Raw genomic sequence first — 57,171 nt, forward strand, 5'->3', positions numbered from 1 at the left:
CTGCTGTCAACACCTCTTTTTCAACTTCCTTTTGGCTTCGATAAACTGAAGCAACTTGCTGTCGAATCTCGCATAACTCATTGTTTACCAAGGAGTTTTACGTTTCGACTGCGCCGGAAGTGGGGCGAATTATAGACTCCCAGAATTTGCCGTCAACCCTTGATTTTGCTTTTCTATCAATTAGTTACGATCGATTAAAAAACAACCAGCTGCGCTCATATAGAAATCCCTTCTATATAGAAGAACCCCCCTCAGATTACCCCCGCCTCCTTCAAGGCAGCCACATGAGATGCCCCCAGCCCCAGCACCTCACTGAGTACCTTAGCCGTATGCTCACCCAGCAGAGGCGGCGCACTGCGATACTCCACCGGCGTCTTGGACAGCCGCATAGGACTCCCCACCTGCGGCACCTTGCCCGCAAGCGGATGCGGCAACTCTATAGCCAGCCCGCGTGCCCGCACCTGAGGATCGGCAAACACCTGCGCCAGATCATTGATCGGCCCACACGGCACACCCACCTGCTCCAACTGGGCCACCCACTCGGCCGTGGTCTTGAACACCGTTGCTTGACGAATCAATGGAATGAGCGCTGCCCGATTGGCCACCCGCAGCTTATTAGTAGCAAACCGCGGATCATCGGCCCACTGCGGTTGCCCCGCGACCTGGGCAAACTTGCGAAATTGGCCGTCATTGCCCACGGTCAGGATGAAATCGCCATCGGCGGTGGGAAAATCCTGATACGGAACGATATTCGGATGCGCGTTCCCCAGCCGCTTGGGCGACACACCTGTCGTCAGATAATTCATGGCCTGATTGGCCAGACAGGCAACCTGTACATCCAGCAGCGCCATATCGATATGCTGACCACCACCATCATGATCGCGGTGCGCCATAGCCGCCAGAATCGCTACCGTAGAGTACAGCCCAGTCAAAATGTCGGTCAGCGCCACGCCGACCTTGACCGGACCTTCCCCCTCATCACCCTCAGGGCGCCCCGTCAGGCTCATCAACCCACCCAACCCCTGGATCATGAAGTCATAGCCAGCTCGCGCCGCATACGGCCCCGTCTGACCAAACCCGGTGATAGAGCAGTAAATCAGCTCCGGATTGAGCTCCTTGAGCGACTCGTAGTCCAGGCCATACGCCGCCAACCCGCCCACCTTGAAATTCTCGATCAAGATATCCGACTTTGCCGCCAGGTCCCGGACCAGCTTCTGCCCCTCCGGCCGAGTGAAGTCGATAGTCACCGACTCCTTATTACGATTGGCCGATAAGTAGTAGGACGCTTCACTGGTGTTCTCACCATAAGCATCCTTAAGGAAGGGCGGCCCCCAGGCGCGCGTATCGTCACCACTACCAGGCCGCTCGACCTTGATCACCTCAGCGCCGAGATCAGCAAGAATCTGCCCGGCCCAAGGCCCCGCCAGCACCCGTGACAAATCCAGTACCCGCAGATGCGATAGCGCGCCCATGGTTAACCTCCTATTAATAGAACGCCTGGATACCAGTCTGGGCGCGCCCAAGGATGAGCGCATGGACGTCATGCGTGCCTTCGTAGGTATTCACCACTTCCAGGTTGACCAGGTGCCGGGCAATCCCGAACTCATCGGAGATGCCATTGCCACCGAGCATGTCGCGAGCCATACGGGCAATATCCAGGGATTTGCCGCAGGAGTTGCGCTTCATGATCGAAGTGATCTCCACCGCCGCGGTTCCTTCATCTTTCATCCGCCCCAGACGCAGGCAACCTTGCAAGGCGAGGGTGATCTCGGTCTGCATATCAGCGAGCTTTTTCTGGATCAACTGCGTGGCGGCCAGTGGACGCCCGAACTGCTGGCGATCAAGGGTGTACTGGCGCGCCGTGTGCCAGCAGAACTCCGCAGCCCCCAAGGCGCCCCAGGAGATGCCGTAGCGTGCCGAGTTCAGGCAGGTAAAAGGACCTTTCAAGCCGCGCACATCGGGGAAGATGTTTTCTTCAGGAACAAACACGTTGTCCATGACGATTTCACCGGTGATCGAAGCGCGCAAACCGACCTTGCCATGAATCGCCGGCGCACTCAGACCTTTCCAGCCCTTCTCCAGGACAAAACCACGGATGTCGCCGGCGTCGTCCTTGCCCCAGACCACAAACACATCGGCAATCGGGCTATTGGTGATCCACATTTTGCTGCCGGTCAGGCTGTAGCCGCCATCCACCTTGCGCGCCCGGGTAATCATCGCACCCGGATCCGAACCGTGGTTTGGCTCGGTCAGGCCGAAGCAACCGATCCATTCACCCGAGGCCAGCTTGGGCAAGTACTTCTGTTTTTGTGCTTCAGTGCCGAACTCATTGATAGGCACCATCACCAGGGACGACTGCACGCTCATCATCGAGCGATAGCCAGAATCGACGCGCTCCACTTCACGGGCAATCAAGCCGTAGCTGACATAATTCAAGCCGCTGCCGCCGTACTGCTCGGGAATCATCGCGCCCAGCAGGCCGGTCTCACCCATTTCACGGAAAATTGCGGGATCGGTCTTTTCATGACGGAAGGCTTCAAGCACACGCGGCGCCAACTTGTCCTGGGCGAATTGCTCGGCACTGTCGCGCACCATGCGCTCTTCTTCGGTGAGCTGCTGATCCAGCAACAGTGGATCGATCCAGTTGAAGCTTGCCTTACCGCCCATGAGTGATTCCTCGCGAAGTAAATCAAAAGTCGTGCATGGAGCCTAGGCCGGGCAGGCGAGGAGGGCAAACGAGGTTTTTGCATAGCCTTGTGCTAATTTCTCACTCCGTAGCGATTAAGAAGGGCAAAACCGCCTTTTATTAGTGAGGGTACGGTACATGCGCAGGAAGATCCCCAGCACCACGGCCTTGGTGAGTTTTGAAGCGGCGGCCCGCCACGAGAGCTTTACCAAGGCCGCACAGGAGCTTTCCATTACCCAGGGCGCGATCTGCCGACAGATCGCCGGCCTTGAGGAGTTTTTGAGTGTCGAACTGTTTCGGCGCTCGCGACGCGGAGTAAAGCTCACGGAAGCCGGGCTTTCCTACAGCCGGCGAGTGGCAACGCAACTCGACGCCGTGGAACGCGACACCCTGTCAGTGATGGGCCAGCAAGGCGCCAATGTGATCGAACTGGCGGTGGTGCCCACGTTCGGTACCCAGTGGCTGATCCCACGACTCAAGGACTTCCAGCAGCAGCACCCCGAAGTCACGGTAAACCTGACCAACCGGACCCGCCCGTTCCTGTTCGCTGACACCGAGTTCGACGCCGCAATATATTTTGGCGATGCCGACTGGTCCGGCACCGAGTCCCACAGGTTAATGGGTGAAAACCCACTGCCCGTCTGTAGTCCACGACTGCTTGGGCAGCGCTCGCATTTCAGCGCCGAAGAAATCGCGGAACTGCCGCTACTGCAGCAAACCACACGGCCCTACGCCTGGCGCCAGTGGTTCAACGCACAACAATTGAACATCCCTCGGGACATGACAGGCCCACGTTACGAGCTATTCTCCATGCTGTCCCAGGCGGCCATGCATGACATGGGCATTGCCTTGATCCCACCGTTTCTTATTCAGCGGGAATTGGGCGAGAAACAGTTGGTGATCGCCAACCAACAGGCCCTGACCAGCAGCAAGGCCTATTACCTGATGATTCCAGAGAGAAAGGTCGAATCCGCATCACTGCACGCCTTTCGAGACTGGCTGGTTGATCAGGCACAACGTTACAGCCGGCAATTCTAGGCGCTCGCAGATTACTGACTCTGTAGTCAACAAAACAAAAGCCCTACAGATATAACTATATGTCGCTTTTACACAGACTGTACCGATCCACAGAAAAATGGCCTGAAAGCCAATAGCTATAAGCTCTACAGCGCTTATTCACCGCCCATGACCGACCATTCATGTCGACAATTGCAAAAATCGCCTTCTCCCTCCATAAGCCTTTAAATACCTGTATTTAAAGAGGTTATTCCAGCGGATTGCGACAATCAGTCACAGGGTGACTTGTAGTTAATTTTTCGTCACCCGTCATAATCCCTTGAAGGCCGTAAAGTTCGCCTGCAAAATGCCGCGCCCTGCTGTCATTTCAGCGGGGTCGTGCTGATCGGCCGCCCCAGTTGCGCCACTCGCGGCGCACTGGCCTTTTTACAAAAATCAAAAGCAAAAAGATCATGCAGGAGATTTGACGTGCACATTGGTGTTCCTCTCGAAACCCAGACCGGTGAAACGCGGGTTGCTGCAACCCCGGAAACCATCAAGAAGCTGATCGGCCAGGGCCATAAGGTCACTGTACAAAGCGGTGCAGGTGTCAAAGCCAGTGTCGTCGACAGTGCCTATGAAACGGCAGGCGCAACCATTGGCAGTGCCAGCGAGGCGTTTGGCGCCGAGCTGATTCTCAAGGTGGTCGCCCCCAGCGACAGCGAGCTGACGCTGATTAAAAGCGGCACCGTGCTGGTGGGCATGCTCAATCCGTTCAGCAACGAAACCATCACCCGGCTGGCCGAACATGGCATCACTGCCTTCGCCCTGGAGGCCGCCCCGCGTACCTCCCGTGCGCAGAGCCTGGATGTGCTGTCCTCCCAGGCCAACATTGCCGGCTACAAGGCGGTGCTGTTGGCGGCCCATCACTACCCGCGCTTCATGCCCATGCTGATGACCGCCGCCGGCACGGTGAAAGCCGCCCGCGTGCTGATCCTCGGCGCCGGCGTCGCCGGCCTGCAAGCCATCGCTACGGCGAAGCGTCTGGGTGCAGTCATCGAAGCGTCCGACGTACGCCCGGCCGTGAAGGAACAGATTGAGTCCCTCGGCGCCAAGTTCGTCGACGTGCCTTACGAGACCGACGAAGAGCGCGAATGCGCCGTTGGCGTCGGCGGCTACGCACGCCCCATGCCCACCAGCTGGATGCAGCGCCAGGCCCTGGCCGTGCATGAGCGCGCCAAGCAAGCCGATATCGTCATCACCACCGCCCTGATCCCGGGTCGTAAGGCCCCGACTTTGCTGAGCGCCGAAACCGTCGCCCAGATGAAGCCAGGCTCCGTGGTGATCGACCTGGCCGCGGCCCAGGGAGGCAACTGCCCGCTGACCGTCGCCGACCAGGTGGTCGTGCAACACGGCGTGACCATTTGCGGTCCGACCAACCTTGCCGGTGCCGTCGCTGCCGATGCCTCGGCCCTGTATGCGCGCAACCTGCTGGACTTCCTGAAGCTGGTCTTCACCAAGGAAGGGCAGTTTGAAATCAACCTCGAAGACGACATCGTCGCCGCGTGCCTGATGTGCCGCGACGGCCAAGTCATCCGCAAAAACGCCTAAGCAGGGATTCAGACGATGGAAGAGCTTATCTCCCCCGGTATCTACAACCTGATCATCTTCGTGCTGGCGATTTATGTCGGTTATCACGTGGTCTGGAACGTCACCCCCGCACTGCACACGCCATTGATGGCGGTGACCAACGCAATCTCGGCGATTGTGATCGTTGGCGCCATGCTTGCGGCTGCACTCACCGTCACGCCGCTGGGCAAGACCATGGGCACCCTGGCCGTGGCCCTGGCTGCCGTTAACGTGTTCGGCGGTTTCCTGGTTACCCGTAGGATGCTTGAGATGTTCAAGAAGAAAGCGCCCAAGGCTAAAGAAGAGGTGCAGAAGTAATGAGCATGAACCTCGTGACGACGCTCTACCTGATCGCGTCGATCTGTTTCATCCAGGCCCTCAAAGGCCTGTCGCACCCAACCACATCCCGACGCGGCAACCTGTTCGGCATGCTCGGCATGGCCCTGGCGGTACTCACCACCGTTGGCCTCATCTATAAGCTCGGTGCAGAACTCGCCACTGCAGGCATCGGCTACGTGATTGTCGGCCTGCTGATCGGCGGCACCGCCGGCTCGATCATGGCCAAGCGCGTAGAAATGACCAAGATGCCGGAGCTGGTCGCCTTCATGCACAGCATGATCGGTCTGGCCGCGGTGTTCATTGCCATTGCCGCAGTGGTCGAGCCGCAATCGCTGGGCATCGTCAAGCAACTGGGCGACGCGATTCCTGCGGGCAACCGCCTGGAACTGTTCCTCGGCGCAGCCATTGGTGCCATTACCTTCTCCGGCTCGGTGATTGCCTTCGGCAAGCTGTCGGGCAAGTACAAGTTCCGTCTGTTCCAGGGCGCACCGGTACAGTTCGGCGGCCAGCACAAGCTCAACCTGGTGCTGGGCCTGGCCACTCTAGGCCTGGGCCTGGTGTTCATGTTCACCGGCAACCTCACTGCCTTCGCCGTGATGCTGGCCCTGGCCTTTGTGCTGGGCGTGCTGATCATCATCCCGATTGGCGGCGCCGACATGCCGGTGGTCGTCTCGATGCTCAACAGCTATTCCGGCTGGGCTGCAGCGGGGATCGGCTTCTCGCTGAACAACTCGATGCTGATCATCGCCGGCTCCCTGGTGGGCTCAAGCGGCGCGATCCTCTCGTACATCATGTGCAAAGCGATGAACCGCTCCTTCTTTAACGTACTGCTCGGCGGCTTCGGCAACGCGCCGGATGCGGCAGGGCCAGCGGGCTCGAAAGAAGCGCGCCCGGTGAAGTCCGGTTCGGCCGACGACGCCACCTTTCTGCTGACCAACGCCGACACCGTGATCATCGTGCCGGGCTATGGCCTGGCAGTAGCGCGGGCGCAACACGCCCTTAAAGAGCTGACCGAGAAGCTGACCCATCGCGGTGTCACCGTGAAGTACGCGATCCATCCAGTCGCCGGCCGCATGCCTGGCCACATGAACGTGCTGCTGGCCGAGGCCGAAGTGCCTTATGACCAGGTGTTCGAGATGGAAGACATCAACTCCGAGTTCGGCCAGGCCGACGTGGTGCTGGTGCTCGGCGCCAACGACGTGGTCAACCCGGCCGCCAAGAACGATCCGAAATCGCCGATCGCCGGCATGCCGATTCTCGAGGCCTTCAAGGCCAAGACGATCATCGTCAACAAGCGCTCGATGGCCAGCGGTTATGCCGGCCTGGATAACGAATTGTTCTACCTGGACAAAACCATGATGGTCTTCGGCGATGCCAAGAAGGTCATCGAAGACATGGTCAAGGCCGTCGAATAAACACTGCTCCAGCGCAATACCCAAAACCCCGGCCTCCCGTAGGCTGGGGTTTTTTATTAACGGGAAAAACCCGACCAAAGGCTCTAAATCGCCACCTGGCATTCGACCATGGTAGCGGGACGAAAGCCTTTGAAATCACTAGACTGCCCACCTTGCCTCCGTTGCCCGAGATAACAATCCATGTACCGTGATCGTATCCGCTTGCCTTCGCTGTTGAACAAGGTCATGAGCGCCGCCGATGCTGCCGCCCTGATCGAGGACGGCATGACCGTCGGCATGAGCGGCTTTACCCGCGCCGGTGAAGCCAAGGCTGTGCCCCACGCCCTGGCTGAGCGTGCCAAGACCTCGCCCCTGAAAATCACCCTGATGACCGGCGCCAGCCTGGGCAACGACCTGGATAAGCAACTGACCGAAGCAGGCGTGCTGTCGCGCCGCATGCCATTCCAGGTCGATAGCACCCTGCGCAAGGCCATCAACGCCGGCGAAGTGATGTTTATCGACCAGCATCTGTCGGAAACCGTCGAACAACTGCGCAACAACCAACTCAAGCTGCCGGACATCGCGGTCATCGAAGCCGTGGCCATCACCGAGCAAGGCCATATCGTGCCTACGACCTCCGTGGGCAACTCGGCCAGCTTCGCGATTTTTGCCAAGCAGGTGATCATCGAGATCAACCTGGCGCACAACCCGAATCTGGAAGGCCTGCACGACATCTATATCCCGACCTACCGCCCGACCCGCACCCCGATCCCGCTGGTCAAGGTAGATGATCGTATCGGCAGCACTGCGATCCCGATCCCGCCAGAGAAGATCGTCGCCATCGTCATCACCAACCAGGCTGATTCCGCCTCCACGGTGACGCCGCCTGACAGTGACACCCAGTGGATCGCCAATCACCTGATCAACTTCCTCAAGCAGGAAGTGGATGCCGGGCGCATGACCAACAAGCTCGGCCCGCTGCAGGCTGGGATTGGCAACATTGCCAACGCGGTGATGTGCGGCCTGATCGAGTCACCGTTCGAAGACCTGACCATGTACTCCGAAGTGCTGCAGGATTCGACCTTCGACCTGATCGACGCCGGTAAGCTGAGCTTTGCCTCGGGCAGTTCGATCACCTTGTCGGAGCGGCGCAATGCCGACGTGTTCGGCAACCTGGAGCGTTACAAGGACAAGCTGGTGCTGCGCCCACAGGAAATTTCCAATCACCCGGAAGTGGTGCGCCGCCTGGGCATCATTGGTATCAACACTGCGCTGGAATTCGACATCTACGGCAACGTCAACTCCACCCATGTCTGCGGCACGCGGATGATGAACGGCATCGGCGGCTCGGGGGATTTCGCCCGTAACGCGCACCTGGCGATCTTTGTCACCAAGTCCATTGCCAAGGGCGGGGCGATTTCCAGCGTGGTGCCGATGGTCAGCCATGTCGACCATACCGAGCATGACGTCGACATCCTTGTGACCGAGATCGGCCTGGCCGACCTGCGCGGCCTGGCGCCACGGGAGCGGGCACGGGTGATCATCGATAATTGCGTACACCCTGACTACCGCGACGCCCTCAACAACTACTACACCGCCGCCTGCGCCATCGGCGGGCACACCCCGCATATTCTGCGCGAAGCCCTGAGCTGGCACATCAACCTGGAAGAAACCGGGCATATGCTCAAAGGTTGATCAACACAGACCCGGGCGGATGCAAACACAGTTGTATTCGCCCGGATCTGCTTGCGACTCATATGGAAAAAACTGTACTGCTGTACCGGTCATTTCCTACCGTAAAACCCTACAAATCCTTCCAATAACACCCAAAACGCACCAAATCAGTGCCGACAGGTACAGTTGCCCCATTTCTGTACAGTACAGCCCCTATAAACAGTTAACTGGCCCCTCACAATACAGGTGAACTGTATCTAGAGAGTCTTGCGCCGGAGGAGGATCATTGGCATCAGTTAAACCACTACCTAATCCCGCCACAAGCGGAAGGATGTCATCATGGAACGTACACTCAGTTCCGAACTGTTCTTCGAAGATAAAGCTGTCAACACCCAGGCTTCCCTGCCTCTGCGCGTTATCGCCAACCTGATGTTGTGGCAGCGCCGCATCTCCAGCCGCCACCAGTTGGCTCGTCTGGACTCGCGTCTGCTGGCCGATGCCGGGATCAGCGAAGCTCAACGCTACGAAGAGCTGAGCAAGCCGTTCTGGCGCTGATTTAGCGCCCGCTGGCCCTGACCTACCGGGTCCACCGCCAGCACCCCGAATTGTTGTAGCAGAACCCGCCCCGGGTAACCGGAGGCGGGTTTTGTTGTTCTGGCGGTCGGAAAAGGCTGCTTGACGGCCTTTTCCAGCACGCCAACAAGTACAGTTTAAAAAACACAAACACAGACCAGTACAATTTTGGATCGGTTTAATTTGTAGCGGTCAATCACCCTTTTCAGGCAGCGACTTCCCACTGCGTACTACCCGAACAGATAGGCGCCAGCTACTATCGCGTCATCAGTTCGTCTCATCCACAGGAGCCACCCATGTCCCGTCTTCGTTTGCTAAGCGCTGCAGCCCTGCTTGCCGTTGCTGCCAATGCCAGCGCCACCAGCCTGATCGTGACCACCGACTCGATAGTGGGCGCGCTCAAAGCCACTTCCGACGCCACCTCCGATGCCACCTCGTCCCTTCGCGACAATAAAGTCGTGCGCGCAGCACGCGACGATGCCGCCAGCTTCGTTGCCAGCCAAGGCGCGATCCGTGGCGTGAAGCTGGAAAGCGCCCTGGCGCAGATCCGCCAGCAAGCCCCCCAACTCAACACCGCTACCGACGCGCAACTGGCCCAGGCGATCCTCGCCATCTGACCTTGACTCACTGTAGGAGCGAGCTTGCTCGCGAAGATCGCGAACGATAACGCGGGGCTCACTGCTAAAACACTGCGCTCTCAGGTTCTTCGCGAGCAAGCTCGCTCCTACAGTAGTCGGCCTGCTCGCTGGCTCTCGCCCGGGCATTGCGCTAGCCTTGGCGCTCGTTTTCAGTTGTCGAGTCCCATGGCTTTTTCATACCGCTTGTTGATTGCTCCCACAATATTTGCCATCTGCGGCGCCGCTCCGGCCCAGGCCTTTGATCTGTCCACCCAAGGCGTCGTCGCCAGCGCTTATGCCACCAGTAAAGTGACCTCGGCGCCGTTCGATCGTAAATTGATACTGGCAGCCCAGGATGACGCTGCTGTGTTTATTGCCACTGACGGCCAATGGCGGGGCGCCCGGCTGGAGAGCGCGCTGGATTACCTGCGTCGCACCGAGCCAAAACTTAAGTCCAGTGACCTTGAACTGGCCCAGGCAATTCTCGTCCAATAATCATCTTTACCTTTTGGAGTCATTCCATGCGTCGCCCGTTGATCGCAGCTGCTCTCGGCCTGTTCCTGCTGGCAGATATCGCCCAGGCACAAACCCTGGTGGCCACCAGTAACATCATTGTTCGTGCTTTCGGCCGCACCATTGATTTCACCTCGGACACCACCACCTCCATCCGTGACTCCAAAGTCGTGCGCGCAGCCCACGATGACGCGGCCAGCTTTGTCGCGAGCAATGGCGATATCCGCGGCGCGCAACTGGAGGCCGCCTTCGACACCCTGCGAACCCGCGTGCCAGAAGCCCGCGACGCCAGCGACCAGGTCCTCGCCGAAGCCATCCTCGCATTGTGAGGCGCTTCACCGCCTGGCTATTGGCTACGACGGTACTGCTGACTGCCAGCGCCGCCCAGGCCAGCCTGCAACTGCGGCTCAAGACCAACGGCTTGAGCCCGGCCCAACAGCAGGCCAGCCAGGCATTGCTGGATGAAGCGATGCAGGCGCTCCCGCCGCGCTTCATCGAGCAACTGGACCGGCGCATCGACGTCGGCTGGACCGACGACATGCCCGCCAATGCCTATGGCCAGGCGTCGCTGGTCGCTGAACTGGACCTCAATCGCAAACTGCTGGCCAGCCTTACTGACGGCACCGCCGCCACCCAACAGACCCAGCGCCCCCACGGCACCGTGCGCAGAGAACTGCTCGCGACCGTTCTGCATGAACTGACCCATATCTATGATCGCGCGCGCCTGTGGCCCACGGACCAGCGCTCGTTGATCCGACGCTGCAGCCGCCAGAACAACATCACCGGCCTGGTTGGCCTGCCCGATCAATGCCGTGGCCAGAATGACCGGCGCTTCACGCTCAGCGACGATCCACGCTTGCTTGACCTGGCCGGCTGGCCGCAATACGTCGGCCGCCGTGGCGAGCGCGAGCAGCACAACCGGCAAGTGGCCCGCAGCCCGGACCTGTACGAAATCACCAACCCCAAGGAGTTCGTCGCGGTCAACATGGAGTACTTCCTCCTTGACCCGAGCTACGCCTGCCGCCGTCCCGCGCTGTACCGTTACTACCAGCAACACTTCGGCTGGGCCCCGCCAGCCAAGGACGCTTGCGCCAACACCTTCGCCTTCCTCAATGCCGGCAACGATTTTGCCAAGACGCCCCTGGGCCAGGTCGACCCCGAGCGCGTATACGCCATCGACTACCTGCTGGCCGAAGCCAACCAGAACCTGGTGAGCCGCTGGGGCCACAGCATGCTGCGCCTGGTGATCTGTGCGCCGGGCCGCCCACGTGGCCCGGATTGCCGCCTGGACCTGGACCAGCACCTGGTGTTGTCCTACCGCGCATTTGTCGGCGACGTACAACTGTCGAGTTGGGACGGCCTGGTGGGCAAGTACCCATCGCGCCTGTTCGTACTGCCCCTGGCCCAGGTGATCGACGAATACACCAAGACCGAACTGCGTGGCCTGGCTTCCGTGCCCCTGATTCTCACGCGCCAGGAGATCAACGACACCGTCGAACACGCCGCCGAAATGCACTGGAGCTACGACGGCAATTACTACTTCCTCTCCAACAACTGCGCCGTCGAAGGCCTGAAACTGCTGCGCAGCGGCAGCGCCAACCCGCAACTGACAGCCTTGGACAACATCACCCCCAATGGTTTGCTGGAAGTCCTCAAGGCCCGTGGGCTGGCCGACACCAGCGTGCTGGACGACCGCCGTGAGGCCTTGCGCCTGGGCTATCACTTCGACTCCTTCCGTGAGCGCTACCAGGCGATGTTCGAGGTGCTGAAGAAGCACCTGCCGATCCCGCAGACCCAGGTCGAAGACTGGCTGATCTTGAGCGCCGAGCAACGCAGGGTGTGGTTCGACAAGGCCGACCTGCGCACCAGCGCCGCATTGCTGCTGCTGGAACAGGCCAGCTTTCGCAAGCAACTGATGCTCGCCCAGGACGAGGTCAAGCAACGCTACCTCGGCGCCCGCGAACTGAAGAACGGCGGCATGGCCAAGGCCGATGCCACGCTGCAGCAGATCCTCGCCAACAGCGGCTTCCTCAGCCGCCCGGCGGAACTGCTCGGCAGCAGCGGTTATGGATTGCCCCAACCCAAGGAATGGCAGCGCCTGGAATCAGAAAGCGCCTTGCGCCAGAAACAGCTGCAATCGTTGACCGGCGACCTGGATAAAGAGGTGAGGGCGCTGCTGGAACCTTCGCGCGCGGCGGAAATTGCCGCCTGCGAGGCCAATCTCAAGCAGGTTGGCGAACATCTGCGTGCGCTGCACAAGGCCGCTGGCGGGCTGCAACTGCCTTAAAACCGTAGGAGCGAGCTTGCTCGCGAAAAACCCGAACATACCGCGTTTACCCCGCAAACGCGCCTTAACGTTCACGACCTTCGCGAGCAAGCTCGCTCCTACAGTGAACCTCATCCACCTGAAACCTGTTTTTCCAGCGAAAGCTGGCTGAAAGCTTTCGCGATTAGGATCGCCCTCACTACCGGCAATAGACCGGTTGGCCAACCTGAGCGTTTTCATGCCCAGGGGCCCAATTAACAACAACAATGGTGATGCTGATGTCCGCTCGTACCCGCCTGTTTTCCCCGACTCCCCCCGTACGCCTCGCGCTTTTCGTTCTGCGCTGACCCCAACCCGGTTCGCCATTCCCTAGCCGCGCTACGCCTGGAGTATTCCTATGCTGACTTTCCTTGGCTTTGCCATGGTCATCACGTTCATGTTCCTGATCATGACCAAGCGCCTCTCGGCGCTGATCGCCCTGATCATCGTGCCTATCCTGTTCGCGCTGTTCGGTGGCTTTGCGCCGAAGATCGGCCCGATGATGCTCGAAGGCATCACCAAGCTGGCGCCTACCGGCGTGATGCTGATGTTTGCCATCCTCTACTTTGCCTTGATGATCGATTCCGGCCTGTTTGACCCGGCCGTGCGCAAGATCCTCAAGCTGGTCAAGGGCGACCCTCTGAAAGTCTCGGTCGGTACTGCCGTGCTGGCGCTGGTGGTGTCCCTGGACGGTGACGGCGCCACCACCTACATGATCTGCGTGGCCGCCATGCTGCCGCTGTACAAGCGCATCGGCATGAGCCCGCGAATCATGGCCGGCCTGATCATCCTCGCCGGTGGCGTGATGAACATGACCCCCTGGGGCGGCCCGACCGCTCGCGCCGCCAGTGCCCTGCACGTGGACCCATCGGACATCTTCGTACCGATGATCCCCGCCATGGCCGCCGGCGTAGTGGCCATCCTGGTGATTGCCTATATGTACGGTCTGCGCGAACGTGCCCGACTCGGCGTACTGCACCTGCAAGGCGATGAAATCGATCACAGCGAAATCAGCGTCTCGCAGTTCCCGGATGCCCGTCGCCCGAAACTGATCTGGTTCAACGGCGCCCTGACCCTGGCCCTGATGTGCACCCTGATCGCCGGCCTGTTGCCGCTGCCGGTGCTGTTCATGGTGGCCTTCAGTATCGCGATGATCGTCAACTACCCGTGCCTGCAACAGCAGAAAGACCGCGTTGCCGCCCACTCGGGCAGCGTGCTGGCGGTGGTCGGCCTGATCTTCGCCGCAGGTATTTTCACCGGCATTCTGTCGGGCACCGGCATGGTCGACGCCATGTCCAAGAGCCTGCTGGCCGTCATCCCTGAAGCCCTTGGCCCGTACCTGGCGGTGATCACCGCGCTGGTGAGCATGCCGTTCACCTTCTTCATGTCCAACGATGCGTTCTACTACGGCGTATTGCCAGTACTGGCCGAAGCCGCCAGCCACTACGGCATCACCGCCGCAGAAATGGGCCGTGCCTCGATTGTTGGCCAGCCGGTCCACTTGCTCAGCCCGCTGGTGCCGTCGACTTACCTGCTGGTGGCCCTGGCCGGTATCGAATTTGGCGATCACCAGCGCTTCACCCTGAAGTGGGCAGTGCTGGTGTGCCTGTGCATAATGGTCGCCGCATTGCTGTTGGGCACATTCCCGCTGTTCAGCACTCTATAATCGTAACAACCCACTGCGCCGGCCCTCCTGCCGGCGCGGTCTAACACTCGCGCAAAGGAACACATATGGAATGGCTGACCAATCCGGAGATCTGGATTGCCTTCTTCACCCTGACGGCTCTTGAGATCGTTCTGGGCATCGATAACATCATCATGATTTCGATCCTGGTCAGCCGTATGCCCAAGCATATGCAAGCGCGCACCCGGATCTTCGGCCTGGCCCTGGCCATGGTCACCCGGATCCTGCTGCTGCTGTCGATCACCTGGGTCATGCAACTGACCGCCGACCTGTTCGTGGTGTTCGGCCAGGGTATTTCCGGCCGCGACATGATCCTGTTCTTCGGCGGCCTGTTCCTGCTGTGGAAAAGCTCCCAGGAGATGTACCACGCCCTGGAAGGTGAAGACGAAACCCATGACGAGCCGAAAGGCAAGGGTGGCAAGTTCATCTACACCATCATCCAGATCGCCATCATCGATATCGTGTTCTCCCTGGACTCGGTGATTACCGCCGTGGGTATGGTTTCCCACGTACCGGTCATGGTTGCTGCGATCATCGTCGCGGTCTTGGTGATGATGCTGGCCGCAGGCACCATCAGCGAGTTCATCGACAAGCACCCATCGTTGAAAATGCTCGCGCTGTCGTTCCTGCTGATCGTGGGTACCGTGCTGATCGCCGAATCCTTCGACGTGCATGTGCCAAAAGGCTACGTGTACTTCGCCATGGCGTTCTCCCTGGCGGTAGAAGCGGTCAACATCAAGATGCGGACCGCCATCGCGAAAAAGAAAAAGCAGCAGGATCCTGTGAAACTGCGCAAGGACATCCCGGGCCAATAACCCGCGGGCAACACCTGTAGGAGCGAGCGTGCTCGCGAAAAACGCCAACGGTAACGCGTGCTGCCTGATTGCACGCGTTGCCCTTGAGTTCTTCGCGAGCATGCTCGCTCCTACAGTCGTTTCAGGCGCCTGCAAAAAGCTGATTTCATGACAGTTTTGTTTCAAAGCCGACTTTAGCTATGCGATGCTGGCGCACAGGCCGTTCGCCAACTACAGCTTAAGTACACAACACAAAACGGCACGCGGCACTTTTTGCTCCACTTGGAGCACGACTCAATACAGGGGGCCGAGCATGCTGACCCTGCTCAATCTTCTTTCCGCCGTGACCTTGCTGATCTGGGGCACGCACATCGTCCGTACCGGCATCCTGCGGGTCTACGGCTCCAACCTGCGCCAGGTCATCGGGCAGAACATGGCCAGGCGCTGGCTGGCGTTCATTGCCGGGATCCTGGTCACCGCCATGGTGCAAAGCAGCAACGCCACGGCGATGCTGGTGACCTCGTTCGTCGGCCAGGGCCTGATGGGCCTGACGCCCGCCCTGGCGACCATGCTCGGCGCCGATGTCGGTACCGCGCTGATGGCACGGGTGCTGACCCTGGATCTGTCCTGGCTGTCGCCGCTGCTGATCTTTCTCGGGGTGATCTTCTTCCTGTCGCGCAAACAGACGCGCGCCGGGCAGATGGGCCGGGTCGGTATCGGCCTGGGCCTGATCATTCTCGCCCTGCAACTGATTGTCGAAGCCGCCGGGCCGATTACCCAGGCCCAGGGCGTCAAGGTGCTGTTCGCATCGCTGACCGGTGACATCCTGCTCGACGCCCTGGTGGGCGCGCTGTTTGCGATGATTTCCTACTCCAGCCTGGCCGCCGTGCTGCTGACCGCAACCCTGGCCGGTGCCGGGGTGATTGGCCTGCATGTGGCCATCGGCCTGGTGATCGGGGCCAATATCGGCAGCGGTGTCCTGGCGTTCCTCAGCACCAGCATGCAAAACGCCGCCGGTCGCCAAGTGGCCTTGGGCAGCCTGCTGTACAAGCTGATCGGCCTGCTGCTGATCATTCCCGTCCTGGACCCGCTGGTGCTGTGGATGGACACCCTGGACTACAGCGCCCAAGGCATGGTCATCACCTTTCACCTGCTCTACAACGTCACCCGCTGCCTGATCCTGCTGCCCACCATCGGCCCGATGGCGCGCCTGTGTGCCTGGCTGCTGCCGGAGCGCCCGGAGGCCAATGGCCTGGCCAAGCCCCGTCATCTGGACCCGACGGCGCTGACCACCCCGAGCCTGGCCCTGGCCAACGCCGCACGGGAAACCCTGCGCCTGGGGGACCTGATCGACAACATGCTGACCGCCATGCTGGAAGTGCTGCGCGGCAAACAAACCGCCATCACCCAGGAAATGCGCAGCCTCAGTGATGACGTCGAGGCACTCTACAGCGCGATCAAGCTGTACCTGGCGCAAATGCCCCGCGAAGATCTCAGCGAGCACGACAGCCGGCGCTGGGCCGAGATCATCGAGCTGTCGATCAACCTGAAGCTGGCCGGCGACTTGATCGAACGTATGCTGCGTAAGGTCCAGCAGCAGAAAACCTCCCAGCGCCGCTCGTTTTCCGAAGTCGGGCTCGAAGAACTGGCCGGCCTGCATAGCCAGTTGATCTCCAACCTGCGCCTGGGCCTGTCGGTGTTCCTCAGTGCCGACCCGGAAAGCGCCCGCCAATTGCTGCGCGAGAAGCGCCGCTTCCGCGCCCAGGAACGGCGCCTGGCCCACGCCCACGTCAGCCGCCTGCAACGCAAAATCGTGCAAAGCATCGAGACCAGTTCCCTGCACCTGGAGCTGATTGCCGACATGAAGCGCCTGAACTCGTTGTTTTGCAGCAGTGCTTATGTCGTGCTGGAAACCTCCGAGACCGGTGCGTTGGCGGTGGACAATATTGCCGACATCACCCATTCGCCCTGAACGAACCGCACACCCCGGGAGTCAGTTAAAAACACCACCTACCCAATGTAGGAGCGGGCTTGTGTGGGAGCGAGCTTGCTCGCGATAGCATCACTGCGGTGTAACTGATTCACCGAGTGCGCGCATCGCGGGCAAGCCCGCTCCCACAAAAAGCCAGTTTCAACCGTTATTGTTAGCTAGGAACCCCGTTATGCGTCGCCTGCTACTCGCCTGCCTGCTCATAGGCTCGGCCCACGCCTCTGCCTTTGATCGCTTGCAGGTCGAAGGCTACATGTTGCCCAACGGCCTGCAATTGCTGCTCAAGCCGGGCACCGAGCGCGGGCACGTGGCGATCCGCCTGGTGGTCGGCGTAGGCCTGGATGACTTCAGTTGCGAAGACAAAGAACTGCCGCACCTGCTGGAACACCTGCTGTTCAGCGGCATCGATGGCGGCGGCGAAGGCGAGCTGGAAGAACAGATGCAGGCCCTGGGCGGGGAGTGGAACGCCTACACCAGCAACGCCGACACCACCTTCGTCATCGAGGCCCCGGCGCGCAACCAGCGCAAGGTGCTGGACCTGCTGAAGGCGATCCTGACCCGGACCGAGCTGAGCGACGCCGCAATCAACGCCGCCAAGCAGGTGGTCGAGCGCGAAGATGGGGGTCACTATTCACACCTGCAACGCCTGCTGGATCGCCAGGACCTGGGCCATAACGCCAGCAATCAACTGGCGGTGGAACTGGGCCTCAAATGCGCCGAGCGGGCCGAAGTTGAACACCTGACCCGCACGCAACTGCAGAGCGTGCGCCAGGCCTGGTACGCCCCCAACAACATGACCCTGATCATCGTCGGCGACCTCGACAAACTGCTGCCGGCCTATCTGGAGCGCACCTACGGCCAACTCGAGCCGGTCGACCCCAGCGAACACAGGGCGTTGCCGCAAACCCTGGGCGCCGCAGCGACCCATCGTGACCTGATCCGTGGCTGGGTCGGCGATGGCGCCAAGCTGCACTGGTTGTTCCCCGAACCCACGCTGGACGAGCAGCACGATGCCACCTACGACCTGCTCAAGGACTACCTGGATTGGGCGTTGTATCGCCAGTTGCGCCTGCAGCATGGCCTGTCCTACGGCCCATGGAGCGAGCGCGAAGTGCTGGGCGGCGTGGGGTTCATGAGCCTCAACGCGGACCTTGACCGCGATAACCTGCCCGAGGCCGAACGCGTTCTTGAAAGCCTCAAGACCAGGCTGCTTGAGGACGGCCTCGACCCGGCGACCTTCAGCCGCCTGCAACAAGCCGCCATCGACCGCCAGGCCTGGGCCGTGCAGGGCAATAGCGCGCTGGCCGACTACTACTGGGGTGCCTTGGCCGACTACGCCGACGGGCGTCTTCGCGACCCGGCCAAGCGCCTCAAGGCCGTGAGCCTGGCGCAAACCAATCAGGCCATGCGCCAGCTGTTCAACCAGCAGGGCTACTGGCGCATCGAAAAACCGCTGCTCAGTTACGACGCCCTGGGCTGGATCGCCGCAGGCGTGCTGGGGCTGATTGCTATTGTGCTGATTGGGCTGCGCCGTTATCGCAAAGCAATTGTGCAATGACACGCCTATCAACAGGCTAAGACGTTATTCTGTCTGGGATTTTTTCCTACAAAGACTGCGAACTGCCGAATGCCAAACCTGACCCTTCTCATCCAGCGCGTCCTCGAACTGATGAAGCGCTACCCAGGGGTGATCGCACTCGGCGGTTTTATCTCGGGGGTGGGCAGCTTTATCCTGGTGGACCGCCAACAAGGCATGGCCAGTTGGATCGCGATCATCATGCTGGTGAGCTGGCTGTGGCTGATGCTGGAAAACAGCTTCACCCAGTTGTTCAGCAAGGTCTTCAAGCGGGAAATCCCCGAACCGCTGCTGCGCTACGCCACACAGATGATCCACCAGGAAAGCCTGTTCTTTGTCCTGCCGTTCTTTTTCGTCACCACCACCTGGAACAGCAGCCAGGCCATTTTCACCGGCTTGCTGGGCGCCGCCGCACTGGTCTCGATCACCGACCCGCTGTACTACAAATGGCTGGCGCCCAAGCGCTCGCTGTTTCTGGCACTGCACACCCTGACCCTGTTTGCCGCCTTGCTCACCGCACTGCCGATCATCCTGCACCTGACCACCGCCGAGAGTTACAAACTGGCGCTGGGGGTGGCGATGGCCTTGTCGATCCCCAGCCTGGCCGTGAGCCTGCCGCTGCGCAGCGTCAAGGGTTGGCTGATGCTGCTGGGCGTGACGGCGGCGATTGGCTGCGCGGGTTGGTTCCTGCGCAGCTGGGTGCCGCCGGCCACCCTGTGGATGACCGAAGTGGCAATCAGCACCCAATTGCAGGACCGCACCCCCGGCGATGACCTCAAAGAAGTCAGCGCCAGCCAACTGCGCAGCAGCGGCCTGTACGCCTATACCGCAATCAACGCACCGCGCGGGCTGGACGAGCGCATCTACCATGTGTGGCAGTTCAACGGCAAAGAGGTCGACCGCATCGCCCTGGATATCCATGGCGGACGCAAGGAAGGCTACCGGGCCTGGACCCACAAGCAGAACTTCCCGGCGAATGCCGTGGGCCGCTGGCAAGTACGGGTGCTGACCGAAGACGGCCAGGTGATCGGCGTGTTGCGCTTTAAAGTCACTGACAGCGTACAAACGGACACGCCAAAGTAGGACGGATCGTGCTATTACATAGCAATTGTGGAATAGCCAAACAAGCTCGGAGCTTATGACCAGTAGCACAACGGCAGGCAATGCCCACCTGGACGCGTCCACCCAGCCGCCTCAATTGCGGGTTACCGGGGACTGGACGCTGGCCCACTACAGCGCCCTGAAAAAGCTCTCGGCAAGCCTCGACGGCCAGTACGACGCCAGCACCCGCGTCGACCTCAACGGCCTGGGCGCACTGGACACCGCCGGCGCCTCGTTGCTGGTGGAACTGCTGGGCCCGGAGCGCATTGAGCATTCGGCCGAACAAACCGACTGCAGCCTGCCCGCTGCCGACCGGGCGCTGCTCAAGACCGTCTACCGCTCCCTGAATGATTTTTGTGTGCCGGTCAAAGAGCCGCAGCAAAACGCCGGTATTCAGCTTTTGGCACGCATCGGCCGCGCGGTGGATACCGTCTGGCAAGACGCCATGACCCTGCTGGGCTTTATCGGCCTGATTCTCGAAACCTTCGCTCGCGGCGTGTTCCGGCCCAAGCGCTGGCGCCTGACGCCGATGGTGGCGCATATCGAACAGACGGGGCTGGATGCCGCGCCTATCGTCGCCTTGCTGACCTTCCTGGTGGGCGCGGTGGTCGCGTTTCTCGGCGCCACGGTGCTGGAGAGTTTCGGCGCAAGCATTTTCACCGTGGACCTTGTGGCGTTTTCCTTCTTGCGTGAGTTCGGTGTCCTACTCACCGCGATCCTGATGGCCGGCCGCACCGCCAGCGCCTTCACCGCACAAATTGGCTCGATGAAGGCCAACGAAGAAATCGACGCGATCCGCACCATGGGCCTCGACCCCATGGAGTTGCTGGTACTGCCACGCGTCCTCGCGCTGCTGGTGGCGCTGCCGATGCTGACCTTTCTCGCGATGATTTCAGGCATTGTCGGCGGCGGCGTGGTGTGCGCCGTGGCCCTGGATATTTCGCCGGCGATGTTCCTCTCGCTGCTGCAATCGGACATTGGTGTCCAGCATTTGCTGGTGGGGCTGGTCAAGGCACCGTTCTTCGCCTTCCTGATCGCGGCCATTGGCTGCCTGGAAGGCTTCAAGGTCAGCGGCAGCGCCGAATCGGTCGGCGCCCACACCACCTCCGCAGTGGTGCAATCGATTTTCGTGGTGATCGTGCTCGACGCGGTAGCCGCATTGTTCTTTATGGAGATGGGCTGGTGAGCCGTTTACAACGAGCGCCCAGCGAGGCGGTGATCGAAGTCCGTGGCCTGTGCAACCGCTTTGGCCCGCAGAGCGTGCATGAAAACCTCGACCTGGATCTGTACAAGGGCGAGATTCTCGCCGTAGTGGGCGGCTCGGGCAGCGGCAAGTCGGTGCTGCTGCGCAGCATCATCGGCCTGCGTCAGCCCAGCGAAGGCCAAGTGCGGGTATTCGGCCAGGACTTGCCGAGCCTCTCAGAACACGAACGCTCCCTGGTGGAACGGCGTTTCGGCGTGCTGTTCCAGAAAGGCGCGCTGTTCTCCTCGCTGACGGTCACGGAAAACGTCGCCCTGCCACTGATCGAACACGCCGGCCTGAGCCGCGCCGATGCCGAGCATCTGGCGGCAGTCAAGCTTGCGCTGGCCGGGCTGCCATTGTCGGCGGCCGACAAATACCCGTCCTCGCTGTCCGGCGGGATGATCAAACGTGCGGCCCTGGCCCGCGCCCTGGCCCTCGACCCGGACATTTTGTTTCTCGACGAACCGACCGCTGGCCTCGACCCCATCGGCGCGGCGGCATTCGACCAACTGATCCTGACCCTGCGTGATGCCTTGGGCCTGAGCGTGTTGCTGATCACCCACGACCTCGACACGCTCTACACCATCACCGATCGCGTGGCCGTGCTGGCGCAGAAAAAGGTGCTGGTGGCAGATGCCATCGATGTTGTCTCGGAAACGGACGACGCCTGGATTCACGAATACTTTCATGGCCCTCGGGGCCGCGCGGCATTGGATGCCGCTCAACCGCTCAACGAGGTATGACATGGAAACCCGAGCCCATCATGTGATGATCGGTCTGTTCAGCGTGATAGTCGTGGTCGGCGCCATGCTGTTCGGCTTGTGGCTGGCCAAATCCAGCGTCGACAGCGCGTTCCAGGATTACGAAGTGATCTTCAACGAAGCGGTCAGCGGCTTGTCCCAGGGCAGCGCGGTGCAGTACAGCGGGATCAAGGTGGGTGACGTCACCAGCCTGCGCCTGGACCCCAAAGACCCGCGCCGCGTACTGGCACGTATCCGCCTGGCCGGCCAGACGCCGATCAAGGAAGACACCCAGGCCAAGCTGGCGTTGACCGGCATCACCGGCACCTCGATCATCCAACTCAGCGGTGGCACCCCGCAAAGCCCCGAACTCAAAGGCAAGAACGGCAACCTGCCGCAGATCACCGCCTCGCCATCGCCCATTGCCCGGCTGCTCAATAACAGCAACGACCTGATGACCAGCATCAACTTGCTGCTGCATAACGCCAACCGCATGTTCTCGCCCGATAACGTCGACCGCTTGAGCAGCACCCTGGCACACCTGGAGCAGACCACCGGGGCCATCGCCGAGCAGCGCGGTGATATCAAGGTGGTGATGCAGCAGTTGGCCCAGGTCAGCAAACAGGCCGGCGCCACGCTGGAGCAGACCACTGCGCTGATGCGCAACGCCAATGGCCTGCTCAACGACCAGGGCAAGCAGATGTTCGGCAGCGCCGAAGGGGCCATGCGCTCCCTGGAGCAAAGCACCGCGACCATCAACCGCTTGTTGGACGACAACAAGGATTCCCTGAACAGCGGCATGCAGGGCCTCAACGAACTGGCGCCTGCCGTACGCGAGCTGCGCGATACCCTGGGCTCCTTGCGCGCCATCTCCCGTCGCCTGGAAGCCAACCCCAGCGGCTACCTGCTGGGCAGTGACAAGAACAAGGAGTTCACGCCATGAAGCGTGCTTATAAAATGATCGTTCCGGTGGCCCTGGCGCTGGTCAGTGCCTGCTCGATCCTGCCCAAGGCCGACCCTTCCAACGTCTATCGCCTGCCCACCGCCCAAGTGACGGCCCACGGCAACCCGGTAGCCTGGTCGTTGCGCCTGGCCAAACCGCAAGCCAGCGAATTCCTCGACAGCCCGCGCATTGCCGTGGTGCCTCAGGGCGATTTGATCAGCAGCTATGCCCAGTCCCGCTGGAGCGATCCAGCGCCGGTGCTGTTGCGCAACCGCCTGCTGGACGGCTTCCAGCGCGATGGCCGGGTGGCCTTGTTGAGCACTGATGACACCAATCTACAGGCGGACCTGGAACTGGGCGGGCAGTTGCAGGCCTTCCAGAGCGAGTACCGCGGCAGTGCGGTGGAGGTGGTGATCCGGCTGGATGCGCGATTGGTGCGCGGCAGTGACCAACGGATCGTGGCTGCCAAGCGTTTTGAAGTGCGCCAGCCGGTGAGTGATACCCAAGTGCCAGTGGTGGTGGCCGGGTTTGGTACGGCCGGAGATCAGTTGAACAAGCAGGTGGTGGATTGGGTGGTGACGCAGGGCAATACAGTACCTAAACGCTGAGGGCCTCATCGCAGGCAAGCCAGCTCCCACATTTGATGTGTTCACAAATCAAAATGTGGGAGCTGGCTTGCCTGCGATAGCGGCCTGAAGCTTAGCCAAAGAACCAGTAGCAAACGGCAATCGCCGCCACCACGCCAGCAAACTCCGCCAGCAGCGCACACCCCACCGCATGCCGCGCGCGCTGGATGCCCACCGAGCCAAAGTACACCGCCAGTACATAGAAGGTGGTCTCGGTACTGCCCTGAATCGTCGCCGCCACCAGTGCCGGGAAGCTGTCCACGCCTTGGGTCTGCATGGTCTCGATCAGCATCGCCCGCGCCGCACTGCCGGAGAACGGCTTGACCATTGCCGTGGGCAAGGCGTCGACAAAGCGCGTGTCCAGGCCGGTCCAGGCCACCAGGTGGCGAATGCCTTCCAGGCCAAACTCCAGCGCCCCGGAAGCGCGCAGCACGCCGACCGCACACAACATCGCCACCAGATACGGCAGCAGGTTCTTGGCGACGTCAAAGCCCTCTTTGGCGCCTTCGACAAACGCCTCGTAGACCTTGACCTTGCGCAACGCGCCAATCAGCAGGAACAGCATGATCAGGCCAAACAGCGTGAGGTTGCCAAGGATCGAGGACAGGCCCGCCAGGGCCGTGGCCGACATCGTCGCCAGCAAGGCCATGAAGCCGCCCAGTACCAGCGCGCCCGGGATCAGGTACGCCAGCACCACCGGGTCCCACAAGCGCAGGCGCTGCATCAGCGCCACCGACAGCAGGCCCACCAGGGTCGAGGCGCTGGTGGCCAGCAGGATTGGCAGGAACACCAAGGTCGGGTCCGGCGCGCCTTGCTGGGCGCGGTACATAAAGATCGTCACCGGCAACAGGGTCAGGGAGGACGCGTTAAGCACCAGGAACAGGATCTGCGCGTTGGTTGCGGTGTTGGGGATCGGGTTGAGCTCTTGCAGCGCCTTCATGGCCTTGAGGCCGATCGGCGTGGCCGCGTTATCCAGGCCCAGGCCGTTGGCGGCGAAGTTGAGGGTGATCAAGCCGATGGCCGGGTGACCGGCCGGGACTTCCGGCATCAAGCGCAGGAACAGCGGGCCCAGGGCCTTGGCCAGCCACTCGACGATCCCAGCCTTTTCGGCGATGCGCAGGAAGCCCAGCCACAATGTCAGGGTACCGAACAGCAGTACCATCACCTCCACCGACAGCTTGGCCATGGCGAAGATACTCTCCACCATCGCCGCAAAGATCCCGGCGTTTCCACCCACCAGCCATTGCACCAGCGCCGATACCATTGCCACGACAAAGAAGCCAAGCCACAGGCCATTGAGCATCAGTCACACCCCTTTAAATATGTGGCGAATGATAGCGGGGCTGGCAGAAACGACAAACCCCGGATTTACCGGGGTTTGTGCGATTCAAGCGGCGATCAGCCCTGGCTGGTCTCGCCAGCCGGCAGCGCGGTCTTGGTCCGCCAGTGTGGCAGGGAGTTCCAGTAGCGCTCGCCCTTGGCATCGTCGTACATGCCTTCCCAGCGCGAGATGACCAGCACGGCCAGGGCATTGCCGATCACGTTCAGGGCGGTACGCGCCATGTCCATGATGCGGTCGACGCCGGCGATGAACGCCAGGCCTTCCAATGGGATGCCCACGCTGCCCAGGGTTGCCAGCAGTACCACGAAGGACACGCCCGGTACACCGGCGATACCTTTGGAGGTGACCATCAGGGTCAGTACCAGCATCAGTTGCTGGCCAACCGACAGATCGATGCCATACAGCTGGGCAATAAAGATCGCCGCGATGCTCTGGTACAGGGTCGAACCGTCGAGGTTGAACGAATAACCGGTTGGCACCACGAAGCTGCAGATGGCTTTCGGTGCGCCGTAGGCTTCCATCTTCTCGATCACGCGCGGCAGCACGGTCTCGGAGCTGGCGGTGGAGTAGGCCAGTACCAGCTCATCCTTGAAGATGCGCATCAGCTTGATCACCGAGAAGCCAAACAGGCGGGCGATCAGGCCAAGAATCACGAAAGCGAAGAACAGGATGGCGACGTAGACCAGGATCACCAGCTTGGCCAGAGGCAGCAGCGAGGCGAAGCCGAAGTTGGCCACGGTCACCGCGATCAGGGCAAATACACCGATAGGGGCGTATTTCATGATCATGTGGGTGACTTTGAACATGCTCTCGGAAACGCCCTGGAACATGGTGACCAGGGGTTCGCGCAAGTCTGGCTTGAGGCTCGACAAGCCCAGGCCGAACAACACGGAGAAGAAGATGATCGGCAGCATCTCGCCACGAGCAACAGCGGCAAAGATGTTCGATGGGATCAGGTTGAGGATGGTCTCGATGAACGCATGCTCATGCTGCACCTCGGCGGCGGTCGCCTGGTACTTGGAGATGTCCACCGTACCCAGGGTGCTCATGTCGATGCCGGCACCCGGGTGGAACAGGTTGGCCAACAGCAGGCCGACCACAATCGCAATGGTAGTGACCACTTCGAAGTAAACGATGGTCTTTACGCCGATCCGACCGAGCTTTTTCGCGTCCCCTACACCGGCGATTCCGACAATCAGCGACGAAATCACGATCGGGATCACGATCATCTTGATCAGGCGGATAAAGATATCGCCCGCCGGCTGCAACACGTTGCTGATCCACCAGGCTTTTTCGGCGCTGAAGTGGTTGAGTACAGCACCGATTGCAATCCCTAGCACCAGACCGATGAGGATCTGCCAGGCGAGGCTTAGTTTTGCCTTCTTCATGTCATTACCCTTGTTTCAAGTGGACTCAGGCAGATGCGCCAGCTGGAACGCCCGGAAGCGAAAAAGTGTGAGCATCAGCCTCCGTAGAAGGTCACCGCAGTTGGCCGATATGGCTTACTGGCAAGCGAAAAAAGGCGCAACTATTCCCATGCGGGGGGGCATAGTCTAATGCCGTAAACGCCTACCCCATGCCGAATCGGCATGAGTTTTTGCAAATAAAACTGTCTGTTTGGTCAGTTCGAATGCGACATTTTGTCAGGCATACATGCCGTTAACCGGCCATTTCAGGCTCGCCTAGGGACGTTAGGCTTTTTTGTCGGCTGGAAAAAACTCGTGCAAATTCCTACGCATACCATCGAAAAACACGTCTGGCCGAAGACAAACTTTCTCGATAGATGGTCGCGATGTAACACCGCGAAACGGTTATGTTGAAGCAGAAGGGAATTTTGCAGCTATAGGCGGCATAAGCGCCTAGTGATGACTATCAAGCTCGCCGCAAGTCCGTCAGGCCATAACTGCCTGCGGACTTGCGTCGCAGCTTTTCTCCTGACCCGGCCCTTGCGCAGGCACTCCCTGTACCCGTAGGTCACGCCGATCCACCTTGATCAGAGCAACCCGGCCCCCTGGTCATGCACCGTCATCAGGCGGCGGTGCAAACGGAAACAGGCAGTTGGCCTGGTTCCATGTTGGCGAGGCCCGCAGAGGGGCCTAGTACCAATTCGGATCTTTCTTCAGTTGCTCCATCAGCAACTTCTGCATGCCTTCATCGGGCTTACCGATGAAGCGATAGTCCGCATGCCGTGTTGGCGACTTGTCCGCCGGAAGCCCGGCAGGAACTTCGACCAACATCGCGTAGGCATCGTCCTTATCCATGCTGAACGCGACGATCAGACGTTTATTAAGGCAGGTGTCGGCCGTTTCACACAGCGGCCCTACCAAATACCCGTCACCGTCTTCCGTTACTGCGTTCATTTGCTCAGACGTGCCCGACAGGTTGATCACCCATTCAGGCAGACGCTCTTCCTTCTTGACCACGCCCTGCCAGGTTTCGCGATACTGCGGATCGGCGTTGAGCAGCTCATTGGCCCGCGCCTGGCCGTCATTGGCGGCCATGGCCAAGCCACTGCCGCCCAACAGCAGGGCGGCAGCAAGGGTTTTGAAAGACATGTTGGCCATGTTCAGCCTCGACCGCGGCGGCCAAAGAAGAAGGAAGCGATGAACATCACCAGGAAAACGACAAAGAGAATCTTGGCGATACCCGTAGCGGTGCCCGCGATACCACCGAAGCCCAGGACTGCAGCCACAATGGCAATGATCAGGAATGTGATTGCCCAACTCAACATGGTGATTCTCCTTATGCGTCTATAGAAGTGACTGCTGTGTAGCCATCCTGTCGCACCCAACGGGGCGCCAGGTTCGTGCCTAGAACACCCAGCGTTCCTCGATCGGTTCGTCGTACAGGGCGATGTCCTGTTCAACCGCCATCATGCGTGGAGCGGTGACTTCAGCGCTGCTGCTGCCAACGGAACGGAAATGGGTCTGCGTCATGGGTGCGCGCTCGAACTGCGGGGCGGACTGCTGGCTCTGCTGCCAATGTTGCAATTGCTGACCACCGATCAAGGTCACCATCAAGGCGAGGCTGGCGAACAGCCCCTGTTGAAGGCGCAGTGGCGATACACGCAATGGCTTGAGGCTTTGGCGAGTCATCCTGAATATCTCCCGCATGTTGTTTTGTTCGTTATCACGCTTGTAGGAGAGGTATTGCAGAGTGCATGCCAGTTTTTTAATCAGATAAAAATCAATAAAATCAGGCACTTGCAATATTGATCGGTTTCTTCCCAGCAGCATCCTGCACGATGCGCCTATCCTCACCGTGCGAAATGCACGATGGTCAGTGGTCGGTTCAAGGGATCAGAGCGGGCTGTAGGACTGCCGAAGGGTCAAGAAGGGTGAAAAACACGCTGCCTAGGCATGTAAGTAGGAATGGTCTCAGATAGCTGCGCGATTGGGCTTTGAATCAATCAGAATAAACCATGCAACTTGCCCGATTATTCCGGGACTAACCAAGATCAATCATTTTTACTTAAGGAGCGCGGGACAGATGGAATCAGCCAAGGAACTTCAAGGCCGCATTCTTTTAGTGGACGACGAGTCCGCAATCCTCCGCACCTTCCGTTACTGCCTGGAAGATGAAGGCTATACCGTGGCCACCGCCAACAGCGCGGCCCAAGCCGATGCCCTGCTGCAACGCCAGGTCTTCGACCTGTGCTTCCTGGACCTGCGCCTGGGCGAGGACAACGGTCTGGATGTACTGGCGCAGATGCGTATCCAGGCGCCCTGGATGCGCGTAGTGATCGTCACCGCTCATTCGGCCGTGGATACGGCCGTGGATGCGATCCAGGCAGGCGCGGCCGATTACCTGGTCAAGCCTTGCAGCCCGGACCAACTGCGCCTGGCCACCGCCAAGCAGCTCGAGGTGCGTCAGTTGTCGGCACGCCTGGAAGCGCTGGAAGGCGAAGTGCGCCAGCCCAAGGATGGCCTCGACTCCCATAGCCCGTCGATGATGGTGGTGCTGGAGACCGCCCGCCAAGTGGCCGGCACCGACGCCAATATCCTGATCCTCGGCGAGTCCGGCACCGGTAAAGGTGAGCTGGCCCGGGCTATCCACGGCTGGAGCAAAAGGGCGAAGAAGTCCTGCGTCACCATCAACTGCCCGTCCCTGACCGCCGAACTGATGGAAAGCGAGCTGTTCGGCCACAGCCGAGGGGCCTTTACCGGCGCCAGCGAAAGCACCCTGGGCCGGGTCAACCAGGCCGACGGCGGCACGCTGTTTCTCGACGAAATCGGCGACTTTCCCCTGACATTGCAACCCAAGTTGCTGCGTTTCATTCAGGACAAGGAATATGAGCGGGTCGGCGACCCGGTCACCCGCCGCGCCGATGTACGTATCCTGGCGGCGACCAACCTGAACCTGGAAGACATGGTGCGCGACGGGCGTTTTCGCGAAGACTTGCTGTATCGCCTCAACGTCATCACGCTGCACCTGCCACCCCTGCGTGAACGCAGCGAAGATATCCTCGCCCTCGCCGACCGCTTCCTCGCGCGCTTCGTCAAAGAGTACGCGCGGCCAGCTCGCGGCTTCAGCGACGAGGCCCGCGAAGCACTGCTGAACTACCGTTGGCCGGGCAATATCCGCGAACTGCGCAACGTGGTGGAGCGCGCGAGCATCATCTGTGCCCAGGAGAAGGTCGAAATCAGCCATCTGGGTATGGCCGAGCAGCCGACCAATAATGCACCGCGCATCGGTGCGGCGCTGAGCCTGGATGAGCTGGAAAAGGCCCATATCGGCGCCGTCCTGGCCACCAGCGACACCCTGGACCAGGCAGCCAAGACCCTGGGCATCGATGCGTCGACGCTGTATCGCAAACGCAAGCAATACAACCTGTGAGCTGTACCTTATGAAGCTGGCGATGAAACTGCGCACGCGGCTGTTCCTGAGCATTTCTGCGCTGATCACCGTGGCGCTGCTCGGGTTGCTGCTGGGGCTGGTGAGTGTCATGCAAATGGCCAAGACCCAGGAATCCCTGATCCGCAGCAACTTCATCACCCTGGATCTGGGGCTCAAGCTGCGCCAGAGCCTGGGTGACCAACTGATTCTGATGCTTCACGACACCCCAGACCCGGTGGCGCTGAACAAGGCCAAGCAGCAATACTTCAAGCTGTTGGACGAGGGCGTCGCCCACGAAATGAGTGTCGCCAGGGTCGGCGGTTTCTCTCAAGCCAAGGCCGATTACCTGACGTTCCTTGAAGCGTTCGAAGAAAACGAAAGTACGCCGCCGTCCCTGCGCAATAACGAAAAACTCACCACCAGCTTCAACGTCTTGCGCAATGGCCTGATCAGCGAACATAAAAGAGCACTGGAAAACATCAACGACACCGAAAGCCAGTCTCGCGAACGCGCCCTGTGGATTGCCGGGCTGCTCGGGCTGGTGGGCCTCGCGGTGCTGATCATCGGCTTCATCACCGCCCATGGCATTGCCCGGCGCTTTGGCGGGCCCATCGAAGCCCTGGCCAAGGCAGCCGATAAAATCGGCCAGGGAAATTTTGATGTCACCTTGCCGATTTCTTCGGCGGCTGAAATGAACCAACTGACCCGACGCTTCGGCATCATGGCCGAAGCCCTGCGTCAGCATCAGGCAACCAATGTCGACGAATTGCTCGCTGGCCAGCAACGCCTGCAGGCTGTACTCGACAGCATCGACGACGGTTTGCTGATGATCGACCGCCAAGGGCGCCTGGAGCATCTCAACCCGGTCGCCCAGCGCCAGTTGGGTTGGGACGAGAGTCGCTTGGGGCAGGGCCTGGGTGAAGCGTTGCAACGGCCGGAACTGGATGAGCAACTGCACCTGGTGCTGCGTGGCGGCAACCTGGAACACGCACCTGACGACCTGGAAGTGGAAGTCGAGGGTGAATCACGCCTGTTGACCTACAGCATGACGCCCGTCAGCCACCACCAAGGGCATATTCTCGGCGCCGTGATGGTGTTGCATGACGTTACCGAACAACGGGCCTTCGAACGGGTGCGCAGCGAATTTGTGCTGCGTGCTTCCCATGAGTTGCGTACGCCAGTCACCGGTATGCACATGGCGTTCGGCCTGTTCCAGGAACGGGCGAAATTCCCTCCTGAGTCTCGCGAAGCCGACCTGTTGAATACGGTCAACGAAGAAATGCAGCGCCTGATGCAGTTGATCAACGACCTACTCAACTTTTCCCGCTACCAGAACGGCCTGCAAAAACTCACCCTGGCGCCTTGCGACATCAATGATCTGCTTGAACATGCCCGTGCGCGCTTTGCTGAACTGGCGAATGCGCAAAACATCGACCTGCTGGTAGAAGCGCAAGCGCAACTGCCCAGGTTGCATGCCGACCAAGCGCAATTGGAGCGGGTCCTGGACAACCTGCTCGGCAATGCCCTGCGCCATACCAGCGAAGGCGGGCAGATTCGCCTGCAGGCGCGGCGCCATGGCGAACGGCTGATCATCAGCGTCGAAGACAACGGCGAAGGCATCGCCTACGGCCAGCAGGGTCGGATTTTCGAGCCTTTTGTCCAGGTAGGCCGCAAGAAAGGCGGCGCCGGCCTGGGGCTGGCGCTGTGCAAGGAGATCGTGCAGTTGCACGGTGGCCGCATGGGAGTCTATTCCCGGCCGGGGCAGGGTACGCAGTTCTATATGGCGTTACCGCTGTAACTCGTGGCAAGCGGGCTTGCCCTGCGCGGCGGCGCCAACAAGGTCGGTGCTTTTTTCAGGCTAACCGAGTGGCAGGTTTGGGGCTGCTGCGCAGCCCAACGGGGGACTAGCCCCCTCGCCACATTTACCTTGCCGGCAGTGGTCAAAGCACCTCTTGTGGCGAGCGGGCTTGCCCCGCGCTGGGCCGCGCAGCGGCCCCAATAAGGTCGGTGAGTTTTTCAGATAAACCGAGTGGCAGGTTTAGGGCTGCTACGCAGCCCAGCTGGGGACTAGCCCCCTAGCCACTAACCCCACTTAGCGGTGGTTCAACACCCGCAGGATCGCTGCGCTTTGCGCATCCGGCGTGCCGTCGTACAGGGCCGGCCGGAAGCGCATCTGGAACGCGGCCAGCACACGCCGAGTCGCCACATCCAGCTCGCCGGTCTGCGGCGTGGAATACCCCAGGCGTGCCAACTCTTCCTGGAACCAGGTAATGCTTGGCAGTTGCCTGGCGTACTCGGCCTGATACCGCACGACCGCCTGGGCCTCGGGCCAGATCCCCAAGCCTTCATCCGCCAGGCGCTTCCACGGGAACAAGGGGCCCGGATCAAGTTTGCGACCGGGGGCGATATCGCTATGCCCAATAATGAACTTAGGGTTGATCCGGTTGCGCTGGCTGATGTCCTTGAGCAAGGTCACCAGGGACTGGACCTGCGCTTCGGAGTAGGGATACCAGACGCGCCCGGTGGGCGTATCGCGGTAGCCCGGGTTGACGATCTCGATACCAATGGAGCTGGAGTTGAGCCAGGTACGCCCCATCCATTCACTTTCCCCGGCATGCCAGGAGCGCTTGTCTTCATCCACCAGTTTATAGATGGTCGCACGGGCGTCGTCGCCAATCAGGTAGTGGCTGCTGACCTGGCCTTTGGTCAATAGCGCCAGCGAACCTTGAAGGTTGGTCGCGGTGTAGTGCAGCACGACGAACTGGATACGATTATCGAAGTTCACCGAAGGGTGGGTGGTATCCAGGCGCGGGCCACTCGCACAGCCGGCGAGGGTGAGGGACAGAAGAGCAGCAACGAGAAATTTCATGGCAACAGACAGTACGCTAATAACGATAATGCAACAGTGTAACGTACCGTTTGCCGTTCCGCGGCAGGCTTACAAAATGGAACAACTTTTCAGGCCGCCTGCACCTGATTGCGTCCCGCCGCCTTGGCCCGATACAAGGCTTCGTCTGCACGCTTGAGTGCCAGGTCGCTACGCTCGCCCGGCTGAAACTGCGCCATGCCGATGGACATGGTGATGGTCACCCGCTCGCCCTTGAAGTGAAACGGGCACGCCTCGATCGCTGCCCGCAGGCGCTCGCCCAGTTCCAGCGCATCGCCCAGCGCCGAATCCGGCATCAGCAGGACAAACTCCTCACCGCCAAACCGCGCGATGAAGTCCGTCGGCCGCAGGCGTTTGTTCAACACATTGGCGATGATCTTCAACACCTTGTCGCCCGCCAAATGGCCGTAGCTGTCGTTGATGCGCTTGAAGTGGTCAAGGTCCAGCATCGCCAGTGACAGACTGTTGCCCTGTTGATGCCAGGTATTGACCTCGTACTCCAGGCGTTCGCTCCAGGCCGCACGATTGGGCAAGCCGGTGAGCGGATCGATCAGCGCTTTCTGGCGCTGGACCTCGAGATGATCACGATAACCCTGGGCCTCCTGCTCCATGCTCGCCACGCGCTCGGCCAAGCCCTGCAGCCGTGCGGCCACTTCATGTTCGCGCTGGTCACGCTGCTTTTGATGCTCGTCCATGGCGCCCAGCAGCCCCTCAAGATGACTCTCCAACACTTGCTTGAGGTCATCGAGGTCAGCCGCTTCCTGGACACTGCTTTGCAAGCCATCCATCTGCTCACGGATTTGCGTATCCATCTCGCGCGCGGCGCTGCGGCTGTCGGCGTGCCCGTCGCTGGCCGCTTGCAGATTGCTCTGGAAGGCCTCCAGCCGCTCGTTGAGACGCTTGAGGTAGGCCTCGAATTCATGCTGGCCGCTATCGGTAATAGCCAGCATCAATACCGCCAGGTCATCGAGGATCGGCAGCAGTTCGTACCAGTTCAACCCATGGGCCAGGCGTTCGCGCATGGCTTCGGCCTGGGGTCGATGGTGCTCGGGCAGGTCGAGGTCGCCCAACAGGCCGAGCAGGGTGTCTTCGATATGCTTGGCGACGGAACTGTAGGATGGCTCAGGCGAGTCGGGCAGGGCGTACAGCACCTCGCCATCCATCGCGTCAGGGTCAACCTCTGCCGATTCATCCTCCAGCACCGGCGGCAACGACAGGCTGCCGATCGCCGTCGGTTGCGGCGCCTCTGGCAGGGCCTGGGGCGCCGCAACCACTGCAAGCGCAGGTTCAGGCGGCGGGGCGAGAATGACTTCGGCGGGCTGGCGCGGCTCCAGTGTTTCCACTACCGCGGCAGGCATCTCAACGGGCAATAACCGGGTCGCAGCAGCCTGCGGCGGTGCTGCCACGCGCTCCTCGATATCAATCTCGGGCGCAACGGTCAGCGCCGCAGACGCAGCCTCCGGCACTGGCTGCTGCGGTGCCTGTGCTTGAGGTGCAAAAGCACGCAGCGCCTGTGCCAGCTCGGGCGCATCCTCAACGGCCTGGGCGGCCGGACTGGTTTCTACCGCAGGGGCTGGCCGGGAGACCGGGGGAACAGCAGGCTCAACCGGCGCTACCTCCGTACCCACCTCCTTGCCACCAAACAGGCGCTGCAACAGGCCTGGCCGAGCAGGTTCGTCATCCGACTCAAGATTGCTCAGGGCCTGCCCTTGAAGCCCGCTCAACTCACTGAGCAGCAGGGGGATTTCCCGCGCCTGGCCGACGCGGCTGTCCAACTGCTTGGCGAAACTCTTCAGCGGGCGGCTGACTTCCCGCGGCAAGGGCAGCGCCTGCAGTTGCGCAACCAGCGCGGTCAGCGCCGTACTGATCTGATCAACCCGCGTTTCACGGCGCTGCTCGGAGTCCAGTACGGCCTTTTCCAGGCGTGGCAACAGGGCGGCGAGCGCGGCGTCCATGTCATCGCTGCGCACCACATCGCGCATCTCTTTCATACACTGGTCGACCGCCCGGTCCGTGCCTTCGGCCGCCAGCGTGCTGCGCACCAGCCCACGGCGCAGCAAGTCGAGGCGCGCAGCCCAACGGCGTTCGAGCTTTTCTTGTTGCTCGATGCTTAACAGGTATTTCTCTTTCCAGCGCTGGGCTTCGTCGCTCATGCAAGGGATCCGCGAGGGCCGGGGCTCAACGCGGGTAATGCATCAGCCGTGAGCGAACCCGGCAGACGAATCTCTACCGCGACCGGCAGGTGATCGGAAATGGGCTGGGCCAGTACCTGCACGCTTTCCAGGGTCAAGGTCGGGCTTAACAGGATGTGGTCAAGACAACGTTGCGGGCGCCAGCTGGGGAAAGTGGCTTCGACCTGTGGCGCCAGCAGCCCGAGGTCGCGCAACGGAGAATTCTCCAACAGGTCACTGGCGTGGGTGTTCATGTCCCCCATCAGCACCTGGTGTTTGTAATCGCCAATCAGCTCACGGATATAGGCCAACTGCATGGTCCGGGTACGCGCCCCCAGCGCCAGGTGCATCATGACCACCACGAGCGCCTCGGGCCCTTCGCCAAAACGCACGAGAATTGCCCCACGCCCTTTTGGGCCGGGCAGCGGGTGATCCTCGATCGCCCACGGCTTCAAGCGGCTGAGCACACCATTGCTGTGCTGGCCCAAACGACCGAGGTTGCGATTGAGTTGCTGGTACCAGTAGGGGAATGCACCGAGCTGGGCCAGATGCTCGACCTGATTGATGTAGCCCGAACGCAGGCTGCCGCCATCGGCCTCCTGCAGCGCCACCAGGTCGAAGTCGCCGAGCAGGTCGCCAATCTTTTGCAGATTGCCGGCCCGCCCCGTGTGGGGCAGCAAATGCTGCCAGCCACGGGTCAGGTAATGACGGTACTTCTCGGTGCTGATGCCAACCTGGATATTGAAGCTCAGCAAGCGCAGCCGGCTGTCCGCCGGCAGGCCGGTGGACGGGAGATGGTGTTCGTTGACCTGCGGATCATGCAGGCCAACGACGCGTTCTGTACCCCAGCGACGCATGGCGAGCCCCTTACTTGGCTGCGCGCTCTTTGGCGATCAACTGGTCAGCGACGTTGAGGGACGCTTCAGGACCACCGGTGGAGCCGATGTCAAAGCGGTATTTGCCGTTGACGATCAGGGTTGGAACGCCTTGCACGCCGTATTTCTGTGCGAGTTCCTTGGCCTTCGTGATCTGGCCCTTGATGGCAAAGGAGTTGAAGGTGGCGAGGAACTTGTCCTTGTCTACGCCCTGGGTGGCGAGGAAGTCGGCCATTTCGTCAGGTTTGGTCAGGCGCTTGCCTTGTTTCTGGATCGCTTCGAATACCGCGCTGTGGACCTTATGCTCCACACCCATGGCTTCCAGGGCCAGGAACATCTGGCCGTGGGCGTCCCAAGGACCGCCGAACATGGCTGGGATACGCTTGAAGTTCACATCCGACGGCAGCTTCTCGGCCCAGGGATTGATGGTTGGCTCAAAGGAATAGCAATGCGGGCAGCCATACCAGAACAGCTCTACGACTTCGATCTTGCCCGGCACGGAAACCGGTACCGGATTGGCCAATTCAACATAGGTCTTACCCGCTTCAAGCGGCACGTCGGCGGCTTGGGCGGTCATGCCGAACAGGCTGGCAGTGACGAGAGCGGCGCTGAGGATCAGATTACGCATGCTTTACTCCTGGACAAATAAAGTCGCCTCGCGCGACCTTTTTTATGACAGGTCTACACGGGCATGAGTTCGTTAGTGTAACGGTAGCGACCACAAAAAAGGGCGGCCTAAGCCACCCTTTTTATGCTTGCATCGACAGATTAATCGAGCGTTAACGTTGCCCAGGCAACGTCAGGCCATCCGCGCCTTACTTATGCAGGCCCTGGATGTAGCTGGATACCGCAGCAATGTCTTCGTCGCTCAGTTTGCGGGCGATGGTGCGCATGGTCATGGCATCGCCATCGTTGCTTCGACCGACTTTAGGGTCTTCCTTGCGGAAATCCGTCAGTTGCTTGGCAATGTACTGGGCGTGCTGGCCACCCAGGTGCGGGAAGCCCGCTGCAGCGTTACCCGAACCATCCGGGGAGTGGCAGCCGGTACAGGCAGGCAGGCCTTTTTCCAGGTTGCCGCCACGGAAGATTGCTTCGCCGCGCTCGACCAACGCTTTATCGGCAGCCCCCACGCTGCCGGTCTGGCTGGCGAAATATGCGGCGATATCATCCAGATCCTGATCGGTGAGGTTGGTCAGCATGCCGGTCATTTCCAATACCGTTCGCTTGCCATCCTTGATGTCGTGCATCTGCTTGGTCAGGTAACGCTCACCCTGGCCCGCCAGTTTTGGGAAGTTGGGTGCCGGGCTGTTGCCGTCCGGTCCATGGCAGGCACCACATACGGCGGCCTTTGTCTGGCCAGCAGTAGCGTCACCTGCAGCATGGGCAACACCAGTGATGCCCAAGGTCAACAGCAGACTCACGATCAATTTGTTCATCAGCTAATCCAATTACGGCTAAAGGTTATAGAGTTATGAACCGGGTCTACTCGCTCATCAAAATAATGATGGCCTGGTAATCCTCGGCACGGCATTCCATGCACAAACCACGCGGCGGCATCGCCTTGAAACCCTGGGTCACGTGCTGCACCAGCGTATCCATGCCTTGCGCCAGTCTCGGCGCCCAGGCTGCCTGGTCACCCCGCTTGGGGGCCGTTGGCAGCTGTCCGGCATGGCAAGCCGCGCAAACGCGGTTGTACATAGCTTCCGGATCCTGTGTAGCCTGCGCACTGTAAAGTGGTACCAGGACACCGACAGCTAGCAGCCACTTGGTCATACGTCGACCTTTTCAGGGTTTGGAAGCGTTATGCGTTCTAATGCGCAATAAAGGTCTATCGCTCCCGTGAACTTCATCCTTCGCTGGGACAAAGCACACACAAAATCTGCGGCATTATATACTGGCGCTACTGAAACGGGAACGACACTACTTGCCGCACCCATTCCCGGCACCGCCCACATCGGAAATCCCATGCAACTCAAGAACCCCATCCTCGGTCTGTGCCAACAGTCCACCTTCATGCTCAGCGCCGCCAAAGTCGACCAATGCCCCGACGACGAAGGCTTTGAAGTGGCCTTCGCCGGGCGCTCCAACGCTGGCAAGTCCAGCGCACTCAACACCCTGACCCATGCCAGCCTGGCTCGTACCTCGAAAACCCCAGGTCGCACACAGCTCCTCAACTTCTTCAAGCTAGACGATGATCGGCGTCTGGTCGACCTGCCGGGCTACGGTTACGCGAAAGTACCTATCCCACTGAAGCTGCACTGGCAGCGTCACCTGGAAGCCTACCTGGGTGGCCGCGAAAGCCTGAAAGGTCTGATCCTGATGATGGACATCCGTCATCCAATGACCGATTTCGACCTGCTGATGCTCGATTGGGCGGTTGCCAGCGGCATGCCGATGCACATTTTGCTGACCAAGGCCGACAAGCTGACCTACGGCGCCGCCAAGAACACCTTGCTCAAAGTGCAGGCCGAAATCCGTAAGGGTTGGGGTGATGCGATCACGATCCAGCTGTTCTCGGCGCCCAAGCGCATGGGCCTGGAAGACGCCTATACCGTACTGGCAGGCTGGATGGAATTGGCCGACAAGGGCACAGAAATCGCCGAGTGACTTTGTTGCGGGCAAAAAAAATCCCGAACTTCGTATGGGGAGGGGAAGTTCGGGATCTAAGTACTCCGGACCGCTAGGGCGGGGTCCAGATATCTGCCAACACTTAACACAACATAGGAGCATTGAAGGGCTTCACCACCCATTCAGTAACTCTGAGTGACTTTTCATGGGTTAAGTTCCGGTGCCCGGAAAAACTATTGGAAATAACTGTCGGCAGTTTCCGATCTATAGGCGTCGCTGCGACTTGATGCCGCAGCAACGCCCTGTGATCAGTGGGCTTCGTCCCAGTTGTTACCCACTCCAACCTCAACCAGCAGCGGCACATCCAGTTTCGCAGCACCACTCATGTGCTCACGAATCTTCTCGCTGACTTCGGCCACCAGGTCTTCACGGACCTCGACCACCAATTCATCGTGCACCTGCAGGATGACCTTGGCATCCAGCCCCGACTCCGTCAGCCAGTTATCAACCTTGACCATCGCTTTCTTGATGATATCGGCGGCCGTACCCTGCATCGGCGCGTTGATCGCGGTACGTTCGGCGCCCGCGCGCTCCTGGGGTTTGTTGGAGTGGATGTCCGGCAGGTACAGCCGGCGCCCGAACAGGGTTTCCACGTACCCCTGATCGGAAGCCTGGGCGCGGGTGCGCTCCATATACTCGCGTACGCCTGGGTAGCGGGCGAAGTACACATCGATATAAGCCTTGGCGGTCTTGGTATCGACACCGATATCCTTGCCCAGCTTCTGCGCGCCCATACCGTAGATCAGGCCGAAGTTGATCGCCTTGGCGCTGCGGCGCTGATCGGACGTGACCTTGCCCAACTCGACCTTGAACACCTCGGCCGCCGTGGCCGTGTGCACATCGAGGTTGTCGCGGAACGCGTTCAGCAAGCCCTCGTCCTTGGACAAGTGCGCCATGATCCGCAGTTCGATCTGCGAATAGTCCGCCGCCAGCAACTTGTAGCCCTTGGGCGCGACGAATGCCTGGCGGATCCGCCGGCCTTCGGCGGTGCGCACCGGGATGTTCTGCAGGTTCGGATCACTGGACGACAAGCGCCCGGTGGCCGCCACGGCCTGGTGGTAAGAGGTGTGGATCCTCCCGGTACGTGGGTTGATCTGCTCTGGCAAGCGGTCGGTGTAGGTGCTTTTGAGTTTGCTCATGCTGCGGTACTGCATCAGTACCTTAGGCAGTGGGAAGTCATCTTCAGCCAGCTTGGCCAAGACTTCCTCGGCGGTCGAGGCCTGGCCCTTGCCGGTTTTCTTCAATACCGGCAGCCCGAGTTTTTCGTAGAGGATCGCCCCCAACTGCTTGGGTGAACCGAGGTTGAACTCCTCTCCGGCGATCTCATACGCCTGGCGCTCCAGTTCCACCATCTTGTTACCCAGTTCAATGCTTTGCACGCCCAGCAGCGCGGCATCGACCAAGGCACCCTGGCGCTCAATCCGCGCCAGCACCGGCACCAACGGCATCTCGATATCCGTCAACACACTGGCCAGGCTCGGCAGCGCAGCGAGTTGTGCGTGCAATGCCAAGTGCAGGCGCAGTGTCACATCGGCATCTTCAGCCGCGTAGGGGCCTGCCTGTTCCAGGGGGATCTGGTCGAACGTGAGTTGCTTGGCGCCCTTGCCGGCAATGTCCTGGAAGCTGACGGTGTCATGCTCCAGGTACTTCTTGGCCAGGCTGTCCATGTCGTGACGGGTCGCGGTGGAGTTCAGCACATAGGATTCGAGCATGGTGTCGAAGGCGATGCCGCGCACGGTGATGCCGTGTGCCGGGTCGCCACCGATGGCGCAATTGGCCAGGATATTCATGTCGAACTTGGCGTGCTGGCCCACCTTGAGCTTTTGCGGGTCTTCCAGCAGCGGCTTCAAGGCCAGCAGTACCGTATCGCGGTCCAGTTGCTCGGGTACGCCGATGTAGGAATGGGTCAGCGGAATGTAGGCCGCTTCATTGGCCTGTACGGCAAACGAAACCCCTACCAGCTGCGCCTGCTGGGCATCGACGCCGGTGGTTTCGGTATCGAAGGCAATCAGCTTGGCGTCATTGAGCTTCTTCAGCCACACGTCAAAACGGGCCTGGTCGAGGATGGTTTCGTACTGCGCTTCGACCGGGGCCAGCGTCTTTGCGGCCTCAGGCTCAGCCGAAGGCTGCACCGGCGCTACGTCGGCAGCCGCTTTAAGCTCGACCCGCTTGGCATCGCGCTGAATCTCATCGATCCAGCTCTTGAACTCCAGCAGGGTGTACAGCTCCAGCAGCTTTTCACGATCAGGCTCGATCAAGTGCAAGTCTTCCAGGCCAACCTCCAGTGGCACGTCGACCTTGATGGTCGCCAACTGGTAGGACAGGAATGCCATCTCTTTGTGTTCTTCCAACTTGGCCGGCAGGGTCTTGGCCCCACGGATCGGCAAGGTCGGGACAATGTCGAGCTGCTCGTAAAGCTCTTTCAGGCCGCCGTTCACACCCACCAGCAAGCCCGAAGCAGTCTTAGGACCAATCCCCGGAACGCCAGGGATGTTGTCGGAGGAATCGCCCATCAGCGCCAGATAATCGATGATCTGCTCGGGAGCGACGCCGAATTTCTCCTTAACGCCGTCGATGTCCATCGCACTACCGGTCATGGTGTTGACCAAGGTAATGTGCCCATCGACCAATTGCGCCATGTCCTTGTCGCCGGTAGAGATCACCACCGGGCGGTCAGCGGCCGCGCTGCTGCGGGCCAGGGTGCCGATCACGTCGTCCGCTTCAACGCCTTCGACGCACAGCAGCGGGAAGCCCAGGGCAATTACGCTCTGGTGCAGCGGCTCGATCTGCACGCGCATGTCATCGGGCATGCTCGGGCGGTTGGCCTTGTATTCGGCGTACATGTCATCGCGAAATGTCCCACCCTTGGCGTCGAACACCACAGCGAACGGGCTGTCCGGGTACTGCTTGCGCAGGCTTTTGAGCATGTTCAGCACGCCCTTGACCGCACCAGTCGGCAGGCCTTTGGACGTGGTCAGCGGCGGCAGCGCGTGGAAGGCGCGGTACAGATATGAAGAACCGTCCACCAGGACGAGGGGGGCTTGGCTCATGAGCAGGATCAACCTTTTCGGCGGGTCAGGCGCTAGAATAGCCGGACCAATGACAACAAAGGGACAAGGTTATCATGCGCACATTCAATCGCCTGCTGTTGACCGGCTTGATTGCACTCGCTCCGATGGCTGCCATGGCGGCAGACGACGCTCCCTCGGGGGACCCGCAAGTCACCATTCGCACGGAAGGCGACAAGACCATCCAGGAATACCGCCAAAATGGCTTCCTGTATGCCATCAAGATTACCCCGAAAGACGCGCCCCCGTATTTCCTGGTGCGCGCGGACGGAACCGATGCAAACTTCATCCGCTCGGACCAGCCGGATATGCTGATCCCTTCATGGAAGATCTTCGAATGGAAATGATTTCTTAATTTCAATCGGCGCTGCGGCCCGTGGCGCCCGTAATGGCAGTTTTAACCATGTCTGTGTTCACCCCCCTGGCTCGGCCCGAGCTGGAAACCTTTCTCGCCCCTTATGGGCTCGGCCGCCTGCTCGATTTCCAGGGGATTGCCGCGGGTAGCGAAAACACCAACTTCTTTATCAGCCTGGAGCAGGGCGAATTTGTCCTGACCCTGGTTGAGCGCGGCCCCGTGGACGAAATGCCGTTCTTCATCGAACTGCTGGACGTACTCCACGACGCCGACCTGCCGGTGCCTTACGCCCTGCGCACCACCGACGGCGTGGCCCTGCGCGAATTGGCAGGCAAGCCGGCTCTGCTGCAACCGCGCCTTGCCGGCAAGCACATCAAGCACGCCAACGCTCAGCATTGCGTGCAAGTGGGTGAACTGCTCGCTCACCTGCACCTGGCCACCCAGGGCGACAAGGTGCTGGAGCGCAAGACCGATCGCGGGCTGGATTGGATGCTCGACGAAGGTGCGCAACTGATCTCGCACCTCGATGCTGAGCAACAGCGCCTGCTGCAAGCGGCCCTGGATGAAATCCAGCAGCACAAGGCACACATCCTCACGCTGCCCCGCGCCAACATTCACGCCGACCTGTTTCGCGACAACGCAATGTTCGAAGGCACCCACCTGACCGGGCTGATCGACTTCTACAACGCGTGCTCCGGCCCGATGCTGTACGACGTGGCGATTGCCCTGAATGACTGGTGCTCGGACGAAGCTGGGGTGATTGACGGCCACCGCGCCCGGGCGCTGCTGGGGGCCTACGCGGCATTGCGGCCGTTCAGCACTGGGGAAGCCGAACTGTGGCCGACGATGTTGCGCGTGGCCTGTGTGCGGTTCTGGCTGTCACGCCTGATTGCGGCCGAGACATTTGCCGGGCAGGACGTGTTGATTCACGACCCCGTGGAGTTCCAGCAACGGCTGGAGCAGCGCCAGCAGGTCACTCTCCAACTGCCGCTCGCCCTTTAACGCTTTACGCGATCAACATGTGTGGGCTTATGTGGGAGCGGGCTTGCCCGCGATAGCGGTGTATCAGGCGCTCATCAGGTGACTGACACGCCCTCATCGCGGCATAGGTATCTACACAACTTTCAGAAACTGACGAACTCTCCCGTGGCGAGCGGGCTTGCCCCGCGCTGGGCTGCGAAGCAGCCCCAAAAAGCTTGCCGCGTTTCTCCAGATAAACCGCGATGGCCGGGTTTAGGGCTGCTTTGCAGCCCAGCGCGGGGCAAGCCCGCTCGCCACAACTGCGCTATCTGCCTGGATTTAGGCGTTGCGGCAAAGTTGTGTAGATACTTATGCTCATCGCGGGCAAGCCCGCTCCCACAGGGGTTCTATGCCGCCTGTTACAGTGACTCCAGGCACCCTGCCAAATCATTGCCCAGCTTTTCCAGCAACTGTTCATAGCCTTGAGCGGTTGCCGGGGTGTAGCCGCCCAGGGCATCCAATTCCGCCAGTTTCACCGGCAGGCCTGCCACCAGGGTCTCGGCCAGGCGCGGGCGCAATGGCGGCTCGCTGAACACACAGGTCTTGCCCACTTCCTGCAAGCGCGTGCGCATCGCCGCCACATGCTGGGCGCCGGGTTGCACTTCGGCGGCCACGCTGAATACGCCGGTATGCTTGAGGCCATAGGCATCTTCAAAGTAGTCGAAGGCTTCGTGGAACACGAAGTAAGGCATGCCGGCGATACCCGCCAGGCGCGCCTTGAGGCGCACATCCAGGGCATCCCGGCGAGCGTTGAACCCCTGCAGGTTGCTCTGGTAGCGCGCCGCGTTGGCCGGATCGGCCGCGCTCAAGTCCGCCGCCATTTTTGTAGCAATCACCCGCGCATTGACCGGTGACAACCACAGGTGAGCATCCAGGCTTCCCGGACGATGATCGTGATCATGGTCGTCGGCTTTTTCGCCATGGGAGTGATTATCTTCGGCGAAATGACGCAGTTTGAGCCCCGGCAACTCCTGCACCGCGACTGTCGGCAAGCTGCGGCCCTTGAGCACCCGAGGCAGGAAGCCTTCCATGTCCGGCCCGATCCAGTACAGCAGATCCACCGATTGCACACGCCGTACGTCGGATGGTCGCAATGCATAGTTATGGGGCGAGGCTCCCGGCGGCAATAACACCTCTGGAACCGCCACCCCGTCCTGCACAGCGGCGGCAATCAGCTGCAAGGGCTTGATGCTGGTCAGCACCCGAACCTCGGCCTGGGCAGCCCCGGCAATCCATAAACTGGTGACAAATACGACAAAAACGGCAAAAAGTCGGGACACGATGAGCACTCAAGTCAGCAGGAACGGGTAACATAATAACGTCTCTCACAAATATCTGTCGCCGCTCATGCCTAAAACACCGCTTGCCAGCCGTCCCCACGACCACTCTCACTGCGTCCACAACGCACTGTCAGAGGCCGACGCCCTGTGCGCACGCCAAGGCCTGCGCCTGACGGCCCTGCGCCGGCGGGTGCTGGAACTGGTGTGGCAGAGCCACAAACCCCTGGGTGCCTACGACATTCTCGGCGTGCTCAGCGAGCAGGACGGCCGCCGCGCCGCGCCGCCGACGGTGTACCGTGCGCTGGACTTCCTGCTGGAAAATGGCCTGGTACACCGTATCGCCTCGTTAAACGCCTTTGTCGGCTGCAACCACCCGGAACACGCGCACCAGGGCCAGTTCCTGATCTGCCGTGAATGCCACGCCGCCATCGAGCTTGAGCAAAAAAGCATCAGCGACGCGATCATCAAGAGTGCCGGCGATGTGGGCTTCCGAGTCGAAGGGCAGACCGTCGAAGTAGTAGGCATCTGCTCGGGCTGCCAGGGGGCTTGATGAGCACTGCGCTAATCCGCCTGGAGCAGGTCGGCGTCACGTTCGCCGGCCAGAACGTGCTGGACAACATTCACCTGAGCGTCGAACCGGGGCAGATCGTTACCCTGATCGGCCCCAACGGTGCCGGCAAGACCACCCTGGTGCGTGCCGTGCTGGGCCTGCTCAAGCCCGACAGCGGCAGTGTCTGGCGCAAGCCCAAGCTGCGCATCGGCTATATGCCGCAGAAACTGCACGTCGACCCGACCTTGCCGCTTTCAGTGCTGCGCTTTTTGCGCCTGGTACCCGGCGTGGATCGCGCCCGCGCCCTGGCTGCGCTCAAGGAAGTCGGGGCCGAGCAGGTCATCGACAGCCCGGTACAAAGCATCTCCGGTGGCGAAATGCAGCGCGTCCTGCTGGCCCGTGCCCTGCTGCGCGAACCTGAACTGCTGGTGCTCGATGAGCCGGTACAGGGTGTCGATGTGGCCGGCCAGGCCGAGCTCTACAGCCTGATTACCCGCCTGCGCGACCGGCATGGCTGCGGCGTGCTGATGGTCTCCCACGACCTGCACCTGGTAATGAGCACCACCGACCAGGTGGTATGCCTCAACCGCCACGTCTGCTGTTCCGGCCATCCGGAGCAGGTCAGCGGCGACCCGGCCTTCGTCGAACTGTTCGGCAAGAACGCCCAGAGCCTGGCGATTTACCACCACCATCACGACCACGCCCATGACCTGCATGGCGCCGTGGTTGCCGATCCGGCTCCCCATACCCACGTCCACGGAGATAGCTGCAAGCATGGCTGATTTTCTGCTCTACGCCCTGCTTGCAGGCTTGGCTTTGGCGCTGGTGGCGGGCCCGCTGGGTTCGTTCGTGGTCTGGCGGCGCATGGCCTACTTTGGCGACACCTTGTCCCACGCGGCCCTGCTCGGCGTAGCCCTGGGCTTTTTGCTGGACGTCAGCCCGACCATCGCCGTGACCGTTGGCTGCCTGCTGCTCGCCGTGCTGCTGGTGACCCTGCAACAGCGCCAGCCCCTGGCTTCGGACACGCTGCTGGGGATCCTCGCACCCAGCACCCTGTCCCTCGGCCTGGTGGTCCTGAGCTTTATGCATGAAGTGCGTATCGACCTGATGGCCTACCTGTTCGGCGACCTGCTGGCGATCAGCCCCACGGACCTGGCCTGGATTCTCGGCGGCAGCGCGGCGGTATTGATCCTGCTGGTGGCCCTGTGGCGACCGTTGCTGGCAATTACCGTGCACGAACAACTGGCCACCGTCGAAGGTTTGCCCGTGCCGGCGCTGCGCATGACCCTGATGTTGCTGATCGCCGTGGTGATTGCTGTCGCAATGAAGATTGTCGGCGTATTGTTGATCACGTCGCTGTTGATCATCCCCGCCGCCGCCGCCCAGCGTCATGCACGTTCACCGGAACAGATGGCGGTCGGCGCCAGTTTGCTGGGGATGCTTGCCGTGTGTGGTGGCCTGGCGCTGTCCTGGTTCAAGGACACCCCGGCCGGGCCGTCGATTGTGGTCACGGCCGCCGCACTGTTTCTGCTGAGTTTTGTCCTGCCCCGTCGAGGGGTGTAGACTTGCTCGCTTTTTGCGCAATTAGAGAGTCGCAGGAATGAAGCCGTTCACCTCCCGTTATCTGCTCCTTGCCGCATTTTCCCTGCTGCTGGGCGCCTGCCAAAGCACCCCGCCCGTCGCCCCCGAGGTTCCGGACGCGCGCGCTGCGGCCATTGCACAGCTGGAACAAAACCTGGCCAGCAGCGAGCTGGCCACCGCCGAAGACCAACTCGCCGCCCTGCAGGCCCAATCGCCCGACGATCCGGCACTGGAGCCTTATCAGCGCCAGCTGGCCGAGGCCTATCTGCAGCGCAGCCAGATCGTCCTGCAAAAAGGTGATGTCAACGCCGCGGCCACTGCCTTGAGCCGTGCCCGGGCCTTGATGCCCAAGGCGCCAGCGCTCACGGGCGGAGTCAACAGCGCCATCGCTCACGCGCGCAAAGCCGAGCTGGATAAAGCCGAAGCCGCCCTCAAGGCCGCCGAAGCCAAGCCACCGGCCAAGGTCATCGACCCCGCCGCCGAAAGCACCACGGTTGCGCTGAACCTCACGGATATTCAGCAATTGCGCCATCAACTGGATGCCATCGCCACCGACGTGGTGAATTACCAGTGTGATGTGAGCATCCAGGTGCCCCGCACCGAGGATTACCCGTGGCTGAACACGCTGCTGAGCAAACGAGTGAAGCGGATAGATTCAGGGTATGACCTGAAGATTCACCGGCAGATCCTCAAGCATATTCCGGCGCAGGTTGTGCTGATTCCGCGTAAAGCCGACTGACGCCAATCGCGGGCAAGCCCGCTCCCACATTGGAATACATTTCAAATGTGGGAGCGGGCTTGCCCGCGATGGCGCCCTATCAAACAACCAAAAACTTAAGCCGGAACCGCCTTGGCCCGAGGCTCGCGCTCCCAAACCCGATGCTGGGCAATTGCCGCAATAAACGCCTTCAACGCCTTGGCATCCCCGCCAACAATCAAGCCCGCATCCGCCTCCAGCTTCAACACCGCCAACAACTGCTTCGCCTCACCGGCCAAGGCAATCGCCTTCAAATGCTTGTAGGCCTCCAGCAGGTAGTGCAACGCCACACCATCGCCGCTCAATGCCTGGATCGACTTCGCCCCACCCGGCACAAACACCGCGTCGAATGCCACTGACGGCAAGCCTTCCATCGAGGCATCCACCGCCAGGCTCTTGCCATCGGCCGTGGTGACCGGCGCCGAGGTCGGCCCAAGCAATTTGGCATGGGCCCCTTCTGCGGCCAGCGCCTTTTTCAACGCTGCGATGGCTGCACCATCAACACCATTGGCCGCTAGGATCGCCACCTTGCGCGTCTTGATACCCCCTGGCAGCAGGTTGGCCTGGCTCAAGGCCGGCGAGCGCTCTGGCGCGGTCTTGCGCACTGGCACGGTGCCTTTTTTCGGCACCGGCAGGCCCAGGTTCTGCGCCACGCGCTTGGCCAGCTCCAAGTCGATGTTGGCCAGGATCTCATTGACCTGGCGCGCCCGGATAAACTCACGCTCGACCTTGCCCAGCTCAAAGCTGTAGGCCGCGATGATGTGCTCCTGCTCGTGCTTGCTCATGCTGTTGAAAAACAGGCGCGCCTGGGAAAAGTGATCGCTGAATGACTCACTGCGCTCGCGGATTTTGTGCGCGTCGATGCGCTCCGGGTAAGATTCGAAACCGCCGTCCTGCGCGGCCGGAGGCGTTTCCTTCGGCCAGCCGCCGTCGATGGAATTCGGCTCGTAAGCCGCACGGCCTTTGTCGATGGTGCTGCGGTGCATGGCATCGCGCTGGTTATTATGCAGTGGCGTCACCGGCTGGTTGATCGGCAACTGGTGAAAGTTCGGGCCACCTAGACGGCTGATCTGCGTATCGGTGTAGGAAAACAACCGACCTTGCAGCAGCGGGTCATTGGAAAAGTCGATACCCGGCACGATATGGCCTGGGCAGAAGGCGACCTGCTCGACTTCCGCGAAGAAGTTATCCGGGTTGCGGTTGAGCACCATCTTGCCCAACGGGGTGATGGGCACCAATTCTTCGGGAATCAGCTTGGTCGGGTCGAGGATATCGAAGTCGAAGGCATGCTCTTTATCCTCGGGAATAATCTGCACCCCCAGTTCCCACTCCGGGTAATCGCCCATCTCGATGGCGTCCCACAGGTCGCGACGGTGGAAATCGGTATCTTTACCCGCCAGTTTCTGCGCTTCGTCCCACACCAGGGAACAGGTGCCCGCCGTCGGCCGCCAGTGGAATTTGACGAAGTTGGACTTACCCTCGGCATTGACCAGGCGGAACGTATGCACACCAAAACCCTGCATGCTGCGCAGGCTTTTTGGAATGGCGCGGTCGGACATCGCCCAGATCACCATGTGCGCCGATTCCGGCTGCAGCGAGACAAAATCCCAGAACGTGTCGTGGGCCGAGCCGCCGGTAGGAATTTCGTTGTGCGGCTCAGGTTTTACCGCATGCACGAAGTCAGGAAACTTAATCGCGTCCTGAATGAAAAATACCGGCATGTTGTTGCCCACCAGGTCGAAGTTGCCTTCTTCGGTGAAGAACTTCACGGCAAAACCACGCACGTCACGCACCGTATCGCCCGAACCACGTGGGCCCTGCACCGTGGAAAAACGCGTGAACACCGGGATTTTATGGCCAGGGTCACGCAAAAAACCCGCCTTGGTCAGCGCCGAGTGGTTTTCATAGGTCTGGAAGTAGCCATGGGCGCCAGTGCCGCGGGCGTGCACGATGCGCTCCGGGATCCGCTCGTGGTCAAAGTGCGTGATCTTTTCACGCATGATGAAATCTTCCAGCAGCGAAGGCCCGCGTGCGCCGGCTTTCAAGGTGTTCTGGTTGTCGGAGATTTTCACCCCCTGATTGGTGCGCAGCGCCTGGCCAGTGGCATCCGAGCGGGATTTTTCCAGGCTTTGCAGCTTGGCATTGGTGTTGCCACGGTCCAGGGTATCGGTGCCAGCAAGCTCGCTCTTGGGCGCCTGGGCAGGTTTCTTGGTACTCATCAGACAAAACTCCTCGTTTGCGTAGGCCAGAGCGGTCCCTGGCTCGTTTGAGCAAAACCCCGGGCACGGCACCCGGGAAATCGAGTTGCTTAAGTAGTGACTGACACGGTTTTTGACCGTTCCTTTTTTATGACCTTTGATCGCGTTATTGCCAAATCGCTGGTTGAATACGAAATAAATGCTAAGAAACACTAGATGGACAGGCTAAAATGCGCGCCCGGCTAACCGCTGATCCCTTTTCAATGCGCCCCACAAGGTTCGCTACGTGATCGAGTTTCATAACGTCCATAAAACCTACCGGGTCGCCGGTAAGGATATCCCCGCCCTGCACCCCACCAGCCTGCGCGTCGAGAACGGCCAGGTGTTCGGCCTGATTGGCCACTCTGGTGCGGGAAAAAGTACTCTGCTGCGCCTGATAAACCGCCTGGAAGAACCTTCGGGCGGCCAGATCAAGGTCGACGGCGAAGAAGTCACCGCCCTGGATGCCAATGGCCTGCGCCGTTTCCGGCAACAGGTCGGGATGATCTTCCAGCACTTCAACCTGCTGGCCTCCAAGACCGTCGCCGACAACGTCGCGCTGCCGCTGACCCTGGCCGGTGAGTTGTCGCGCCGCGAGATCGATGCGCGCGTGGCCGAACTGCTGGACCGGGTTGGCCTGTCCGACCATGCCAAGAAGTACCCGGCGCAGTTGTCCGGCGGCCAGAAGCAGCGCGTCGGCATCGCCCGCGCCCTGGCCACCAAGCCAAAAATCCTGCTGTGCGACGAAGCCACCAGCGCCCTTGACCCGCAGACCACTGCCTCGGTCCTGCAACTGCTGGCCGAGATCAACCGCGAGCTGAACCTGACGATCGTGTTGATCACCCACGAGATGGACGTGATCCGTCGTGTCTGCGACCAGGTCGCGGTGATGGATGCCGGTGTGATCGTCGAGCAAGGCCCGGTCGCCCAGGTGTTCCTGCACCCCACGCACGCGACCACCAAACGGTTCGTGCAGGAAGCCGAGCAGGTCGATGAAGGCGAGCAGCGCGACGTCTTCGCCCATGTACCAGGCCGCATCGTGCGCCTGACGTTCCAGGGCGAAGCGACCTACGCGCCCCTGCTGGGTACCGTCGCCCGCGAAACGGGTGTGGACTACAGCATCCTGGCCGGTCGCATCGACCACATAAAAGATACCCCTTACGGGCAACTGACCCTGGCCATCACTGGCGGTGACATGGAAGCGGCATTCGCACGCTTTACCGCAGCCGATGTGCACATGGAGGTCCTGCGTTAATGGACGTGTTACTGCATTACTTCGACAACGTCGACTGGGCTGATATCTGGGTAGCCACCAGCGACACCATGCTGATGCTCAGCACCTCGCTGTTTTTCACCGTACTGGTGGGCCTGCCGCTGGGCATCCTGCTGTTTCTGTTCAGCCCACGCCAGTTGCTGGAGCAGAAAACCACCTATGCCGCCCTGGCCTTCGTGGTCAACGCCATCCGTTCGCTGCCGTTCATCATTCTGTTGATTGTGATGATCCCCACGACCGTGTTCCTCACGGGCACATCGCTTGGCGTGGCCGGTGCGATTCCGCCGCTGGTGGTGGGCGCTTCGACGTTCTTCGCCCGGCTGGTGGAAACCGCCCTGCGCGAGGTCGATCGCGGCATCATCGAGGCGACCCAGGCCATGGGCGCGACCACCCGACAGATCATCACCAAGGCGCTGCTGCCCGAGGCAAAGCCGGGCATCATTGCGGCAATCACCGTGACCGCCATTGCCCTGGTGGGCTACACCGCCATGGCCGGCGTAGTAGGTGCCGGCGGCCTGGGCGACCTGGCGATCCGTTATGGGTACCAGCGTTTCCAGGATGACGTGATGGTCGTCACCGTGGTGATGTTGATTGTGCTGGTGCAGATTCTGCAAACCATCGGCGATAAGCTGGTGACACACTACTCTCGAAAATAACGGCCATTACCGGCGCCCGCCGGCAGATGCCCGAACAAGGAGCTTGTTGGATGAAAAAACTACTGGTTGCTTTCGCCGCGGTTGCCGCGTTTTCCGCCCATGCCGCCGAGACCCTGACGGTCGCCGCCACGCCGGTGCCCCACGCTGAGATCCTTGAGTTCGTGAAGCCGGCCCTGGCCGCGCAAGGCGTGGACTTGAAGGTCAAGGTGTTCACCGACTACGTGCAGCCGAACGTACAAGTGGCCGAGAAGCGCCTGGACGCCAACTTCTTCCAGCACCAGCCGTACCTGGATGAGTTCAACAAGGCCAAGGGCACTCACCTGGTGAGTGTGGCCGGCGTACACCTGGAGCCGCTGGGTGCGTACTCCAGCAAGTACAAGACCCTGGCCGAGCTGCCGGACGGTGCCAACGTGGTCATCCCCAACGACGCCACCAACGGCGGCCGCGCGCTGTTGCTGCTGGCCAGCAAGGGCCTGATCACCTTGAAGAACCCGACCGATATTCTGTCGACCATCAAGGACATCACCGGCAATGAAAAGGACCTGAAATTCCGCGAACTGGAAGCCGCCACCCTGCCACGCGTGCTGACCCAGGTCGACCTGGCGCTGATCAACACCAACTACGCCCTGGAAGCCAAGCTGGACCCTGCCAAGGATGCCCTGGCGATCGAAGGCAACGATTCGCCTTACGTCAACATCCTGGTGACCCGCGAGGACAACAAGGATTCGGACGCGGTGCAGAAACTGGTCAAAGCCCTGCACACTCCCGAGGTGAAGAAATTCATCGACGAGAAGTACAAAGGCGCAATCCTGCCGGCGTTCTGATCGAGCACTATCGCCAAAACACTGGAGATCGAATGTGGGAGCTGGCTTGCCTGCGATAGCGGTGGATCAGCGACCAAAAGGCTGGCTGACCTGACGCTATCGCAGGCAAGCCAGCTCCCACAGTTGATCTGGGTTGTCGGCTGGATTTGCTCCAGAACTAGTTACGCTGCAACAACCCCGGCAACTGCGCCACCAGCTTCTGGTTGTTCAACGGCGCACGGATAAACCCACGCTGGGTGCCATCCGGGCCGATCAAGGCCAGGTTGCCGCTGTGGTCGACGGTGTAGTTCGGCTTGCTGGTATCGGCCGGAATGAACGGAATGCTCACCGCATTCGACACCTTCTGCACATCCTCCACATTCGCGCCGGTCAGGCCTGCAAATTGCGGATCGAAGTAGCCCAGGTATTGCTTGAGCTGCGTCGGGGTATCGCGATGCGGGTCAACGCTGACCAGGATCACCTGCAGCTTATCCACTACGTCCTTGGGCAGCTCGCTCTTGATCTGGCGCAGCTGGGCGAGGGTGGTCGGGCAGATGTCCGGGCAGAAGGTGTAGCCGAAGAACAGCACACTCCACTTGCCCTTCAACTCGTTGACCAGCACCGGCTGGCCGTCCTGGTTGGTCATGGTCACCGGCGGCAGCTGGCGGCTTTGCGGCAGCAGGATAATGCCCGCGTCGATCAATGCCGTAGGGTCGCCCTGGCCCTTGCCGGACAGTACTTTATTGACGGTCAGGCCCATGACCAACGCCACGATGGCCACCAGGATGAAGACAGTTTTTTGAGTTCGAGTCATAGGTTCAACAATAAGTAGTGGTCTACGAGCAGGGCGATAAATAGCAGGAACAGGTACCAGATAGAGTACTTGAAGGTATTGATCGCCGCGTGCGGCCGACTGCCACGGTACAGCACCCAGGCCCATTGCAGAAAGCGTGCGCCCAGAACCAGTGCACAGCCCAGGTACAACAGCCCGCTCATATGGATCACATAGGGCATCAGGCTCACCGCCAGCAGCGCGAAGGTGTAGAGCAGGATATGCACCTTGGTGTAGTGCTCGCCGTGGGTCACCGGCAGCATCGGGATATCGGCCTTGGCGTACTCCTCCTTGCGATGAATGGCCAGGGCCCAGAAGTGCGGTGGGGTCCAGGCAAAGATGATCAGCACCAGCAGCAATGGCTCGGCACTCACATGGCCGGTGACCGCCACCCAACCGAGTAACGGCGGCGCCGCACCGGCCAGGCCGCCGATCACGATGTTCTGCGGCGTCGCGCGCTTGAGGAAGCCGGTGTAGATCACCGCATAGCCCAGCAACGAGGCCAGCGTCAGCCAGGCCGCCAATGGATTGGTAAAGGCCAGCAACAAGCCCAGCCCGGCCACCGCCAGCGCCAGGGCAAATGTCAGCGCGGCGACCGGGGACACCCGGCCTTCGGCCAGCGGCCGCTTGTGAGTACGCGCCATCAGCGCATCAATACGCCGGTCCACCACATGGTTCACCGCCGCCGCGCCACCAGCGCACAGGGCAATCCCCAGGTTGCCGAAGATCAGCACCGTCCACGGCACACCGGCGCGGGTGGCGAGAAACATGCCCACCAGCGAGGTGATCAGCATCAGCACCACCACCTTGGGCTTGGTCAGCTCCAGATAGTCACGCCAGATCGCCTGGCTGTGACGCTCGCCAATCAAGGTCGCCATGGCATCTCTCCTTTAAGGGTGATCAGGCCCGAAACGTGTTTGCGCGGGCTGAAGCGCCAACCGAACGGCACTTGATGGCGGACCCGCACCAGGCTGGTACGGGCGTGGTAATTGACCAGCACCAGGGTCAGCAGCAGCGCTGCACCGCCGGCGTTGTGGGCGACCGCCACCGGCAGCGGCAAATGAAAGTACACATTGCTCAGGCCCAGGCCGATCTGCACGGCGAGCGCCGCCAGCAGCAACCCGGCGAGGCGCGTCATGCCCACCGCCTTGAGCTGCCAGGCCAGCCCCAGCAGCACCACGGTAACCGCCAGCGCGCCCATGCGATGGGTCAGGTGAATCGCCGTGCGTGCGTCGCTGTCCAGTTGCCCGCCCAGATAGTTGGGGCCGATATGCTGGGTCAGGTGAAAGCCATTGGCAAAGTCCGCCGCCGGCCACCACTCGCCATGGCACGTCGGCAAGTCGATACAGGCCACCGCCGCATAGTTGGAGCTGACCCAACCACCCAGCGCCACCTGCCCGATCACCATCACCAGGCCCGCCGTGGCCCAGTACTGCAAGCGCCTGGGCACGATCAGCGCCGGCAACACCCCGGACAAACGCAGGGTCAGCAAAAACAGCAGGCTCAACGTCGCAAACCCGCCCAGCAAATGCCCGGTGACCACCTGCGGCCAGAGCTTGAGCGTCACCGTCCACATGCCAAAGGCCGCCTGGGCGAAGACCACCGCCAGCAGGAACAGCGGCAGCTTCAAGAGTTGCCCCGGATGCCGGCGATGGGTCCAGGCGCGAGCGGCCAGCAACGTGATCAGCAGCCCCAGGGTGCCTGCGGCGTAGCGGTGGATCATCTCGTTCCAGCCTTTGTCGGCCTCCACCGGCGTATCCGGGAAATGCAGCTCGGCATGGGCCAACTGGGCCTCGCTTTTAGGCACGCTGATAAAGCCGTAGCAACCCGGCCAGTCCGGGCAACCGAGGCCGGCATGGGTCAGGCGGGTGTAGGCGCCGAGCAACACGACAATCAGCGCCAGCAGGGTGGCAAACAGCGCGAGGCGAAATCCAGGTTTGGCCATGACGATGCCCTTATCCGATATTCGACAGTTTCAGCAGATGGCGCAGGTCGTTGAGCAGATCCTTGCCCTTGACCCGCGCGTCATAGCGCAGCACCAGGTTGCCGTGGGGGTCGACGATCCACAGTTGGGCATCGCCGGGCGCGGCAGCGTTTTGCTTGAAGGTCGGCAGGTCCAGGGGCAAACGCTGCAACTGCGGATATTCGGCTTTCAGCTTGGTCTCGTATTCGGCACTGAGCGGCTGCGCACTGGCCAGGGCATGGCTGGCGCGGGACGCATCACGGCCCAGGCCGATCTGCAGTTGGCGCGCGAGGTAGACCAATTGCTGGCAATCGGCGGCGCAGGCTGCGGGGGCGGTCACCAGTAATTGCCAGCGCTGCTCGTCGGCCTGCACGCCGATATCGGCGCGGGTCTGGCCATTGCCGATCATCTCGCCGTGATCACTGCGGTTGTCCGGCACCCAGAACTGCAACTTGTACATCAGGGTCGCCAGCACCATCGGGCCGATCACCATCAGCAGGATCAGGATCAGTTGCCAGCGCCCCTTGCGCCGGTTGGGCGCCGCTGGCGTGTCAGACATGTTGAGTGGATTCATGGCCGCTCCCATGGTGCTTCTCCCTTGCGTTGTGCCATCCGAGGTAGAGGTAAAGGCCCAGCAGCGCCAGCGCCATGGCGAACCACTGCACGGCATACCCCAAGTGTTTTTCCGGCCCCATGGCCACTACCGGCCACTGGGTTTCATAGGTCGCAGGGCCGGCTTCGGCCCGCAGTTCAAAGGCAAACCCGCTGCGGCCCAACTCAGCCCAAAGCACCTGTGGATGCAGCGCCGTCAGCAAGCGTGGCCATTGCGCGGCGGCCGGGTCGGCATGCAACTGGAACGTCTCGCCCGGTGCGACATACACCCAGGCATTGATATTCAAAGGCTGGTCGGGCGTGGTGAAGGCCGGCGGCGTGCGTCGATCCGGCCACGCCAGCCAGCCGCGATTGAGCAACAGCCACTGGCCGCTGGCCTGGTCATGAAAGGGTTGCAGCAACTCGACGCCGGCCTTGCCGTCACGCATGCGGTTATCCAGCAGCACGCTGTGCCCGGCATCGAACTGCCCGCGCAACTGCACCCGGCGAAAGGCTGGGTCAGCCACCCCATCCAACTGTTCAACACTGATAGGCGGCGCCGCCCGGCGCTCGGCATAACTCTGCAGCAACGCCTGTTTTTCCTGGCCACGGGACAGTTGCCAGAAACCCAGGAACACCATCAGCGGCAGCAGCACGAGCACCACCAGCGTCGGCGCAATCCCGGGGCGAAAGGGTTTCATGGCGTTGCCGCGAAGGTGGGTGCTGCGCTGGCTATACTGAATCTCATTGCCCGCCCCTCAAAAAACAGCCCTGGAGCCTGACCATGCTCAAAGCCGCTATTGCCCTGATGCTGATCGCTACCGTTGTGAGCCTGTTCAGTGGCTTGTTCTTTCTGGTCAAGGACGAAGGCCACTCCAATCGCCTTGTCACTGCCTTGACCGTGCGCGTGGTGCTGGCCGTGATGACCCTGGCGTTGATCACCTGGGGGTTCTTCAGCGGCCAGCTGGTTTCCCACGCGCCCTGGTAAGTCGCTACAGCACGTAGACGAAGAAAAACAAACCGATCCACACCACATCCACAAAGTGCCAATACCAACTGGCCGCCTCGAAGCCGAACTGGTGCTCGGCATTGAAATGCCCCTTGAGGATGCGCATCAGCATCACGAACAAAATGATCGTGCCGATGGTCACGTGGGCGCCGTGAAACCCGGTCAACATGAAGAAAGTCGCGCCATACACCCCCGAGCCCAGGGTCAGGCCCAGCTCTTTGTAGGCGTGGATGTATTCCTCGGCCTGGAACCCCAGGAACGCCACCCCCAGCAACACGGTGAGCGCCAACCAGATCTTCAGCGCACCGCGATGGCCCTTGCGCAGAGCGTGGTGGGCGATGGTGATGGTCACGCTGGAACTCACCAGCAAGATGGTGTTGACCAGCGGCAAGCCCCACGGGCTGATGGTGCCTTCCGGCGCCGGGAACAGCTTGGGGTCGGGGTTGTTGAGCAACGGCCAGGCGAACTCGAAATTCGGCCACAGCATGTGCGCAATGCCCTTGGAGCCTTCTCCGGCCAGCCACGGCGCCGACATATGCCGCACATAGAACAGCGCACCGAAGAAGGCGATAAAAAACATCACCTCGGAAAAGATGAACCAGGTCATGCCCCAGCGAAACGAGCGGTCCATCTGTGCGCTGTACAACCCGGCGCGGCTTTCCTTGATCACCGCGCCAAACCAGCCAAACATCATGTAGGCCAGCAGCAGGCTGCCGACGAAAAAGATCAGGGGCCCGTGGGATTCCGGGCGCGCAGCCTTGAGGTCGTTGAACCACACGCCCAGGCCATACACGGTGATCAGCAGCCCAAACGTGGCAATTATTGGCCACTTGCTTTGCGCCGGTACGTAGTACGTATCATGAGTCGACATGTATCCGTTCTCCTAATCGAGCCCGCAGGCACGCCTAGCCGCCGGTATGGACAGCCACGGGCGGTTGGCGCGCAGTGATATCGAACAGCGTGTACGCCAGGGTCAAATGCTTCACATCCTTGGGCATGTCGCGGTCGACAATGAAGCGCACCGGCATCTCGAT

The 57,171-nt window shown here is 60.9% G+C and carries 55 protein-coding genes (1 of these 55 only partly in view); 32 read left to right on the forward strand and 23 right to left on the reverse strand.

The genetic code is table 11. The features are described 5' to 3' along the window. Positions 1-251: 251 nt before the first annotated feature. Together BHC62_RS16070 and BHC62_RS16075 are read right to left on the reverse strand one after the other, a co-directional pair. Complete coding sequence (locus BHC62_RS16070) at positions 252-1,472, reverse strand: CaiB/BaiF CoA-transferase family protein (protein WP_029290435.1); 1,221 nt, start codon at positions 1,470-1,472, stop codon at positions 252-254. Positions 1,473-1,485: 13 nt separating this feature from the next. Next, positions 1,486-2,667 carry an acyl-CoA dehydrogenase gene (locus BHC62_RS16075; protein WP_029290432.1) on the reverse strand — a complete coding sequence of 394 codons (1,182 nt, stop codon included), beginning with the start codon at positions 2,665-2,667 and terminating at the stop codon, positions 1,486-1,488. Positions 2,668-2,824: 157 nt separating this feature from the next. Between BHC62_RS16075 and BHC62_RS16080 the strand changes: the two genes are divergently transcribed. From BHC62_RS16080 to BHC62_RS16170, 19 genes are all read left to right on the forward strand, one after another. Further along, on the forward strand, positions 2,825-3,724 hold the full coding sequence (locus tag BHC62_RS16080; RefSeq protein ID WP_029290430.1) for a LysR family transcriptional regulator: 900 nt from the start codon (positions 2,825-2,827) through the stop codon (positions 3,722-3,724). Between the two features lie 447 nt (positions 3,725-4,171). Then, entirely contained in the window at positions 4,172-5,293 is a 1,122-nt protein-coding gene (locus BHC62_RS16085) for a Re/Si-specific NAD(P)(+) transhydrogenase subunit alpha (RefSeq protein ID WP_029290427.1), read from the forward strand. A gap of 15 nt (positions 5,294-5,308) precedes the next feature. Then, entirely contained in the window at positions 5,309-5,629 is a 321-nt protein-coding gene (locus tag BHC62_RS16090) for an NAD(P) transhydrogenase subunit alpha (protein ID WP_003233786.1), read from the forward strand. Continuing rightward, entirely contained in the window at positions 5,629-7,065 is a 1,437-nt protein-coding gene (locus BHC62_RS16095) for an NAD(P)(+) transhydrogenase (Re/Si-specific) subunit beta (RefSeq protein ID WP_029290421.1), read from the forward strand. The genes BHC62_RS16090 and BHC62_RS16095 overlap by 1 nt, the downstream gene beginning before the upstream one ends. Positions 7,066-7,245: 180 nt before the next feature. Then, positions 7,246-8,739: an acetyl-CoA hydrolase/transferase family protein gene (locus BHC62_RS16100; protein ID WP_029290419.1), complete on the forward strand. Its 1,494-nt coding sequence runs from the start codon at positions 7,246-7,248 to the stop codon at positions 8,737-8,739. A 318-nt stretch (positions 8,740-9,057) separates the two neighbouring features. Then, positions 9,058-9,273, forward strand: a complete 216-nt coding sequence (locus BHC62_RS16105; protein WP_007911656.1) for a DUF1127 domain-containing protein — start codon at positions 9,058-9,060, stop codon at positions 9,271-9,273. Between the two features lie 314 nt (positions 9,274-9,587). Next, positions 9,588-9,908, forward strand: coding sequence for a DUF2388 domain-containing protein (locus BHC62_RS16110; RefSeq protein WP_029290413.1), 321 nt, complete (start codon positions 9,588-9,590; stop codon positions 9,906-9,908). A 186-nt stretch (positions 9,909-10,094) separates the two neighbouring features. Next, the gene (locus BHC62_RS16115) at positions 10,095-10,403 is read left to right on the forward strand and encodes a DUF2388 domain-containing protein (protein WP_070995496.1); all 309 of its coding nucleotides are present in this window, start codon (positions 10,095-10,097) and stop codon (positions 10,401-10,403) included. Positions 10,404-10,429: 26 nt separating this feature from the next. Next, complete coding sequence (locus BHC62_RS16120; RefSeq protein ID WP_029290409.1) at positions 10,430-10,750, forward strand: DUF2388 domain-containing protein; 321 nt, start codon at positions 10,430-10,432, stop codon at positions 10,748-10,750. After that, positions 10,747-12,708 (forward strand): DUF4105 domain-containing protein, encoded by a 1,962-nt coding sequence (locus BHC62_RS16125; RefSeq protein WP_070995497.1) that lies wholly within the window; start codon positions 10,747-10,749, stop codon positions 12,706-12,708. Before BHC62_RS16120 ends, BHC62_RS16125 begins: the two co-directional genes overlap by 4 nt. Positions 12,709-13,084: 376 nt before the next feature. Further along, positions 13,085-14,392, forward strand: a complete 1,308-nt coding sequence (locus BHC62_RS16130; protein WP_070995498.1) for a CitMHS family transporter — start codon at positions 13,085-13,087, stop codon at positions 14,390-14,392. Between the two features lie 65 nt (positions 14,393-14,457). Beyond that, positions 14,458-15,225 (forward strand): TerC family protein, encoded by a 768-nt coding sequence (locus BHC62_RS16135; protein WP_070995499.1) that lies wholly within the window; start codon positions 14,458-14,460, stop codon positions 15,223-15,225. A 292-nt stretch (positions 15,226-15,517) separates the two neighbouring features. Further along, positions 15,518-17,176: a Na/Pi cotransporter family protein gene (locus BHC62_RS16140; RefSeq protein ID WP_029290400.1), complete on the forward strand. Its 1,659-nt coding sequence runs from the start codon at positions 15,518-15,520 to the stop codon at positions 17,174-17,176. Positions 17,177-17,366: 190 nt separating this feature from the next. Next, complete coding sequence (locus BHC62_RS16145; RefSeq protein WP_070995500.1) at positions 17,367-18,752, forward strand: pitrilysin family protein; 1,386 nt, start codon at positions 17,367-17,369, stop codon at positions 18,750-18,752. Positions 18,753-18,821: 69 nt separating this feature from the next. After that, positions 18,822-19,853: a DUF5924 family protein gene (locus BHC62_RS16150; RefSeq protein WP_070995501.1), complete on the forward strand. Its 1,032-nt coding sequence runs from the start codon at positions 18,822-18,824 to the stop codon at positions 19,851-19,853. Positions 19,854-19,908: 55 nt separating this feature from the next. Then, a complete protein-coding gene (locus BHC62_RS16155; protein ID WP_029290394.1) occupies positions 19,909-21,057 on the forward strand; it encodes an ABC transporter permease in 1,149 nt (382 codons plus the stop codon). Next, on the forward strand, positions 21,054-21,857 hold the full coding sequence (locus BHC62_RS16160; protein WP_070995502.1) for an ABC transporter ATP-binding protein: 804 nt from the start codon (positions 21,054-21,056) through the stop codon (positions 21,855-21,857). Before BHC62_RS16155 ends, BHC62_RS16160 begins: the two co-directional genes overlap by 4 nt. A gap of 1 nt (position 21,858) precedes the next feature. Next, a complete protein-coding gene (locus BHC62_RS16165) occupies positions 21,859-22,797 on the forward strand; it encodes an MlaD family protein (protein ID WP_029290391.1) in 939 nt (312 codons plus the stop codon). Continuing rightward, positions 22,794-23,405, forward strand: coding sequence for an ABC-type transport auxiliary lipoprotein family protein (locus BHC62_RS16170; protein ID WP_070995503.1), 612 nt, complete (start codon positions 22,794-22,796; stop codon positions 23,403-23,405). Before BHC62_RS16165 ends, BHC62_RS16170 begins: the two co-directional genes overlap by 4 nt. Before the next feature lie 91 nt (positions 23,406-23,496). Here the strand turns inward: BHC62_RS16170 and BHC62_RS16175 are convergent, their stop codons facing one another. The 5 genes from BHC62_RS16175 to BHC62_RS16195 all read right to left on the reverse strand — a co-directional run bounded on the left by BHC62_RS16175 (position 23,497) and on the right by BHC62_RS16195 (position 27,860). Beyond that, positions 23,497-24,726 carry a nucleoside recognition domain-containing protein gene (locus BHC62_RS16175; protein WP_029290384.1) on the reverse strand — a complete coding sequence of 410 codons (1,230 nt, stop codon included), beginning with the start codon at positions 24,724-24,726 and terminating at the stop codon, positions 23,497-23,499. A gap of 95 nt (positions 24,727-24,821) precedes the next feature. Beyond that, complete coding sequence (gltP, locus tag BHC62_RS16180; protein WP_029290382.1) at positions 24,822-26,153, reverse strand: glutamate/aspartate:proton symporter GltP; 1,332 nt, start codon at positions 26,151-26,153, stop codon at positions 24,822-24,824. 708 nt (positions 26,154-26,861) lie between these two features. Continuing rightward, complete coding sequence (locus BHC62_RS16185) at positions 26,862-27,329, reverse strand: inhibitor of vertebrate lysozyme family protein (RefSeq protein WP_070995504.1); 468 nt, start codon at positions 27,327-27,329, stop codon at positions 26,862-26,864. A 2-nt stretch (positions 27,330-27,331) separates the two neighbouring features. After that, the gene (locus BHC62_RS16190; protein WP_003170804.1) at positions 27,332-27,496 is read right to left on the reverse strand and encodes a DUF1328 domain-containing protein; all 165 of its coding nucleotides are present in this window, start codon (positions 27,494-27,496) and stop codon (positions 27,332-27,334) included. Positions 27,497-27,575: 79 nt separating this feature from the next. Next, positions 27,576-27,860, reverse strand: coding sequence for a hypothetical protein (locus BHC62_RS16195; RefSeq protein ID WP_070995526.1), 285 nt, complete (start codon positions 27,858-27,860; stop codon positions 27,576-27,578). A 394-nt stretch (positions 27,861-28,254) separates the two neighbouring features. On the opposite strand from BHC62_RS16195, the gene algB reads away from it, so the two are divergent. After that, on the forward strand, positions 28,255-29,601 hold the full coding sequence (algB, locus tag BHC62_RS16200) for a sigma-54-dependent response regulator transcription factor AlgB (RefSeq protein WP_029290372.1): 1,347 nt from the start codon (positions 28,255-28,257) through the stop codon (positions 29,599-29,601). Between the two features lie 10 nt (positions 29,602-29,611). Continuing rightward, positions 29,612-31,399, forward strand: coding sequence for a KinB sensor domain-containing domain (locus BHC62_RS16205; RefSeq protein WP_029290370.1), 1,788 nt, complete (start codon positions 29,612-29,614; stop codon positions 31,397-31,399). Between the two features lie 294 nt (positions 31,400-31,693). On the opposite strand, the gene BHC62_RS16210 is transcribed toward BHC62_RS16205, so the two are convergent. The 6 genes from BHC62_RS16210 to BHC62_RS16235 all read right to left on the reverse strand — a co-directional run bounded on the left by BHC62_RS16210 (position 31,694) and on the right by BHC62_RS16235 (position 37,307). Beyond that, complete coding sequence (locus BHC62_RS16210) at positions 31,694-32,470, reverse strand: N-acetylmuramoyl-L-alanine amidase (protein ID WP_070995505.1); 777 nt, start codon at positions 32,468-32,470, stop codon at positions 31,694-31,696. An 89-nt stretch (positions 32,471-32,559) separates the two neighbouring features. Then, entirely contained in the window at positions 32,560-34,641 is a 2,082-nt protein-coding gene (locus BHC62_RS16215; protein WP_070995506.1) for a diguanylate cyclase, read from the reverse strand. Then, on the reverse strand, positions 34,638-35,516 hold the full coding sequence (locus tag BHC62_RS16220) for an endonuclease/exonuclease/phosphatase family protein (RefSeq protein WP_070995507.1): 879 nt from the start codon (positions 35,514-35,516) through the stop codon (positions 34,638-34,640). The genes BHC62_RS16215 and BHC62_RS16220 overlap by 4 nt, the downstream gene beginning before the upstream one ends. 10 nt (positions 35,517-35,526) lie before the next feature. Continuing rightward, positions 35,527-36,162 (reverse strand): thiol:disulfide interchange protein DsbA, encoded by a 636-nt coding sequence (gene dsbA, locus BHC62_RS16225; RefSeq protein WP_070995508.1) that lies wholly within the window; start codon positions 36,160-36,162, stop codon positions 35,527-35,529. Between the two features lie 187 nt (positions 36,163-36,349). Continuing rightward, complete coding sequence (locus tag BHC62_RS16230) at positions 36,350-36,970, reverse strand: cytochrome c (RefSeq protein WP_070995509.1); 621 nt, start codon at positions 36,968-36,970, stop codon at positions 36,350-36,352. A gap of 46 nt (positions 36,971-37,016) precedes the next feature. Beyond that, the gene (locus BHC62_RS16235; protein ID WP_029290357.1) at positions 37,017-37,307 is read right to left on the reverse strand and encodes a cytochrome c5 family protein; all 291 of its coding nucleotides are present in this window, start codon (positions 37,305-37,307) and stop codon (positions 37,017-37,019) included. A 192-nt stretch (positions 37,308-37,499) separates the two neighbouring features. Between BHC62_RS16235 and yihA the strand changes: the two genes are divergently transcribed. After that, on the forward strand, positions 37,500-38,141 hold the full coding sequence (gene yihA, locus BHC62_RS16240) for a ribosome biogenesis GTP-binding protein YihA/YsxC (RefSeq protein ID WP_029290354.1): 642 nt from the start codon (positions 37,500-37,502) through the stop codon (positions 38,139-38,141). 269 nt (positions 38,142-38,410) lie between these two features. On the opposite strand, the gene polA is transcribed toward yihA, so the two are convergent. Then, positions 38,411-41,212, reverse strand: a complete 2,802-nt coding sequence (polA, locus tag BHC62_RS16245) for a DNA polymerase I (RefSeq protein WP_070995510.1) — start codon at positions 41,210-41,212, stop codon at positions 38,411-38,413. Positions 41,213-41,286: 74 nt separating this feature from the next. Between polA and BHC62_RS16250 the strand changes: the two genes are divergently transcribed. Both BHC62_RS16250 and BHC62_RS16255 read left to right on the forward strand, forming a co-directional pair. Beyond that, positions 41,287-41,577, forward strand: a complete 291-nt coding sequence (locus BHC62_RS16250; protein WP_070995511.1) for a DUF2782 domain-containing protein — start codon at positions 41,287-41,289, stop codon at positions 41,575-41,577. A 56-nt stretch (positions 41,578-41,633) separates the two neighbouring features. Continuing rightward, on the forward strand, positions 41,634-42,587 hold the full coding sequence (locus tag BHC62_RS16255) for a homoserine kinase (RefSeq protein ID WP_070995512.1): 954 nt from the start codon (positions 41,634-41,636) through the stop codon (positions 42,585-42,587). 377 nt (positions 42,588-42,964) lie between these two features. Here BHC62_RS16255 and BHC62_RS16260 read toward each other — a convergent pair whose 3' ends face one another. Beyond that, on the reverse strand, positions 42,965-43,894 hold the full coding sequence (locus BHC62_RS16260; RefSeq protein ID WP_070995513.1) for a zinc ABC transporter substrate-binding protein ZnuA: 930 nt from the start codon (positions 43,892-43,894) through the stop codon (positions 42,965-42,967). A 58-nt stretch (positions 43,895-43,952) separates the two neighbouring features. On the opposite strand from BHC62_RS16260, the gene zur reads away from it, so the two are divergent. Genes zur through BHC62_RS16280 form a run of 4 tightly spaced genes read left to right on the forward strand, consistent with a single transcriptional unit; the run spans position 43,953 to position 46,755 of the window. Continuing rightward, positions 43,953-44,435, forward strand: coding sequence for a zinc uptake transcriptional repressor Zur (gene zur, locus BHC62_RS16265; RefSeq protein ID WP_029290345.1), 483 nt, complete (start codon positions 43,953-43,955; stop codon positions 44,433-44,435). Continuing rightward, positions 44,435-45,217 (forward strand): zinc ABC transporter ATP-binding protein ZnuC, encoded by a 783-nt coding sequence (gene znuC, locus BHC62_RS16270; RefSeq protein ID WP_029290343.1) that lies wholly within the window; start codon positions 44,435-44,437, stop codon positions 45,215-45,217. Before zur ends, znuC begins: the two co-directional genes overlap by 1 nt. Then, positions 45,210-45,998, forward strand: a complete 789-nt coding sequence (gene znuB / locus BHC62_RS16275) for a zinc ABC transporter permease subunit ZnuB (RefSeq protein ID WP_029290341.1) — start codon at positions 45,210-45,212, stop codon at positions 45,996-45,998. Before znuC ends, znuB begins: the two co-directional genes overlap by 8 nt. A 37-nt stretch (positions 45,999-46,035) precedes the next feature. Beyond that, positions 46,036-46,755 (forward strand): PA5502 family lipoprotein, encoded by a 720-nt coding sequence (locus BHC62_RS16280; protein ID WP_029290339.1) that lies wholly within the window; start codon positions 46,036-46,038, stop codon positions 46,753-46,755. A gap of 95 nt (positions 46,756-46,850) precedes the next feature. Here the strand turns inward: BHC62_RS16280 and katE are convergent, their stop codons facing one another. Next, on the reverse strand, positions 46,851-49,022 hold the full coding sequence (gene katE / locus BHC62_RS16285) for a catalase HPII (RefSeq protein WP_256324368.1): 2,172 nt from the start codon (positions 49,020-49,022) through the stop codon (positions 46,851-46,853). A 235-nt stretch (positions 49,023-49,257) separates the two neighbouring features. Here katE and BHC62_RS16290 point away from each other — a divergent pair, with 235 nt between their 5' ends. Genes BHC62_RS16290 through BHC62_RS16300 form a run of 3 tightly spaced genes read left to right on the forward strand, consistent with a single transcriptional unit; the run spans position 49,258 to position 51,763 of the window. Continuing rightward, positions 49,258-50,265: a methionine ABC transporter ATP-binding protein gene (locus BHC62_RS16290; RefSeq protein ID WP_029290335.1), complete on the forward strand. Its 1,008-nt coding sequence runs from the start codon at positions 49,258-49,260 to the stop codon at positions 50,263-50,265. Beyond that, positions 50,265-50,939: a methionine ABC transporter permease gene (locus BHC62_RS16295; protein WP_029290333.1), complete on the forward strand. Its 675-nt coding sequence runs from the start codon at positions 50,265-50,267 to the stop codon at positions 50,937-50,939. Before BHC62_RS16290 ends, BHC62_RS16295 begins: the two co-directional genes overlap by 1 nt. 50 nt (positions 50,940-50,989) lie before the next feature. Next, positions 50,990-51,763: a MetQ/NlpA family ABC transporter substrate-binding protein gene (locus BHC62_RS16300; protein WP_070995515.1), complete on the forward strand. Its 774-nt coding sequence runs from the start codon at positions 50,990-50,992 to the stop codon at positions 51,761-51,763. A gap of 157 nt (positions 51,764-51,920) precedes the next feature. Here the strand turns inward: BHC62_RS16300 and BHC62_RS16305 are convergent, their stop codons facing one another. Genes BHC62_RS16305 through BHC62_RS16325 form a run of 5 tightly spaced genes read right to left on the reverse strand, consistent with a single transcriptional unit; the run spans position 51,921 to position 55,829 of the window. Continuing rightward, on the reverse strand, positions 51,921-52,556 hold the full coding sequence (locus tag BHC62_RS16305; protein WP_029290329.1) for an SCO family protein: 636 nt from the start codon (positions 52,554-52,556) through the stop codon (positions 51,921-51,923). After that, on the reverse strand, positions 52,553-53,452 hold the full coding sequence (gene cyoE / locus BHC62_RS16310) for a heme o synthase (protein ID WP_029290327.1): 900 nt from the start codon (positions 53,450-53,452) through the stop codon (positions 52,553-52,555). The genes BHC62_RS16305 and cyoE overlap by 4 nt, the downstream gene beginning before the upstream one ends. Then, a complete protein-coding gene (locus tag BHC62_RS16315) occupies positions 53,440-54,519 on the reverse strand; it encodes a heme A synthase (protein ID WP_070995516.1) in 1,080 nt (359 codons plus the stop codon). Before BHC62_RS16315 ends, cyoE begins: the two co-directional genes overlap by 13 nt. Positions 54,520-54,529: 10 nt before the next feature. Next, positions 54,530-55,123: a hypothetical protein gene (locus BHC62_RS16320; RefSeq protein ID WP_029290323.1), complete on the reverse strand. Its 594-nt coding sequence runs from the start codon at positions 55,121-55,123 to the stop codon at positions 54,530-54,532. After that, a complete protein-coding gene (locus BHC62_RS16325; RefSeq protein ID WP_029290321.1) occupies positions 55,089-55,829 on the reverse strand; it encodes an SURF1 family protein in 741 nt (246 codons plus the stop codon). Before BHC62_RS16325 ends, BHC62_RS16320 begins: the two co-directional genes overlap by 35 nt. Before the next feature lie 83 nt (positions 55,830-55,912). On the opposite strand from BHC62_RS16325, the gene BHC62_RS16330 reads away from it, so the two are divergent. Next, a complete protein-coding gene (locus BHC62_RS16330) occupies positions 55,913-56,116 on the forward strand; it encodes a twin transmembrane helix small protein (protein WP_029290319.1) in 204 nt (67 codons plus the stop codon). A gap of 4 nt (positions 56,117-56,120) precedes the next feature. Here the strand turns inward: BHC62_RS16330 and BHC62_RS16335 are convergent, their stop codons facing one another. Further along, on the reverse strand, positions 56,121-57,008 hold the full coding sequence (locus tag BHC62_RS16335; protein ID WP_029290317.1) for a cytochrome c oxidase subunit 3: 888 nt from the start codon (positions 57,006-57,008) through the stop codon (positions 56,121-56,123). 34 nt (positions 57,009-57,042) lie between these two features. Then, a protein-coding gene (locus BHC62_RS16340) for a cytochrome c oxidase assembly protein (RefSeq protein ID WP_070995517.1) crosses the window boundary here: on the reverse strand, positions 57,043-57,171 show its 3' end. It continues 423 nt past the right edge of the window; only the last 129 of its 552 coding nucleotides appear in the window; its start codon lies off the right edge, out of view — the gene reads right to left on this strand; its stop codon occupies positions 57,043-57,045.

This window comes from Pseudomonas sp. 06C 126 (assembly GCF_001855215.1).
Taxonomy (GTDB): domain Bacteria; phylum Pseudomonadota; class Gammaproteobacteria; order Pseudomonadales; family Pseudomonadaceae; genus Aquipseudomonas; species Aquipseudomonas proteolytica.

Bases quoted from the DNA above. Each gene is read 5' to 3' on its own strand.
- BHC62_RS16070 (WP_029290435.1), bottom strand. From the start codon at position 1,472: ATGGGCGCGCTATCGCATCTGCGGGTACTGGATTTGTCACGGGTGCTG.
- BHC62_RS16075 (WP_029290432.1), bottom strand. From the start codon at position 2,667: ATGGGCGGTAAGGCAAGCTTCAACTGGATCGATCCACTGTTGCTGGAT.
- BHC62_RS16080 (WP_029290430.1), top strand. From the start codon at position 2,825: ATGCGCAGGAAGATCCCCAGCACCACGGCCTTGGTGAGTTTTGAAGCG.
- BHC62_RS16090 (WP_003233786.1), top strand. From the start codon at position 5,309: ATGGAAGAGCTTATCTCCCCCGGTATCTACAACCTGATCATCTTCGTG.
- BHC62_RS16095 (WP_029290421.1), top strand. From the start codon at position 5,629: ATGAGCATGAACCTCGTGACGACGCTCTACCTGATCGCGTCGATCTGT.
- BHC62_RS16100 (WP_029290419.1), top strand. From the start codon at position 7,246: ATGTACCGTGATCGTATCCGCTTGCCTTCGCTGTTGAACAAGGTCATG.
- BHC62_RS16105 (WP_007911656.1), top strand. From the start codon at position 9,058: ATGGAACGTACACTCAGTTCCGAACTGTTCTTCGAAGATAAAGCTGTC.
- BHC62_RS16110 (WP_029290413.1), top strand. From the start codon at position 9,588: ATGTCCCGTCTTCGTTTGCTAAGCGCTGCAGCCCTGCTTGCCGTTGCT.
- BHC62_RS16115 (WP_070995496.1), top strand. From the start codon at position 10,095: ATGGCTTTTTCATACCGCTTGTTGATTGCTCCCACAATATTTGCCATC.
- BHC62_RS16120 (WP_029290409.1), top strand. From the start codon at position 10,430: ATGCGTCGCCCGTTGATCGCAGCTGCTCTCGGCCTGTTCCTGCTGGCA.
- BHC62_RS16130 (WP_070995498.1), top strand. From the start codon at position 13,085: ATGCTGACTTTCCTTGGCTTTGCCATGGTCATCACGTTCATGTTCCTG.
- BHC62_RS16135 (WP_070995499.1), top strand. From the start codon at position 14,458: ATGGAATGGCTGACCAATCCGGAGATCTGGATTGCCTTCTTCACCCTG.
- BHC62_RS16140 (WP_029290400.1), top strand. From the start codon at position 15,518: ATGCTGACCCTGCTCAATCTTCTTTCCGCCGTGACCTTGCTGATCTGG.
- BHC62_RS16145 (WP_070995500.1), top strand. From the start codon at position 17,367: ATGCGTCGCCTGCTACTCGCCTGCCTGCTCATAGGCTCGGCCCACGCC.
- BHC62_RS16150 (WP_070995501.1), top strand. From the start codon at position 18,822: ATGCCAAACCTGACCCTTCTCATCCAGCGCGTCCTCGAACTGATGAAG.
- BHC62_RS16155 (WP_029290394.1), top strand. From the start codon at position 19,909: ATGACCAGTAGCACAACGGCAGGCAATGCCCACCTGGACGCGTCCACC.
- BHC62_RS16165 (WP_029290391.1), top strand. From the start codon at position 21,859: ATGGAAACCCGAGCCCATCATGTGATGATCGGTCTGTTCAGCGTGATA.
- BHC62_RS16170 (WP_070995503.1), top strand. From the start codon at position 22,794: ATGAAGCGTGCTTATAAAATGATCGTTCCGGTGGCCCTGGCGCTGGTC.
- BHC62_RS16175 (WP_029290384.1), bottom strand. From the start codon at position 24,726: ATGCTCAATGGCCTGTGGCTTGGCTTCTTTGTCGTGGCAATGGTATCG.
- gltP (WP_029290382.1), bottom strand. From the start codon at position 26,153: ATGAAGAAGGCAAAACTAAGCCTCGCCTGGCAGATCCTCATCGGTCTG.
- BHC62_RS16185 (WP_070995504.1), bottom strand. From the start codon at position 27,329: ATGGCCAACATGTCTTTCAAAACCCTTGCTGCCGCCCTGCTGTTGGGC.
- BHC62_RS16190 (WP_003170804.1), bottom strand. From the start codon at position 27,496: ATGTTGAGTTGGGCAATCACATTCCTGATCATTGCCATTGTGGCTGCA.
- BHC62_RS16195 (WP_070995526.1), bottom strand. From the start codon at position 27,860: ATGACTCGCCAAAGCCTCAAGCCATTGCGTGTATCGCCACTGCGCCTT.
- algB (WP_029290372.1), top strand. From the start codon at position 28,255: ATGGAATCAGCCAAGGAACTTCAAGGCCGCATTCTTTTAGTGGACGAC.
- BHC62_RS16205 (WP_029290370.1), top strand. From the start codon at position 29,612: ATGAAGCTGGCGATGAAACTGCGCACGCGGCTGTTCCTGAGCATTTCT.
- BHC62_RS16210 (WP_070995505.1), bottom strand. From the start codon at position 32,470: ATGAAATTTCTCGTTGCTGCTCTTCTGTCCCTCACCCTCGCCGGCTGT.
- BHC62_RS16215 (WP_070995506.1), bottom strand. From the start codon at position 34,641: ATGAGCGACGAAGCCCAGCGCTGGAAAGAGAAATACCTGTTAAGCATC.
- BHC62_RS16220 (WP_070995507.1), bottom strand. From the start codon at position 35,516: ATGCGTCGCTGGGGTACAGAACGCGTCGTTGGCCTGCATGATCCGCAG.
- dsbA (WP_070995508.1), bottom strand. From the start codon at position 36,162: ATGCGTAATCTGATCCTCAGCGCCGCTCTCGTCACTGCCAGCCTGTTC.
- BHC62_RS16230 (WP_070995509.1), bottom strand. From the start codon at position 36,970: ATGAACAAATTGATCGTGAGTCTGCTGTTGACCTTGGGCATCACTGGT.
- BHC62_RS16235 (WP_029290357.1), bottom strand. From the start codon at position 37,307: ATGACCAAGTGGCTGCTAGCTGTCGGTGTCCTGGTACCACTTTACAGT.
- yihA (WP_029290354.1), top strand. From the start codon at position 37,500: ATGCAACTCAAGAACCCCATCCTCGGTCTGTGCCAACAGTCCACCTTC.
- polA (WP_070995510.1), bottom strand. From the start codon at position 41,212: ATGAGCCAAGCCCCCCTCGTCCTGGTGGACGGTTCTTCATATCTGTAC.
- BHC62_RS16250 (WP_070995511.1), top strand. From the start codon at position 41,287: ATGCGCACATTCAATCGCCTGCTGTTGACCGGCTTGATTGCACTCGCT.
- BHC62_RS16255 (WP_070995512.1), top strand. From the start codon at position 41,634: ATGTCTGTGTTCACCCCCCTGGCTCGGCCCGAGCTGGAAACCTTTCTC.
- zur (WP_029290345.1), top strand. From the start codon at position 43,953: ATGCCTAAAACACCGCTTGCCAGCCGTCCCCACGACCACTCTCACTGC.
- znuC (WP_029290343.1), top strand. From the start codon at position 44,435: ATGAGCACTGCGCTAATCCGCCTGGAGCAGGTCGGCGTCACGTTCGCC.
- znuB (WP_029290341.1), top strand. From the start codon at position 45,210: ATGGCTGATTTTCTGCTCTACGCCCTGCTTGCAGGCTTGGCTTTGGCG.
- BHC62_RS16280 (WP_029290339.1), top strand. From the start codon at position 46,036: ATGAAGCCGTTCACCTCCCGTTATCTGCTCCTTGCCGCATTTTCCCTG.
- BHC62_RS16295 (WP_029290333.1), top strand. From the start codon at position 50,265: ATGGACGTGTTACTGCATTACTTCGACAACGTCGACTGGGCTGATATC.
- BHC62_RS16300 (WP_070995515.1), top strand. From the start codon at position 50,990: ATGAAAAAACTACTGGTTGCTTTCGCCGCGGTTGCCGCGTTTTCCGCC.
- BHC62_RS16305 (WP_029290329.1), bottom strand. From the start codon at position 52,556: ATGACTCGAACTCAAAAAACTGTCTTCATCCTGGTGGCCATCGTGGCG.
- cyoE (WP_029290327.1), bottom strand. From the start codon at position 53,452: ATGGCGACCTTGATTGGCGAGCGTCACAGCCAGGCGATCTGGCGTGAC.
- BHC62_RS16315 (WP_070995516.1), bottom strand. From the start codon at position 54,519: ATGGCCAAACCTGGATTTCGCCTCGCGCTGTTTGCCACCCTGCTGGCG.
- BHC62_RS16320 (WP_029290323.1), bottom strand. From the start codon at position 55,123: ATGGGAGCGGCCATGAATCCACTCAACATGTCTGACACGCCAGCGGCG.
- BHC62_RS16325 (WP_029290321.1), bottom strand. From the start codon at position 55,829: ATGAAACCCTTTCGCCCCGGGATTGCGCCGACGCTGGTGGTGCTCGTG.
- BHC62_RS16330 (WP_029290319.1), top strand. From the start codon at position 55,913: ATGCTCAAAGCCGCTATTGCCCTGATGCTGATCGCTACCGTTGTGAGC.
- BHC62_RS16335 (WP_029290317.1), bottom strand. From the start codon at position 57,008: ATGTCGACTCATGATACGTACTACGTACCGGCGCAAAGCAAGTGGCCA.